This window comes from Rathayibacter sp. AY1B8 (assembly GCF_002932775.1).
Taxonomy (GTDB): domain Bacteria; phylum Actinomycetota; class Actinomycetes; order Actinomycetales; family Microbacteriaceae; genus Rathayibacter.
The window spans coordinates 170,796-228,466 of record NZ_PSWJ01000001.1 but is presented as its reverse complement, the minus strand read 5'-3'; the positions used below and the strand labels follow the sequence as shown (position 1 = coordinate 228,466).

Here is a 57,671-nt window from a genome sequence, read left to right as displayed (position 1 = left end):
ACGTTGCCGAAGGTGAGGGCGGCCATGTAGCGGCCCTGCTCGCCGAAGCCGAGGGCCTCGACGGTCGCGATCGCGTCGTCGAGCGTGGTGTAGAGGTGCTCGTTGATGTCGTGCGAGACGCCGTCCTCCTCGCCGCCGACGACGCCGATCTCGACCTCGAGGATGGCGTTGATGTTCTTGACGCGCGGGAGGATCTCCTTCGCGATGGCGAGGTTCTCGTCGAGCGGGATCGCGGAGCCGTCCCACATGTGCGACTGGAAGAGCGGCTCGCGACCGGCCTTGACCTCCTCCTCGGAGGCGGCGATCAGCGGGTAGACGAAGCCCTCGAGCGCGTTCTGCGGGCAGTGGTCGGTGTGGAGCGCGACCGTGACCGGGTAGTTCTTGGCGACCTCGGTCGCGAACCTCGCGAAGGCGATCGCGCCGGCCGCGCGATTCTTCACGGTGTGGCCGGCGAAGTAGTCCGCGCCTCCGGTGGTGACCTGGATGATGCCGTCCGAGCCCGCCTCGGTGAGGCCCTGGAGGACCGCGTTGATCGTCTGCGACGACGAGACGTTGAACGCCGGGTAGGCGAAGCCGCCCGCCTTCGCCTTGTCGAGCATCTCTGCGTACTGGTCCGGGGTAGCGACGGGCATGGCATCTCCTTTGACGGATGAACGAAGGGGGGTCGGGCGAGGCCCGCGTCGCGGACGAGTCTAGCGAGGCGCCCCTCCGCGGTCCCTCCGCCCGTGGAGGGCCCTGGACTAGGATTCGAGCAGGGATGGGGATCCGCTCCGCGGGTCCTGCGACGACGTGCACGAACTCGACGACGAAGGACTCCGCTCTGTGATCGACAACGACTCGCTCTACCTCCACCCCGACCGCAACCTCGGCATGGAGCTCGTCCGCGCTACCGAGGCCGCCGCGATCCGCGCCGTGCCCTTCATCGGCAAGGGCGACAAGAACGCCGCCGACGGCGCAGCGGTCGATGCCATGCGCACCTTCCTCGGGACCGTGAACTTCGACGGAGTCGTCGTGATCGGCGAGGGCGAGAAGGACAACGCGCCCATGCTCTTCAACGGCGAGCACGTCGGCAACGGCTCGGGGCCCGCCGCCGACATCGCCGTCGACCCGATCGACGGCACCTCGCTGACCGCCGCCGGGCGCCAGAACGCGCTCTCGATGATCGCCGTCGCCGACCGCGGCGCGATGTTCGACCCCTCCGCCGTGTTCTACATGGAGAAGATCGTCACCGGGCCCGAGGGCGTCGGGATCATCGACATCCAGCGCCCGATCGGCGAGAACATCCGCGCCCTGGCCCGCGCCAAGCGCAAGCCCGTCGAGGAGATGCGCATCGCGGTGCTGGACCGCCCGCGCCACGCTCAGCTGATCGAGGACATCCGCGCGGCCGGAGCCGGCACGCGCCTCCTGCTCGACGGCGACGTCGCGGGCGGCATCAACGCCGCTCGCCACGACTCCCGACTCGACATGTGCGTCGGCACCGGAGGCACGCCCGAGGGCATCATCACGGCCTGCGCCATCCGCGCGCTCGGGGGAGTGATCCAGGGCATCCTCCGCCCGAAGGACGACGACGAGCGGCAGCGCGCCATCGACGCCGGGCACGACCTCGACCGCGTGCTCCACGCCAACGACCTCGTCCGCAGCGACAACACCTACTTCGTCGCGACCGGAGTGACGAACGGCGGGCTCGTGAAGGGCGTGCGCAAGGAGGGCCACGTCATCACGACGGAGTCCATCGTGCTGCGCTCCCGCTCGGGCACCATCCGCCGCGTGACCGCCCAGCACCTCGCGGAGAAGTGGGTCTAGGCCGTCACCGTCTGTCCGAGACGCCGCCCCGCCGCTGAGGCGCCGCCCCGCTGACGGCGCCTCGGCCAGTGCGGCGGCGTTTCGGCGTGCAGGACGCGGAAGGACACCGGCCCCGGTCACCGAGGCGAGCGGGCGGGGCCGCGGCGGGTCTCGAGACGCCTCGCGGGCGCTCCTCCGGCGAGCCGCGGAGGCGGGGTGCCGTCGTGAGCTGCGGTCGTCCGGGTGTCGAGCCGGATGGACGGCGCCGCTCGCGCGCGGCCTGCGCGCCCCCGGTGATCGCTCAGCGGGGGACCGGGGAGCCTACGCGCTCCGCTCGGACCCGTCCTCCGCGGCGAGCAGCTCGACGGCGGTGAGGCGGCGCGGCGAGGAGGCGACTCCTCCGACCGGGGCGATGACGCGCGACTCGTCGAGGGAGTCGAACTGGCGCGCGGTGACCAGCACGCGGCTCTCGAGCGAGCCGGCGAAGGCGTTGTAGGAGTCGACCGTCTTCTCGAGCGAGCGGCGCAGGCCCTCGGCGTGGTCGGCGAGGGTGCCGAGACGGGCGTAGAGCGTCTTGCCGAGGTCGAGCAGGCGCTTGGCGTCGTCGGTGAGCACGTCCTGCTGCCAGGTGTAGGCGACGGTCTTCAGCACCGACCACAGGGTCACGGGCGAGGCGAGGGCGACGCGCTTGCGGAACGCGTACTCGAGCAGGCTCGGGTCGGCGTCGAGCGCGCTCGCGAGCAGCGGCTCGCTCGGCACGAACGCGATGACGAACTCGGGGCTCGCCGGGAGTCCGGTCCAGTAGGAGCGGGCGGCCAGCGCGTCCACATGGCCGCGGAGGGCGCGGACGTGCGCGCGCAGGAGCCCCGCGCGCCGCGCCTCCTCCTCTCCGCCGGCGCCCGCGGGGATCGCGCTCGCCTCCAGGTACGCGTCGAACGGCACCTTGGCGTCCACCGCGATCGCCTTGCCGCCGGGCAGGCGGACCACCATGTCGGCGCGGCCGCGGCCCGCCTCGCCCTCGAGCCCGAACTGCACGTCGAAGTCGACCCGCTGGGTGAGCCCGGCGGCCTCGACGACGTTCCGCAGCTGCGTCTCGCCCCAGGCGCCGCGGCTCGTGGTGGAGCGGAGCGCGGACGCGAGGGTCTCGGTCGTCGAGCGCAGCTGCTCGCCCGCCGCCCGCTGTCCCTCGAGCTGCTCGGTGATCGCCCCGAACTGGGCGGCGCGCTCGCGCTCGAGCCGGCCGACCGCCTCCTGCATGCCGCGCAGGCTCTCGGCGACGGGGGAGAGGGTCTGCAGGATGCGCGCGTCGTGCCGCTCGCGCTCGGCGACGACGCGCAGCTGCTCCTGGAGCTCGCGGATCTGGTCGCGGGCGGAGCCGAGGTGCTCGCGGTGCTGCTCGACGACGGCCTCGTGGCGCTCCTCCAGGCCCTCCGCGCGTGCGCGGGCCGTCGCGAGGTCGAGGGCGAGGGCGGCGTCGGGCGTGCGGGAGCGGGCGAGGAGGACGGCGACGACTCCCGCGAGGAGCGCGCCGACCACCAGGCCGAGGACGAAGGAGAGATCCATGCCGCCGATGACACCACGCACCTCCGACATCGAGCGATCGACGCGCCACGCCCACCGAACGAGGGCCAGGACGCCCTGCGACCGCCTCGTAGACTTCGCGATCATGGGGAATCACCACCGCTCATCGCGCCTGCTCACGGCCGCGCTCGCTCTCGCCGTCGGGCTCGGCACCGCCCTCGTCCCGATCACCTCCGCCTCCGCCGCCGAGGACGCGCCGTCGACCGTCTCGGTCGAGACCGGCGCTCTCGACGCGTCCCTCGACCGCGCCGACCTCGGCGTCCCGGACCAGTCGACGCAGTACAGCGCCGAGGAGACGAAGAGCTTCCGCGCCGGCTTCATCGTCAGCGACGCCCAGTTCTTCGACGGGGACGCGCTGAGCACCGGTCAGGTGCAGTCGCTCCTGAACGAGAAGGGCAGCCCGTGCTCCACCGCCGGCACCGCCCCCTGCCTCAAGAACTTCTCGCAGGCGACGCCGTCCAAGGCGGCGGACGCGATGTGCAGCGCCTACCAGGGCTCCGGCAGCGAGTCGTCGGCCTCGATCTTCACGCGCGTCGGCCTGGCCTGCGGCATCAACCCGCTCGCCCTGGTCGTGCTCGTGCAGAAGGAGCGGAGCCTCGTCACCGACGCGACGCCCAGCCCCGAGGACTACGCCAAGGCGACCGGCTACAACTGCCCGGACACCGCGGCGTGCGACCCCGGCTCGGCGGGCTTCTTCACGCAGGTCTACAGCGCGGCCCGCCAGTTCAAGCGCTACGCCAACCCGCCCGGCTCCGGCTCGAACTTCACCACCTACGCTCCGGGCACGACGCCGAACGTCGCCTACTACCCGAGCACCGCGTGCGGCTCCTCGCCGGTCACCATCCGCAACCAGGCCACGGCCGACCTCTACTACTACACGCCGTACCAGCCCAACGACTACGCGCTCACCGGCTCCGGCAACGCGGCCTGCGCGACCTACGGCAACATCAACTTCTGGTACCTCTTCAGCGACTGGAACCCGAACGGCACCCTGGCCAACGCCGGGACCGCCCCCGCGGGACGCGTCGACGCCCCGCGCATCTCGGGCAGCACCCTGAGCGTGTCCGGCTGGGCCGTCGATCCGACGACGCAGCAGGCCGCGCTGACCACGACGGTCACGGTGACCGGCCCCGACGGCACCCGCACGGTCCGCACGCAGACCGCGAACGGCGACCGCGGTGACATCCCGGGCGAGTACTCCGTCGCCGGCCGCGCCCACGGCTTCGGCGCCACCACGCCCGTCTCGGCACCCGGCACCTACCAGGTCTGCGTCTCCGCCGACTCCGTCGACTGGAACCGCTGGGTCGGCACGGGCGACTCCCGGGGCCCCGGCCGGAAGGATCTCGGCTGCTCGTCCGTGAGCACGTCGGCCGGGATCGACGTCTCGCGCCTGGCCGGCACGGACCGCCAGGGCACCGCCGTCGCGATCTCGAAGGCCGTCTTCCGCACGAACGTCCCGGTCGTCTACATCGCGACCGGCGCCAACTTCCCCGACGCCCTGAGCGCCGCCCCTGCCGCGGCCAAGCAGGGCGGTCCGCTGCTCCTGGTCGACCGGGACTCGATGTCGCAGCCCGTTCGCGACGAGCTCAGCCGGCTCAAGCCGGCGAGGATCGTCGTGGTCGGCTCCGCACTGAGCGTCGGCGACGGCCTGCTGAACCAGCTGAGGTCCTACTCGCCGACGGTGGACCGCATCGGAGGGAAGGACCGCTACGACACGTCCAGGCTCATCATCCAGAGCGCGTTCTCGGGCGGCTCGACGCGGGCCTGGCTCGCCACGGGCGAGAAGTTCCCCGACGCGCTCGGCGCGAGCGCCGCGGCCGGCTCCGTCGACGCGCCCGTCGTCCTCGTGAACGGCACCGGCAGCACGGCCGACGCCGTGACGAAGGGCATCCTCTCGAAGCTCAAGGTGCAGAACCTCACCATCGCGGGCAGCCCCCTGTCGGTGAGCGAGGGGATCAAGAACTCGCTTCCGGTGCCGACGATCACCCGCATCGGCGGAGTCGACCGCTACGACACCTCGGAGCAGCTGAACCGGGCAGCCTTCTCGAGGGCCAAGACCGTGTTCCTGGCGACGGGCGAGAACTTCCCCGACGCCCTCGCCGGAGCCACGGCGGCGGGCTACTCGAACAGCCCGCTGTTCGCCGTGCCGACGAACTGCGTGCCCCGCGCCGTCCTGACCGACATCGCGAAGTCGGGAGCTCAGCGGGTCGTCCTCCTCGGCGGTCCCACCACCCTCTCGGAGGACGTCGCGCGCCTCACCCCCTGCGGCTAATCGCCCGCGGCCCCGCCACTAGCGTGGAGGGATGACCCCGACCGCACCGTCCCCGACCGGCGTCCGACGCCGGCGGGGCGGTGCGGTCGTCGTCGGGGCGCTGGTGGCGCTCCTGCTTGGAGGGTCCTTCGACGGCACGCGCCTCGCCGCGGTGCCGTCCGAGCCGCAGACCGTCCGGCTGTGGACCTTCCTCCAGCCGGGCCCCGTCGCGGCCGACTTCGACCCGGGCGACCTGATCTCCGACGAGGTCTTCTTCGCCGGCGACGCGCTCGGACCGCTCACGGTGCAGGCGTTCCTCGACGCCCGCGTCCCCGACTGCGCGGGCGGGCCGGTGCCGTGCCTGCGCGACTACGCCGAGGACACCGCGGCGATCACGGCCGACGAGCAGTGCGATGCGCTGCCCGCCGGACGCGACGTCCCGGCCGCGGAGATCATCACCTCGGTCGCCGGCGCGTGCGGCGTGAATCCGGCCGTCCTCCTGGTGCTGCTGCAGAAGGAGCAGTCGCTCGTGACCGATCCGGAGCCGAGCGAGCGGCAGTTCCGCAGCGCCACGGGCTACGGCTGCCCGGACACCGCGGACTGCGACACGGACTCCTACGGCTTCGCCGCGCAGGTGTACGGAGCGGCGTGGCAGTTCCAGCGCTACCGGAATCCGGACTCGAGCTTCGACTGGTACCCGGTCGGCGCGGCCGGCGACGTCCGCTACTCCCCGGACGAGTCCTGCGGTACCGCCCCGGTGACGATCGCCAACGCGGCCACGGCGGGTCTCTACTACTACACGCCGTACCAGCCGAACGCGGCGGCGCTCGCGAACCTCTACGGCGAGGGCGACGACTGCTCGGCCTACGGGAACCGGAACTTCTGGCGCATCTTCAGCACCTGGTTCGGCGACCCCCGCGGCTGAGCCGATCGTCTCGAGCCGGCTCGGCATGACGGACGTCAGGCGGCGACGGGGGCCTTCGGGCGCAGGCGCTTCACGGAGACGCCGGCCAGCTCGCCGAGCTCGGCCATGCTCGCGGCGCCGTGCCGCCGGGCCGCGTGCACGACGATCGCGGCGCACGCCTCGGCGTCGGCCGACGCGTCGTGGTGGCGGAAGTCCTCGAAGCCCGCGGCCATGGCGACGACGGGGAGGCGGTAGGAGTCGAGCTCGTACGTCTTGCGGGCGAGCTGCAGCGAGCAGAGGTAGTCGTACTCGGGGTGCTCGAGGGAGGTCGCCGCGCAGGCTGCGCGGATGACGCCCATGTCGAAGCCGGCGTTGTGCGCGACGAACACGTCCTCGCCGGCGAAGGCCGTCAGGTCGGCGAACTGGTCGACCCAGGAGGCGGCGGCGTGCACGTCGTGCTTGCGGATGCCGTGGATCCGCGTGTTCCACTCGAGGAAGTCGTCGTACCCCAACGGCGGGCGGATGAGCCAGCCGGCGCGGTCGACGACGCGGCCGTCGCGGACCTTGACGAGCCCGACGGAGCAGGCGGAGGCCCCGTGCGAGTTGGCGGTCTCGAAGTCGATGGCGGTGAAGTCGATGGGCACGCTCCAGCCTCTCACGCACCTCCGACGCCGCCGGGAGCGTCGCGCGCGCGTCGCCCCGAGCGGCCGGGAGCACCCGCCGGCCGCCGGCCGGGCGGCTCCCGTTCCTCCGCGCCCGCCAGCCCGGCCCTTCCGCCGCCACGCCGTAGGATGGATGCCCGTGGCTCTCACTATCGCAATCGTCGGTCTCCCCAACGTCGGCAAGTCGACGCTCTTCAACGCACTGACCAAGAACACGGTGCTCGCGGCGAACTACCCGTTCGCGACGATCGAGCCGAACGTGGGTGTGGTGAACCTGCCCGACTCCCGCCTCGAGGTGCTCGCCGGGATCTTCGGCTCCGAGCGCATCCTCCCGGCGCCCGTCTCCTTCGTCGACATCGCCGGCATCGTGCGCGGCGCGTCCGAGGGCGAGGGCCTGGGCAACAAGTTCCTCGCGAACATCCGCGAGGCCGACGCCATCGCGCAGGTCATCCGCGGCTTCGAGGACTCCGACGTCGTCCACGTCGACGGCAAGGTCGACGCCGCCAGCGACATGGAGACGATCAACACCGAGCTGGTCCTCGCCGATCTCCAGACCCTCGAGAAGGCCGAGGCCCGCTACGAGAAGGAGCTCAAGGGCAGGAAGATCGAGCCGATCGTGGTCGAGACCGCGAAGAAGGCGCGCGAGTTCCTCGACCAGGGCAAGCCGCTGTCGGCCTCCTCGATCGATCTGGAGCCGATCCGCGAGCTGGGCCTGCTGACCGCCAAGCCGTTCATCTACGTCTTCAACGTCGACGAGGCCGTGCTGACCGACGACGCCCGGAAGGCCGAGCTCGCGGCCCTCGTCGCGCCGGCGAAGGCGATCTTCCTCGACGCGAAGATCGAGTCCGAGCTGATCGACCTCGACGAGGCCGACGCCGCCGAGATGCTCGAGTCGACCGGCCAGACGGAGTCGGGCCTCAACCAGCTCGCGACCATCGGCTTCGACACCCTGGGCCTCCAGACGTACCTCACGGCCGGCCCGAAGGAGACGCGCGCCTGGACCATCGGGAAGGGCTGGACCGCGCCCCAGGCCGCCGGTGTCATCCACACCGACTTCCAGAAGGGCTTCATCAAGGCCGAGATCATCTCGTTCGACGACCTCGTCGAGACCGGCTCGATCGCCGAGGCCCGCGCGAAGGGCAAGGCCCGCATCGAGGGCAAGGACTACGTGATGCAGGACGGCGACGTCGTGGAGTTCCGCTTCAACGTGTAGGACGGCCGCGCTCGGCTCGAGGCGCCCGGTTCGCTCGGAACCCCGGATCCGCGAGCCGGGCGCTTCTGCACGGAGGTGCGGGATCGCCGACCCCGGGAGTCCGACACGAGGCCGGTCACGTCCGCGGACGTCCGCTCCGCCCGTCAGTTCAGCACGTCCCCGATCAGCCAGCTCGACAGCCCGACGAGGGTGCAGACGCCGACGACCACCCAGGCGACGGTCCGGCGGACCGAGCGGGAGACCGCCTCCGAGCTGCGGGGAGTGGGACGCAGCGGCGCCGTGTACGAGGGCGGGACGGTGTAGGTCCGGGCCGGCGGGAGGAGTCGGGGGAGAGTGACCGGACGGCCGTCGACCCACTCGGCGGGCAGCTCCGCGGCCTTCGCGGCCTGCAGCGTGAGCTCGACCTTGAGTGGGGATCCGCGGAGGGAAGCGTAGGCGGCGGCGGTGAGGCCGAGGCTCGCGAGGTGGCGGAGGGTCGGGGTGAAATCCGCCGAGAGGGTCGGGGAGAGCTCGCCCACCCGCTCGCCGTCGAGACGGAGCTCGACGAGGTCGCCGGCCGGGTGCAGGGTCACCAGCAGCATGCCGCGGCCGCTCAACGGAACGACCGTCGAGAGGCGGGCGAAGTGCTCGTCCTCGCGCAGGACCGGCAGGCCCCGCGACCAGGGGAGGATCGAGTGGCGCTCGACGGGCGGCTCGTTGAGCGGCACGAGCAGCTCGGGGGCGACCAGGGCGACGCGGAGGACGGCCCGCAGGCCCTCCTCGCCGCGCTCGACCCGGAGGCGCGCGGTCGTGACCGGGACGGCTCCGCTCGCCACGACCCGGTCGAGAGCGGCCCGGTGGGCGGGGGCGTTCGGCAGGTAGCCGAGGACGCGGCCGCCGGCCCGGACCGAGACGGCGTCGAGGCCGGTGGGGTGGTCGGGCTCGGGGATCAGGTCGACCTCGAGGGTCCGCTCGTCGATCTCGCCCTGCTCGAGCGTGCGGCCGATCAGATCGGCGATCTCCTCGATCCGCTCGGCCTCGGCGAGGGCGTCGACGCTCGGGGCGCCGTCGGCGTTCGGGAGCCGGTAGTCGACGCGCTCCGTGACGGGGGTGACGGGTGCGTCCCGCACCACCGCGGCACTGTCCTGCGCGGAGCGGCGCGCCCCGGTGAACCGCCTGCCGTCCCACCAGCGCATCTCGGCCGCATCGGCCTCGTCGCGGTACCAGCCCGCCGGCGCACCCTCGTCCATCGACACCCCGTTCCTCCGGCGAACGAGTCTACGAGGAGGGCGGGAGCGTCAGAGACCCGGGTCCGTGGCGGCGGGATCCTCGGGGGCGAGCGCGGCCGCGAGCTCTCCCGAAGCGGGGCCGCTCCACGCACCGGACTCGTGCGCCCGAGGGCCGGCGATCCACTCCAGAGCCTCGCGGACGAGCATCCGGACGTGACGCGCGTGGCCGATGGTGACGGGGGCGGGATCCTCGAGGACCTCGAGCAGGCGGTGCAGCACGGCACGGCTCTGCAGTCGAGTCATGGGCCTCACGGTAGGGGGCCGGTCGCTCGGACGGTAGTGCCGATCCGCGACAGCGCACCCGTCTAGGCTCGCCACATGACTCGTCTCGACGGTGCCGTCGTCCTCGTCCTCGGAGCCTCGGGCGGCCTCGGCCGCCTCCTGGCCGATTCGCTGGAGGCGCGCGGTGCCGTCGCGGTGCGCTCGGGGCGCGACTCCGCGGCGCTCGGCGAGGCACCCCTGGTCGCCGACCTGCGCGGGGAGGACGAGCCCCGGCGCGTGGTCGCCGAGGTGCTCGAGCGGCACGGGCGCCTCGACGGCGTCGTCGTGGCCGCGGGCGTCGTGGCCTTCGGGCCCTCCGCCGAGCTCGATCCGGCCGTTCTGGAGGAGCTCGTCGAGGTGAACGCGCTGGCGCCGATCCGGGTGCTGACCGCCGCGCTGCCGTCGCTCGTCGCGTCGGCGGGCGAGGGGCGCGAGCCGTTCGCGCTGACCATCAGCGGCGTGGTGGCGGAGGCTCCGACCGCGGGACTCGCCGCGTACTCCGCCTCGAAGGCGGCACTGCACTCCTTCGTGAAGGCCTCGGCCCGCGAGTACAAGCGGGCGGGCGTCCTCCTGCTCGACGCGCGTCCCGGCCACACCGAGACCGACCTGTCCCGGCACCCGCTCGCGGGAGACGCGCCCCGCTTCGGCGCGGGTCTGGCGCCGCAGGACGTGGTCGACCGGCTGCTCGACGCGGTCGAGGACGGCGAGACCGACCTGCCTCCTGCGGCGTTCACCGGCTGACGCCGTCCCGAGACGAGGCGGAGCCGGTCGATCCTCGCGGGAACGCACCGGATCGAGCACTGCAGCCTCGGTCGCGTACAGCCGTCGTGGTCAGCCTGCGCGTCCGGCGGCCGGGTCCGCGATCGGCGCGGCAGCCTGTCCGACCGTCCTCCCCGCAGACGCGGGGATACCCGCCGTTCACCGGAGCGTCGCACGGGCGCACTAGCGTCCCTCCGTGCCCGACACCGCCGATGACGCCCTCCGTCCCACTCCCGAGCTGCTCCGCACGCTCACGCCCGCCGACGCGCGGGACCTCGTCGTGCTGGACGAGGACGACGACGATCCGGTGCTCCTGCGCCGCGACGGCACGCAGGTCGACACCTGGCGCGAGGGCTACCCCTACGACGAGCGGATGTCGCGCGAGGAGTACGAGGCGGGCAAGCGCCTCCTCCAGATCGAGCTGCTGAAGCTGCAGAACTGGATCAAGAAGCACGGGCGCCGACTCGTGGTCGTGTTCGAGGGGCGCGACGCCGCGGGCAAGGGCGGCACCATCAAGCGCTTCACCGAGCACCTCAACCCGCGCGGAGCCCGCGTGGTCGCGCTCGAGAAGCCGACCGAGCGCGAGGCCGGTCAGTGGTACTTCCAGCGCTACGTCTCGCACCTGCCGGCCGCCGGCGAGATCGTCCTCTTCGACCGCTCCTGGTACAACCGGGCCGGCGTGGAGCGCGTGATGGGCTTCTGCACGCCGGCGCAGTACGACGAGTTCATCCGCCAGACGCCGCTGTTCGAGCGGATGCTCGTCGGCGACGGCATCGACCTGGTGAAGCTGTGGTTCTCGGTCTCGGCGGAGGAGCAGCGCACCCGGTTCACGATCCGCATGATCGACCCCGTGCGCCAGTGGAAGCTCTCGCCGATGGACCTCGCCTCGCTCGACAAGTGGGGCGACTACACCGCGGCCAAGGAGGCGATGATGGCGGCGACCGACACCGCCGACGCTCCCTGGACCATCGTGAAGAGCAACGACAAGAAGCGCGCCCGGCTCGAGGCCATGCGCTACGTCCTGAGCCTCTACGACTACGACGGACGCGACGAGGAGGTCGTGGGCCCGCTGGGTCCGGACCCGCTGATCGTCGGATCGGCCGCGGACGTGTACGAGCGCGGCGAGCACGCCGCGACGAGCTGACCGGGGGGACGGACATGGGGGAGTCGGGGATCGGCGCGGAGCTGCCGGGGGTGCACCTGCGCTGGCTGGCGCTCGACGAGCAGACGCTGGACGCCGAGCGGCTGCTGCCGCTGCTGAGCGACGAGGAGCGCGAGCGCTACGCCGGCACGGTCGCCGCGTCGGCGGCCGAGCGCTTCGTCTTCGGGCGGGTGCTCCTGCGGATGCTCGCGGCCGAGCTCACGGGGACGCGCGCGTCGGAGGTCCGGGTCGTCGCGTGCTGCCCGCGCTGCGGGGGCGCGCACGGCCGGCCGCGGCTGGAGGGACGCGGGATCGCGCTCGAGCTGCTGTCGGTGAGCATCGCGCACTGCGCGGGCGCCGTCGTGGTCGCGGCGAGCAGCGCCGGTGCGGTCGGCGTCGATGTGGAGCCGACGCTGGGCACGCCCGAGCGCGGGGAGCGGATCACGCGCATCGCCGGGGCGCCCTTCGCCACGGGCGGGATGCGCCCCGCCGACCCCGTCCTGCACTGGACCCGGATCGAGGCCGCACTGAAGGCGGACGGTCGCGGGCTCGAGCTCGACCCGCGCCGGGTGCACGTGCACGAGTCGCACCACGCGGCGGAGGCGCGGATCGACGGCGTCCGCTTCCGGCTGGCCGAGCCGCAGCTGGACCCCGCGCTGCGGGTCAGCGTCGCCCTCGGGCCGATGGGGGACGCGGGCGCCGGGCCCATCATCGGCTGGCGGCGCGAGCACGGCGACGCGCTCGCGGACTCGCTGGTGTCAGCGCCGGGACGGTAGCGGCGGCAGCTCCTCGTCGAGGAGCCAGGCGTCGAGCAGATCGTCCACGCCCTCGCCGAGGACCTCGGTGCAGAGCTCGCGGAACTCCTCGTCGGTGACGGCGGCGGAGGCGTAGCGGGACGTCCACTCCCGCAGCAGCCGGAGGAAGGGCCCGTCGCCGACGGTGAGCCGCAGCGCGTGCAGGGTGAGCGCGCCGCGCTTGTAGACGCGGTCGTCGAAGAGCGCGACCGGCCCCGGATCGGCGAGCACGAGATCCTGCGCCGCAGCCCGCAGCACCGCGTGGTGGCGGCGGGCGCAGGCGTCGGCGGTGGCGCGGCCCGACTCCTCCGACCACAGCCACTCCGCGTAGCAGGCGAACCCCTCGTTGAGCCAGATGTGGCGCCACCGGGCGATGCCCACGCTGTTGCCGAACCACTGGTGCGCGAGCTCGTGCGCGATGAGGCGCTCCGAGCCGCCGCGGCCGTCGGCGTGGTTGGCGCCGAACACCGCCATCGCCTGCGCCTCGAGCGGGATCTCCAGCTCGTCCGCCGTGACGACGACGCAGTAGCGGGCGAAGGGGTAGGGCCCGAACAGCCGCGTGAACAGGGCGAGCATGCGCTCGAGCGGAGCGAAGTCGTGCGCGACCCGAGCGGCCAGGGCGGCGGGGCGGGCGAGGGTCACCGCGACGCCGGCGAGCACGCGCTCCTCGATCGCGTAGCGGCCGATCTGCACCGAGGCGAGGTACGCGGCGCTGGGCTCGCGCTGCTCGTAGAGCCAGGTGCGGCGGCCGGAGCGGGCGCTCGAGTCGATGAGCACCCCGTTCGCGAGCACGGCGTAGCCCTCCTCGGCGGTGACGCGCAGGCGGTAGGGAGCCTTCTCGGCGACGTCGTCGTTGCAGGGGAACCAGGTGGAGGAGCCGGAGGGCTGCGAGGCGACGAGCACCCCGTCCTCCAGCTCCTCCCAGCCGAGCTCGCCCCAGTGGCTGGCGCGGGGGGCGGGGTGGCCGCTGTACTCGATCTCGACGTCGACGCTCTCGCCGGCGGCCAGCGGCTCGGCGGGGGACACCCGCAGCTTGTGCGGCGCCTGCTCGTGGCGGGCGCGGCGTCCGTCGATCCGGACGCGGGCCACGCGGAGCCGGGAGAGGTCGAGGGAGAACCGCCGGAGCGGCTGCAGCGCGACGATCCGCAGCACGGCCCGGCCGGCCAGGCGGTTCGAGGCGACGCGGTAGTCGAGGTCGAGGTCGTAGGACTCGACGCGGTAGCCGGTGTTCCCGATGCCGGGGACGTAGGGGTCGCCGGCGGTCTCGAGCCCGGTCAGCGCGGGGCTCACGCGACGGGCGCGTGGTAGTCGGCGACGCGCACCTCGCGCCACGGGCCGATCGGGTTGCCGCTCCAGCGGCTGCCCGCGGGCACGAGCTCCCCCCGCATGACGAGCGAGGCCGGGCCGACCGTGCCGTGCTCGGCGATCCGCGCGGCGGGGAGGATCACGCTGTGCGGGCCCAGGGTGGCGCCGGCGTCGAGGCTCACGAGATCCATGCTCATGATTCGATCATGGAACAGGTGCGTCTGCACGACGCAGCCCCGGTTCACGGTCGCTCCGTCGCCGAGCGAGATCAGATCGGCCTCGGGGAGCCAGTAGCTCTCGCACCAGACGCCGCGTCCGATCCGGGCGCCGAGGCTCCGCAGCCACCAGACCAGCGCCGGAGTGCCCGCGGCGGCGTGGGCGAACCAGGGCGCGGCGACCATCTCGGTGAAGGCGTCGGCCAGCTCGCTCCGCCAGACGAACGAGGACCACAGCGGCTGCTCGCTCGGCTCGACCCGCTGGATCAGGATCCACTTCGCGGCGGTGGAGACGGCCGCGGCGACCGCTCCGGCGGCCAGCAGCACGACGCCTCCCACGAGCGCGGCGAGCACCGCCCCGAGCGTCTGGATCAGCGCGAGCAGTCCGGCTACCACGCCGAGGCCGATCGCGACCGAGACGACCACCGGGACGAAGCGGCCGAGCTCCCACGCGATGCGGGCCGCGCGGAGTCGGCGGGCGGGGCGGAAGGTGCGCGCCGACTCCGCCTCGACGACGGTGCGCCGCAGCCGCACGGGCGGTGAGCCGAGCCACGACGAGCCCGCCTTCGACTTCCGGGGCGCGGAGGAGAGGACGGCGACGAGTCCGCCGGCGGGCACGGTGTGACCGGGAGCGGCCATGCCGGAGTTGCCGAGGAACGCGCGCTCGCCGATCTCCGCGCGGGCGAGCCGCATCCAGCCGCCGCCGAGCGCGTAGGAGGCGACGAGCGTGTCGTCGGCGAGGAACGCGCCGTCGCGGATGGTCGTCATCGCGGGCAGGAGCAGCACTGTCGAGGCCTCGACGTCGCGTCCGACCTTCGCGCCGAGGAGCCGCAGCCAGACCGGGGTGAACAGGCCCGAGTAGAGCGGGAAGAGCAGGACCCGCGCGGAGTCGAGCAGCCGCTCCGTCGACCAGACCTGCCAGCCGGTCCGACCGCGCACGGGGTGGGTGCCGGGCTCGACGCCCCGCCCGAGCAGGCGCACCAGGACGACGACGAGAGCGGCGAGGACGACTCCGGAGACTGCGACGGCGGGCACGAGGGCGGCGAGAGCGGGCCCGAGCGCGGCGCCGAGGCCGGCCGAGCCGCGCACGGCGGCGGCCACGACGGCGAGCCCGGCCGCGAGGGCGAGGACCGGGACCGCCGCGAGGCCGACCGCGGACGCTCCGTACGCCCAGACCCAGCCCGGGCGGCGCGCCGGGCGCTCCGAGGGGAACCCGGCGTTCGCCCTGCCGAGCCGCTGGGCGGGGGATCCTCCCCAGCGCTGCCCGGCCGGCACCCGCCCGAAGACGGCCGATCCCGGCTCGATCTGCGCGTGCTTGCCGATCCGGGCGCCGGGGAGGAGCGTGCTGCGCGCGCCCACCGTGCTGCCGGCGCCGACCCGGACGGCACCGACGCGCAGGACGTCGCCGTCGATCCAGTAGCCGGAGAGGTCGACCTCGGGCTCGATCGCGGCGCCGCGCCCGAGCGTGAGCATCCCGGTCAGCGGAGGGAGGGAGTGCAGGTCGACGTCGTCGGCGATGCGGGCGCCGAGCGCGCGGGCGTAATAGGCGACCCAGGGCGCGCCCGCGAGGCTCACGGCCTTGAGCTGGAACGCGATCTGCTCGGCCAGCCAGAGCCGGAGGTGCACGCTCCCGCCGCGCGGGTGGTCTCCGGCTCGGATCCCGCGCAGCAGGGTGCGCGCGGCGAGGACGGTGAGCCCCATCCGCCCGAACGGCGTGAGGAAGAGCGCGAACGCGGGGATCAGCGCGGCGAGCGGAGCGGTGGGCAGCCAGCCGAACCCCGGCACCAGGTCGAGCACCGCGGTGGCGGTGAGGATCGCAGTGACCCAGCGGGCGCTGCCGAGCACGAGCAGCGGTGCGCCGAGGAGGGTCTGCAGCACGCGCATCCTGAGGGGGACCGGCGCGATGCGGTGAGCGGACACCTCCGCAGTGCCGGTCGAGCGGCTCTGGATCTCGGCGGCCATCGCCGCGAGACGCGGGTGGGCGTAGACGTCGGCGACCGTGAACTCGGGGTCGCGCTCGCGGATCCGCGCGACCAGCTGGGCGGCGGCGAGGGAGCCGCCGCCGAGGTCGAAGAAGTTCGCCCGCTCGTCGACCGGCACGCCGAGCACGTCGCGCCAGAGGGCGGCGAGCCACGCCTCCTCGGGGTCGAGGGAGGCGTCCTCGGTCGTGCCCACGGCGAGCGGCCAGGGGAGTGCGGCGCGGTCGACCTTGCCGGAGACGCGGGTCGGCAGCTCCTCGACCACGGCCAGCAGCGGCACGAGGGATGCGGGCAGCGCCTCACGCAGGCGGGCGAGCGCCGCGTCGCGGTCGAGCTCCCGGCCGCCGGCGAGGGCCAGGTAGCCGACGAGGACCTGGTTGCCGGCCGCCGTGGTGCGGACCGCGGCCGCCGCCCCCGAGACTCCGGGGAGCGCCTGCAGCGCCGCCTCGACCTCGCCGAGCTCGATCCGCCGACCGCCGAGCTTCACCTGGTCGTCCGCGCGCCCCTGGAAGATCAGGCCGGCGCTCTCGAAGCGCACCAGGTCGCCGGAGCGGTAGGCCCGCTCCCAGCCCAGGAGCGGTGCCGGCGCGTACTTCTCGGCGTCCTTGACCGGGTCGAGGTAGCGCGCGAGCCCGACCCCGCCGATGACCAGCTCGCCGACCTCGCCCTCGCCGACCCGCTGCCCGTCCGCGTCCACGACGGCGAGCCGCCAGCCGTCCAGCGGCAGCCCGATGCGCACCGGGGGAGGCCCGCCGAGGGGCGCGGCGCAGGCGACGACGGTGGCCTCGGTCGGCCCGTAGGTGTTCCAGACCTCGCGGCCCTCGACGGCCAGGCGCTCGCCGAGCTCCGGCGGGCACGCCTCGCCGCCGAAGATCAGCAGGCGGACGTTCTCGAGCGACTCCGCGGGCCAGAGCGCCGCGAGGGTCGGCACGGTCGAGACCACGGTGATGCCGTGCGTGGTCAGCCATGGGCCGAGGTCCATGCCGCTGCGGACCAGCGAGCGGGGAGCGGGGACGAGGCAGGCGCCGTGCCGCCAGGCGAGCCACATCTCCTCGCAGGACGCGTCGAACGCGACCGAGAGACCGGCCAGCACCCGGTCCCCGGGGCCGAGCGGCTCCGCCTGGAGGAACAGGCGCGCCTCGGCGTCGACGAAGGCGGCGGCGGAGCGGTGGCTGACCGCCACTCCCTTGGGCGTTCCGGTGGAGCCGGAGGTGAAGATGATCCAGGCGTCGTCCTCGAGCGAGGGCGGCTGCAGCAGCGGGATCGACGCCGTGCTCGGGTGCGGCGCGCTCGCGGTGAACAGGCGGGCGGCCGGCTCGTCGGCGCCGGTGCGCTCGAAGCGGCCGGAGCCGGTGATCACGCCGCGGACGGCGGCCTCGCCGAAGACGAGGCGCGCCCGCTCCTCGGGGTCGTCCGCGTCCACCGGGACGTACGCGGCTCCCGCGGCGAGGACGGCCAGGATCGCGAGGTAGAGCTCGCGGGAGCCGCTGGGCATGCGGATCCCGACGCGGTCGCCGCGTCGGACCCCTGCGGTGGTGAGCTCGCCCGCGAGCTGCACCGTGCGGGCCAGCAGCTCCCGGTAGCTGAGCGCTCCGGCCGGGTCCTCCAGCGCGGAGGCGTCCGGGTGGCGCTCCGCGGTGTCGCGGAGGACGTCGACCAGCGTGCGGGGAGGAGGGGTGGCCGCTCCGGCGTCGAGCACGTCCTGGGGGCCGGCCGTCTCGGTCACGTCTCGTCTCCGTCCCGGCCGCGCGATCGGGAGCGCGGCGGCCGGGGCGACACTGTAGGGAGGCGGGGTGACGCGGAGGTGAACAGGCGGGGTCGGCCCGCCCGGCTCAGTGCGCCATCGGGAGCGGCGCGTCCGACTCCGCCGGGCGGCGGACGAAGAACGCGGCCACGATCGCGACCGTCGCGATCGACGCGCCCCACAGGAACGCGGAGTGGATGCCGCCGGCGTAGGAGGCGACCTCGTCGGCTCCGCCCTGCGCGAGCTCCGCCGACCGGATCGAGAGGACGGTGACGAACAGCGCCGTGCCCGCCGCGCCGCCCAGCTGCTGCACGGTGCCGATGATCGCGCTGCCGTGCGAGTAGAGCGAGGGGCGCACCGAGCCGAGGCCGGCGGTGAACAGCGGCGTGAAGACGAAGGCGAGGCCCAGGCTGAGGGTGACGTGCAGCGAGAGGACGAACCAGGGCGACGAGTCCGCCGCGAGCAGGGTGTACCCCCACAGTGCGCCGGCGACGACGATCGAGCCGGGCACGAGCAGCACGCGCGGGCCGAAGCGGTCGTAGCCGCGGCCGACGAATGGCGCGAGCAGGCCCATCAGCAGGCCGCCGGGGAGCAGGAGCAGCCCGGTCTCCAGCGGAGTGAGGCCCAGCACGTTCTGCGTGTAGAGGGGCAGCAGGATCAGGGTGCCGAAGAGCGCCGACATGCTGACCGCCATCATCGCGATGACGATGGTGAAGTTCGCGGAGGAGAAGGTCCGGAGGTCCAGCAGGGCCCGGTCGGTGCGCTGCAGCAGCAGCTGGCGCGCGATGAAGCCCGCGAGGCCGAGACCCGCGACGACGAACGGGATCCACGGCGCGACGACCGCGGCTCCGCCCTCGCCGAGGCTCGACAGGCCGTAGACGAGGCCGCCGAAGCCGAAGACCGAGAGGACGACCGAGAGCGAGTCGATCGGGATGGAGCGGGGCTCGGTGACGTTCTCGACCTTGCGCAGGCCCAGGAGCAGCGCGCCGATCGCGATCGGCAGCACGATCCAGAACATCCAGCGCCAGCCGAGGAAGTTGAGGATGACGCCCGAGATCGTCGGTCCGACGGCCGGAGCCACCGAGATGACGATCGAGATGTTGCCCATCATCCGGCCGCGGATCGCCGGGGGCACCAGCGTCATCACGGTCGTCATCAGCAGCGGCATCATGATGGCCGTGCCGCCGGCCTGCACCACGCGGGCCGCCAGGAGGACCGCGAAGGTCGGGGCGAGCGCGGCGGTGAGCGTGCCGAGGCTGAAGAGGATCATCGCGGCGGCGAAGAGCGTGCGGGTGTGCAGCCGCTGGATCAGGTAGCCCGTGATCGGGATGACGACGGCCATCGTGAGCATGAAGGCGGTCGAGAGCCACTGGCCCACGTGCGCCTCGACGTCGAAGTCGCGCATGAGGTCGGGCAGCGCCACGCTCATGATCGTCTCGTTGAGGATCACGACGAACGCCGACACCAGCAGGAGGCTGATGACCAGGCGGCTGCGCGGCTCGAGGGTCGTGGCGGCGGCAGGTGCGGCGGGCCGTGCGGCGGGAAGGGTGCTGCGCTCGGTCACAGGTGTTCTCCGGTCGTGAGGGGGATCGGTGTGAGGGGCGCATCGACGGCTCGACTCGCGGGCGCGGATGCGGGGTACGGAGGGAGAACAGCGGCGGACGCCCCGGACATTCCCGATCGACGGGGATCCGCTGCGAGAGGTCTCAGGTGAGGACCGTGGAGAGCGCGGAGGACGCGGCCTCGGCCTCCTCGAGCGTGGCGCCCTCGCCGAAGCTGAACCGCACGGCGGTCCGGGCGACGTCGGGGTCGAGGCCGAGGGCCAGCAGCGCGGGCGAGGGCTCGTCGCGCCCGGCGGCGCACGCCGAGCCGCTCGAGACGACGACGCCGCGCTCCTCCAGCTCGAGGAGCGTCGACTCGCCGCTGCGCCCGGGGACGGCGTACGCGGCGATCGAGGGGAGCCGGTGCGCCGCGGAGCCCAGCGGCACGGCCCGGGGCGCCAGGGCCGCGACCCGCTCGGCGAACGCGTCCCGGACCGCGCCGACCCGCGCCGCGCGGTCCGGATCGAGCAGGCGCACCGCGGTGCCGAGCGCGACCGCGAAGGCCACGTTCTCGGTGCCCGAGCGCCGCTCCCGCTCCTGGCCGCCGCCGTGCAGCAGGGGCTCGAACGGGAGCCGGCTGCGCAGCAGCAGCGCCCCCACGCCCTTCGGCGCCCCGAGCTTGTGCCCCGAGACCGAGACCGCGTCGGCGCCCCAGCCCGCGACGTCCAGCCAGCCGGCGGCCTGGACGGCGTCCACATGCAGCGGCACGCCGCGCGATCGGCAGAGCGCCGCGATCGCCGGCACGTCCTGCACCGTCCCGATCTCGTTGCTCGCCGCGAGCACCGAGACCAGCGCGGTGTCCGGCCGGACCAGCGCGGCGAGCGCGTCGAGGTCGAGCAGGCCGGTCGCGTCGACGGGGGCCGTCGACACCTCGAAGCCGTGCAGGCGCCGGAGGTGGTCGGCCGACTCGACGGTCGCCTCGTGCTCGAGCGCCGAGATCACCAGGTGCCGTCCGCGCGGCGCCCCCAGCGCGAGGCCCTTGACCGCCGTGTTGATCGACTCCGTGCCGCCGGAGGTGAAGAGCGTCTCGGAGGCGCGGCCGCCGAGGAAGCGGGCCACGTGAGCGCGCGCCGCCTCCAGCGCGCGCGCCGCGGCGTCGCCGAGCGAGTGGCTGCTCGACGGGTTGCCGTACTCCGCGGTGAGGAACGGCCACATGGCCTCCAGCACCTCGCGGCGCACGGGCGAGGTCGCGGCGTGGTCGAGGTAGATCACTCGACCGCGATGTCCAGGCCGAGGTCGAGCGAGCGGACGCTGTGGGTGAGCGCGCCGACGGAGATCACGTCGACCCCCGCCTCCGCGATCGCGCGCACGGTCGAGAGGTCGACGCCGCCGCTCGCCTCGACCACGGCCCGCCCGCCGATGAGGGCGACGCCCTGGCGGAGCAGTTCGGGGGTGAAGTTGTCGAGCATGATCGTGTCCGCGCCTCCCGCCAGCGCGGGCTCGATCTGGTCGAGCCGGTCGACCTCGACCTCGAGGTGCGCCGTGTGCGGGATCGAGGCGCGCGCCGCCCGCAGGGCCGCGGTCAGGTCGATCCCGCGCGCGGCGAGCACCGCGAGGTGGTTGTCCTTCGCCAGCACCGCGTCCGAGAGCGAGAAGCGGTGGTTGCGGCCGCCACCGCTGCGGACGGCGTGCCTCTCGAGCGCGCGCAGGCCCGGCGTGGTCTTGCGGGTGTCGACGATGCGGGCGCGCGTCCCCTCCACCGCGGCGACGTACTGCGCCGTCAGGGTGGCGATGCCGCTCATCCGCTGCACGAGGTTGAGCGCGACGCGCTCGCCGCGGAGCACGCCGCCCGCGGGGCCCTCGATCCGGGCGAGGGTCTGCCCGGCCTCGAAGACCGCGCCGTCCTCCACGAGCACCGAGCAGCGGATCCGGGAGTCGACCTGCCGCATCGTGCCGACGAGGACGGCGCCGCCGCTGAAGACGCCGGGCTCGCGGGCCACGAGGGCGGCGCTCGCGGTGGCGTCCGCGGGGAGGAGGGTGTCGGAGGTCAGGTCGCCCCAGGGCGCGTCCTCCTCGAGGGCGAGGGTGACGACGCGGTCGATGCTCTGGCGGGTCAGCACGGAAGGGCCGCCTCTCTGGTGGGGGCGGCGGCGCTCGCCGTCGCGGGGTCGGGGGAGTCGGTGCGGTGGTGGGCGCCGACGGAGTGCGTGCGCGCGAGCGCGGCGTCGATGAGAGCGAGGGCGCAGGTCAGCAGGTTCGCGTCCTCGAGCGTCCTCAGTCCGAGCGGAGCGGGCGAGGCGGAGGCGACGAGCGCGCCGCGCGCCGCTGTGAGCCCCGCCGCGTCCCGGGAGAGGCCGGCTCCCGCCCACATCGCGTCCTGGAGAGCGGTGCGGTCGAGTGTCATCGGGACGACGGCGCGGGGAGGGGCGACCGGGCCGCCGCTCCAGGAGAGGGAGTCGAGGGCGAGCGCCGCGCGGCGCGCGAACACGACGCCCTCGAGCAGGCTGTTGGAGGCGAGGCGGTTCGCGCCGTGGACGCCGGTGCGGGCGACCTCGCCCACTGCGAGCAGCCCGGGGAGGCTGGTGCGCCCGTCCAGGTCGGTCGCGATCCCGCCCATCCAGTAGTGCGCGGCCGGAGTCACGGGCAGCAGGTCGTCGGCGAGCGAGAGCCCGTTCTCGCGGCAGGCCGCCGAGATCGTCGGGAACCTCTTCGCCAGCACCTCGGGGTCGATCGCCCGGGCGTCCAGGTGCACGGGCAGTCCGCACTGCAGCCGCATCCGCTCCGCGATCGCGCGCGCCACGACGTCGCGCGGCGCCAGCTCGGCCTCGGGGTGCACCCCGGCCAGGAACCGCTCGCCCGCGGCGTCGCGCAGCACCGCGCCCTCGCCGCGCACCGCCTCCGAGACGAGGAAGCCGCCCGGCAGCGCGAGCGTGGTCGGGTGGAACTGGTAGAACTCCAGGTCCGCCGTCTCCGCTCCCGCCCGCAGGGCGGCGGCGAGCCCGTCCCCGGTCGCGACGGACGGATTGGTGGTGTGCCGGTAGAGCTGCCCGGCGCCTCCGGTGGCCAGCACGACCGCGTCGGCCGTCAGGCGCTCGAGCACGCCGTCGTGCAGGACGTCGGCGCCCGTGACCGAGCCGCCCTCCCGCACCAGGTCGACCAGGGCGGCGTGCTCGCGCACCTCGACGGACGAGGCCCGCACCGCCGCCACGAGCGCGGCCTCGATCGCGGCGCCCGTCGCGTCGCCGCCGACGTGCAGGATCCGCGGACGCGAGTGGGCGCCCTCGAGTCCCCGCGCCAGCTCGCCGCCCTCGCGGTCGAAGCCGACGCCCCACTCCTGCAGCACCGCGACCGCCTCCGGCCCCTCGGCGCAGAGCACCTCGACCGCCGAGCGCACGGCGAGGCCCGCACCGGCGGTGAGCGTGTCCTCCACGTGCAGCGCCACGGAGTCGCCCGGCGCCGTGACCGCGGCGATCCCGCCCTGCGCGGCGCGCGTCGACGACTCCGCCAGCGTGCCCTTGGTGACGAGCAGCACCTCGTGGCGGTGCTGCGCCGTCAGCGCGGCGACCAGCCCGGCGATGCCGCTGCCGACGACGACGACCCGCGCCATGTCAGACCGCCGCCGGCCCGGCGGGCGGAACGGCCGCGAGCATCCGCTCGAGGGCGATGCGCGCCTCGGCCTGCACCGACTCCGCGACCTCGATCCGGTTGAGCACCGTCCCCGCGACCAGTCCCTCGAGCACCCAGGCGAGGTAGCCGGGGTGGATGCGGTACATGGTCGAGCAGGGGCAGACCACGTCGTCGAGGCAGAAGATCGTGTGCTGCGGGTACTGGACGGCGAGGCGCTGCACCAGGTTGATCTCGGTGCCGATCGCGAAGGTCGATCCCGCGGGTGCCGCCTGGATCGCCTTCACGATGTAGTCGGTCGAGCCGTACTCGTCGGCCGCGTCGACGACCGCCATCGGGCACTCCGGGTGCACGATCACGCGCACGCCCGGGTGCTCGGCGCGCGCCTTCGCGATCTGGGCCGTCGTGAAGCGCTTGTGCACCGAGCAGAAGCCGTGCCAGAGGATCACCTGTGCGTCCAGGAGCGTCGCAGTGTCGGAGCCGCCCTGCGGCTTGCGCGGGTTCCACATCGGCATCCGCTCCAGCGGCACGCCCATCGCCTTGGCGGTGTTGCGGCCGAGGTGCTGGTCGGGGAAGAACAGCACCCGCTGCCCGCGCGCGAACGCGTCCTCGAGAACGGTCGCCGCGTTCGAGGAGGTGCAGACCACGCCTCCGTTGCGGCCGCAGAACGCCTTCAGCGCGGCCGAGGAGTTCATGTACGTGACCGGGACGAGCGGCACGCGGCCGTCGGCGTCCGGCTCGGTGCCGTAGAGCTCGGTGAGCTCGGCCCACGCGTCCTCGACGGAGTCGATGTCGGCCATGTCCGCCATCGAGCAGCCGGCCGCCAGGTTCGGGAGGATCACGGCCTGCTCCGGTCCGGAGAGGATGTCGGCCGTCTCCGCCATGAAGTGCACGCCGCAGAAGACGATGGCCTCGGCGTCGGGCCGGCTCGTCGCCGCCTTCGCCAGCTGGAACGAGTCGCCCACGTAGTCGGCGTACTGCACCACCTCGTCCCGCTGGTAGAAGTGCCCGAGCACGACGACCCGCTCGCCGAGCGTCTCCTTCGCCGCGAGGATGCGGTGGTGCAGCTCGTCGGCGCTCGCCGTCGTGTACTCCTCCGGCAGACGTCCCTGGACCGGGGCGTCGGCCGGGATCGGGTCGGCCTGGGAGGCGCCGGGCCCGTAGGCGGGCAGGCCGAGGTCGAACGACCAGGGGGCCTCCGCGAGCTCGGGCGCGCAGGTGGCGCCGGGCGCGGAGCCGCCCTCGATGAGCCGGATGGTGCTGTCGACGGATGTCACGGTGTTCTCCTCGTGAGGCGGGTGGGGGAGTCGGGCGGCGCGCTCAGACGGGCAGCGGGCCGTTGTCGGCGAGCGCCGCCGACTCGTCGTAGCGGTAGAGGCGCGGGGGACGGTGGCGGGTGCCCGTCAGGCGCTCCCCGGTGGGCACCACGGTGCCGGAGCTCTCGATCGTCCGGCGGAAGTTGGCCGGGTCGAGGGGCTTCTGCAGGACGGCCTCGTGGACCTCCCGCAGCTGGGACAGGGTGAAGGCGCCGCCGAGGAAGGCCTGCGCGATGCGGGAGTACTCCATCTTGTTGCGCAGGCGCCAGAGGGCGTAGTCGACGATCAGTCCGTGGTCGAAGGCGAGCTCGAGCGGCAGATCGGTGCAGAGCCAGGCGACGTTCTCTCCCACGATGGCCTCGTCGGCCTCGGCGGAGCGCACGAGCGCCCAGTAGACGATCGACACGACGCGGTCCTCGCCGGGGGAGCGGTCGGTGCCGCCGACGGCGTAGAGCTGCTCGAGGTAGCGCGGAGCCAGGCCCGTGGTCTCGCGGAGAGTGCGGCGGGCCGACTCGGCGAGATCCTCGTCCGGATGCAGCGGTCCGCCGGGCAGTGCCCAGAGTCCCTCGAACGGCTCGCGGATGCGCCGGACGACGGGGATCCAGACGGTGCTCGCTCCGGTCTCCGGGTGCGGCCGCAGGGCGAAGATCACCGTCGACACGGCGAGCTGCACGTCCGGCATCCGATGCCCCCTACTAAGAGTCGCACCGACTGTAAGTGCTGGGATCACCTTAGTGTCACCAACACCTGAACACCTAGCGGGAGAAGCGACACGCCGCTAAGGGCCCGCCCCGCCCGCTAGGCTGACCGCACAACCGAATACCGGGCCGCAATACGCGACGCGGGAGAGCCGACTCCGGTCGGCACCGAAGGAGCAAGCCTCCCCGCCAATCTCTCAGGTCTTGTACCGCGTCGAACTGGCCACTCTGGAAAGCGATCCGCTCGGATCCGCCCATGGTGAAAGCGCTCGACCCCTCGGGGCGGCGCGAATCTCTCAGGCTCCACGACAGAGGGGGAGTTCCCACGGCACTGCTGTGCTCTGCCGCGAACGCGGCGCGAGTCCAGCACTGCGACGAAATGGAGAACTCATGTCCGAGACCCCGACGACCAGCCCCGAAGCCCGCTACTCGCCCCTGCACGAGGTGCACGTCGCCGCCGGCGCGTCCTTCACCGACTTCGCCGGGTGGCAGATGCCGGTCCGCTACTCCGGCGATCTCGCCGAGCACCACGCCGTGCGCACCGCCGCCGGCCTCTTCGACCTCTCGCACATGGCCGAGATCCTCGTCGTCGGCCCCGAGGCGGTCGACGCCCTCGACTACGCGCTGGCGAGCGACATCTCGGCCGTCGCCGCCGGCCGCGCGAAGTACACCCTCCTCCTGGAGCGCACGGGCGGCGTGATCGACGACCTCGTCGTCTACCGCACGGGCGAGGACCGCTTCATGGTCGTCGCGAACGCGGCCAACCGGCACATCGTCGTCGAGACGCTCCGCGACCGCACCGCGATGTTCGAGTGCGAGCTGTTCGACGAGAGCGACGACGTCGCCCTCATCGCGCTGCAGGGCCCGCGCTCGCTCGAGATCCTGCAGAACGTCCAGGGCCTCGCCGTCGAGACCGAGCGGGGAGCGGAGTCGGTGCTCGACACGGACGACGCCGCCCGCCTGCTCGCGGAGCTGCGCTACTACCGCGCCGTGCCCGCGACCTTCGAGGCGCACCCGATCCTGATCGCGCGCACCGGGTACACAGGCGAGGACGGCTTCGAGATCTACGTCTCGCCCGACTCCGCTCCCGCGCTCTGGCAGGCTCTCGCCGAGACCGGCTCCGGAGCGGGCCTCGTCCCCGCCGGCCTCGCCGCCCGCGACACCCTCCGCCTCGAGGCGGGCATGCCGCTCTACGGCCACGAGCTCTCCCGCGACGTCTTCCCCGCACAGGCCGGCCTCGGCCGCGTCGTCGCCTTCGGGAAGCCGATCGACTTCGTCGGCCGCGCGGCCAGCGAGGAGGGTCCCTCCGGAGAAGCTCCTGTGCTCGTCGGGCTCGTCGGCGAGGGCCGCCGCGCCGCCCGTGCCGACTACACCGTCCTCTCCGGCGACGACGAGGTCGGAGTGGTCACCAGCGGCGTCCTGTCGCCGACCCTGGGCGTCCCGATCGCGATGGCCTACGTCGCCCCCGCCTCCGCGCAGCCCGGGACGGCGCTCGCCGTCGACATCCGCGGCACGCGCCTCCCGATGACCGTCACCGAGCTCCCCTTCTACTCGAGAAAGAAGAACTGACATGGCCGTGCCCACCGAGCTGCAGTACACCTCCGACCACGAGTGGATCCGGGTCGACGGAGAGGTCGCGACCGTCGGCATCACCGCCTACGCCGCCGACAAGCTGGGCGACGTCGTCTTCGTCGAGCTCCCCGAGGCGGGAGCCCGCGTCGAGGGCGGCAGCGTCGTCGGCGAGATCGAGTCGACCAAGTCGGTGGGCGAGCTGTTCGCCCCCGTCGACGGCGAGGTCCTCGAGGCCAACACGGCCGTCGTCGACAGCCCCGAGCTCGTCAACTCCGACCCGTTCGGCGAGGGGTGGCTGATCCGGGTCCGCTTCGACGCCCTGCCCGACGGCCTCCTCGACTCGGCCGCCTACACCGAGCTGGTCGGCGAGTAGATGGCGGCCACCAGGACCCCCGGCGCCTTCGAGTCCCGCCACATCGGGACCGACGCCGACGCGCAGCGCACCATGCTCGCGGCTCTCGGCTACGACTCCGTGGAGGAGCTCGTCACCGCCGCCGTCCCCGAGTCGATCCACGTCCGCGACCTCCCGCAGGTGCTGCCCGCTCCGGCCACCGAGACGGAGGCGCTCGCCGAGCTGCGCGCCCTCGCCGCGAGGAACACGGTGCGTCGGCCGATGATCGGCCTCGGCTACTACGGCACGCACACCCCCGCCGTGATCAAGCGCAACGTGCTCGAGAACCCCAGCTGGTACACGGCCTACACCCCGTACCAGCCCGAGATCTCGCAGGGGCGCCTGGAGGCGCTGATCAACTTCCAGACGATGGTCTCCGACCTCACCGGCCTCGACACGGCCGGCGCGTCGATGCTCGACGAGGGCACGGCCGTCGTCGAGGCGATGCTGCTCGCGCGCCGCGCCTCGAAGGCGCGCACCGACGTCTTCGTCGTCGACTCCGACGCTCTCCCGCAGACCCTCGCGCTGCTGCGCGGCCGGGCGGAGGCCGTCGGCATCCGCATCGTCGAGCTCCCGCTCTCGCGCACCGCCGCGGAGGAGGTGCCGGAGTGCTTCGGCGCCCTCGTGCAGTACCCCGGCGCGTCCGGGCACCTCTGGGACCCGTCGGCGGTGCTCGCCGCGGTGAAGGCCCACGGCGGCCTGGCCGTCGTCGCCGCCGACCTGCTCGCGCTGACCCTGGTGCGCTCGCCGGGCGAGCTCGGCGCGGACGTCGCGGTCGGCACCACGCAGCGCTTCGGCGTCCCGCTGGGCTTCGGAGGACCGCACGCCGGCTACCTCGCCGTCCGCAAGGGACTCGAGCGCCAGCTGCCCGGCCGCCTCGTCGGCGTCAGCCAGGACGCGGACGGCCACCCCGCCTACCGCCTGTCCCTCCAGGCCCGCGAGCAGCACATCCGCCGCGAGAAGGCGACCTCGAACATCTGCACCGCGCAGGTCCTCCTGGCGGTCATGGCGGCGATGTACGCGGTCTACCACGGGCCGGACGGGCTCGCCGCGATCGCCGAGCGCGTGCACGGCCGGGCCGCGCTCCTCGCGCGCCTCCTCCTCGACCGGGGCCACTCCCTCCGGCACGCCGACTTCTTCGACACCGTCTCGGTCGTCGTGCCCGGCGGTGCGGAGGCGGCGGTCGCCCGCGCCCGCGAGGCCGGCTTCGACGTGCGCCTGGTCGACGCCGACACGGTCTCGGTGTCGATCGACGAGACGGTCACCGACCTCGAGGTGATCACCGTCGCGTCCGCCGTCGGGCAGCTGGACTCGTCGTTCGGCTTCCTCGGCGGCTCCGCGCGGAGCATCCCCGCCGAGCTCGACCGCCGCACGCCCTTCCTCGTGCACCCGGTCTTCAGCAGCCACCACAGCGAGACCTCGATGATGCGCTACCTCAAGCGCCTCGCCGACTCGGACTACGCGCTGGACCGCGGCATGATCCCGCTCGGCTCCTGCACCATGAAGCTCAACGCCGCCACCGAGATGGATGCGGTCAGCTGGCCCGAGTTCGCGGACCTGCACCCGTTCGCCCCCGAGGCGGACGTGCAGGGCTCGCTGGCGCTGATCGACCAGCTGGAGGGGTGGCTCGCCCACCTCACCGGCTACGACTCCGTGTCGCTCCAGCCCAACGCCGGCTCGCAGGGCGAGCTCGCGGGCCTGCTGGCGATCCGCGGCTGGCACAGGTCGAACGGCGACGAGGACCGCACGGTCTGCCTGATCCCCTCGAGCGCCCACGGCACCAACGCCGCGAGCGCGGTCCTCGCCGGCATGCGCGTCGTCGTCGTGGCCTGCGACGAGCTCGGCAACGTCGACCTGGACGACCTCCGGGCGAAGATCGCCGAGCACGCGGGCTCCCTCGCCGCGCTGATGATCACCTACCCGTCGACCCACGGCGTCTACGAGCACGAGGTCGCCGAGATCTGCCGCCTCGTCCACGAGGCCGGCGGACAGGTGTACGTGGACGGCGCGAACCTCAACGCGCTTCTGGGCTTCGCCCGCTTCGGAGACTTCGGCGGCGACGTCTCGCACCTCAACCTGCACAAGACGTTCTGCATCCCGCACGGCGGAGGCGGTCCCGGCGTCGGTCCCGTCGCCGCGAAGGCGCACCTCGCGCCGTTCCTGCCCGGTCACCCGCTCGCGCAGCGGCTCGAGCACGGCGTGGGCACGCAGGGCGAGCGGATCGTCCACGGCGGCGCACCGGTGTCGGCAGCGCCCTACGGCAGCCCCGGCATCCTGCCGATCTCGTGGGCGTACGCCCGGATGATGGGCGAGGAGGGCCTGCGGGCCGCGACCGGGGCGGCCGTCCTCTCGGCCAACTACGTCGCCGCGCGCCTCCGCGAGCACTACCCGGTGCTCTACACGGGGGACAACGGGCTCGTCGCCCACGAGTGCATCCTCGACATCCGTCCGCTGACGGCGGCGACCGGAGTGACCGTGGACGACGTCGCCAAGCGCCTCGTCGACTACGGCTTCCACGCCCCGACCATGAGCTTCCCCGTCGCCGGGACCCTGATGGTCGAGCCGACGGAGAGCGAGGACCTCGCCGAGATCGACCGCTTCATCGACGCGATGATCGGGATCCGGGCCGAGGCCGACCGCGTCGGCGCGGGGGAGTGGCCGGTGGACGACAACCCGCTGCGTGGCGCCCCGCACACCGCCGAGTGCCTGACGGCCGAGGAGTGGACGCACCCGTACAGCCGCGAGGAGGCCGTCTACCCGGTCCGCTCGCTGGTGCGCGGCAAGTACTGGCCGCCGGTCCGCCGGATCGACCAGGCCTACGGCGACCGCAACCTCGTCTGCGCCTGCCCGCCCATCGAGGCCTTCGCCTGATCCGCCCGCACGCGCTCGTCCGCAACCGAGGGTGAGAGAGCAGGAACGGAGCCTCGAGCCTGTCCTGTCATCTCCCACCCTCGGCTGCGGATACCGGCGGTCCCGCACAGGCGCGGAGTGGGTCGCAGTCCTCCCGATCCGGGGGGAACGGCGCACGGCGATCCCGATGCACGAGGGAGCCCGACCGTGGGGAACGCGTGGTGGAGGTGCTGGCAGGGCTCGACGGAGTCGCGACGAGCGAGCGGCTCCATCGTGCGGGTGTCACGCCCCGGCTCCTGAGAGCCGCCGTCGAGCGCGGCGCGGTCCTGCGGCTCCTCGGATGCGATCAGTCCGTCGTCACGGCCGCGGAGCCGGCGGCGCGAACAGCTCGGGCCAGAGGGCGACGGCCAGCGGGTACCCGACGAACGAGACGATGTCGATGATCGAGTGGGCGATCACCAGGGGCAGGGTGCGGCCGAAGCGCTGGTAGAACAGTCCGAACACCAGGCCCATGACCACGTTCCCGATGAAGGGCCCGATGCCCTGGTACAGGTGGTAGCTGCCCCGGAGCAGCGCACTGGTCACCAGGATCCGCCACCGCCCCCAGCCCAGATCGCCCAGGCGGGCGAAGAGGTACCCGATCACGACGACCTCCTCCTGCACTCCCGCCCGGATCGCGGAGAGCACGAGCACGGGCACCGTCCACCAGTACGCGTCCAGCGGCGAGGCCACCACCGCCACGGTGATGCCCAGCGCGCGTCCGACGGCGTACAGCGCGATGCCCGGCGCGCCGATCGCCACCGCGAGGACGGTCCCGGTCCCCAGGTCCGCGAACGGCCGGCGCAGGTCGAGCCCCAGGCGCCCGAGCGGACGGCCCGAGCTCTGCCAGAGCAGGAACGCGCAGAGGGCCACCGGCACCAGGTCGAAGAAGAGCGCGAGCAGCTGGTAGACGAGGTCGAAGCCCGGGCGGTCGCTGAGGGCGCCGTTGATCGTCGCGGTCTGGTCGGCCAGTGCGGTCGAGCGGGTGAGCCGGTTGGCGATGGAGACCACCGAGTAGACCGCGGAGGCGCCCAGCGAGAGCCCGAGGACCAGCAGGATCTCGATGCGGATCCGGCGCCGTCCGGGCGCGGATCCTGACAGGTCGGTGGACACTCCGTGCGTCTCCTCTGAAGTCGATGTGTTGCGCGACGGCCGCCCGGTACGCACGTTTCGTGCAGAACAGCGCAAGGATTCCACCTCCCGGTTACCGCTGTGTAACGGTTGCCACATGCTTTTGTGCAGATAGCGGGCGAATACATAGTCTCGTTGAAGGCATCCGCGCGACGGCCACCAGTCTCGTGCGCCGCCGCCGTCGCCACGCGCACGGCACTCCACGCGTCAGGGAAACCACTTCTCGCGCGCCCCCACATCACTGGAGGAATAGTGAACATCAGACGTTACGGATTCGGGGCTCTGGCGCTCGTCGCCGCGAGCACGCTGGTCCTGGCCGGCTGCAGCAGCTCGAACGACTCGGGCGGAGGTGCATCGGGAGGCGACGCCGCCGCGATCATCTCCACGAACGGCTCCGAGCCGCAGAACCCGCTGATCCCGACGAACACCAACGAGGTGGGCGGCGGCAAGATCCTCGACGAGATCTTCGCGGGCCTGGTCTACTACGACGCCAAGGGCGCCCCCGAGAACGACGTCGCCGAGTCCATCGAGTCGGACGACGCGCAGAACTACACGATCAAAATCAAGTCGGGTCTGACCTTCACGAACGGCGACCCGGTCACCTCCACCTCGTTCATCGACGCCTGGAACTACGGCGCCAAGCTGTCGAACAACCAGCTCAGCGCGTCGTTCTTCTCGAACTTCGAGGGCTTCAGCGACACCGAGGACAGCGAGCTCACCGGCCTCAAGGCCGTGGACGACACCACCTTCACCGTCGCTCTCAAGTCCCCGCAGTCGGACTTCCCGATCAGCCTCGGCTACTCGGCGTACTACCCGCTGCCCGCCGCCGCGTTCGACGACATGGCCGCCTTCGGTGAGAACCCGATCGGCAACGGCCCGTACAAGCTCGACGGCGACGACGCGTGGCAGCACGACGTCCAGATCGAGCTCGTCAAGAACGACGAGTACACCGGCCCCCGCGAGGCCCAGAACGGCGGCCTGAAGATCGTCTTCTACGCCACCCAGGACGCCTCCTACGCCGACCTCCTCGGCGGCAACGTCGACGTGATCGACCAGATCCCGGACTCCGCCTTCGGCACCTTCGAGAGCGACCTCGGCGACCGCGCCGTGAACCAGCCCTCGGCCGTGTTCCAGTCCTTCACCATCCCGGGCCGTCTCCCGCACTTCGACGGCGAGGAGGGCCAGCTCCGCCGCCAGGCGATCTCGATGTCCTTCGACCGCAAGGAGATCACCGACGTGATCTTCGAGGGCACCCGCACCCCGGCCTCCGACTTCACCTCCCCGGTGATCGACGGCTACAGCGACGCCCTCTCCGGCGCCGACGTGCTCGAGTACAACCCCGACGAGGCCAAGGCGCTGTGGGCTCAGGCCGACGCGATCAGCCCCTGGGACGGCACCTTCAAGATCGCCTACAACGCCGACGGCGGCCACCAGGGCTGGGTCGACGCGGTGACCAACTCGATCAAGAACACGCTGGGCATCGACGCCGAGGGCGACGCGTACCCGACCTTCGCCGAGGCGCGCACCAAGATCGTCGACCGCTCGATCGAGACCGCGTTCCGGACCGGATGGCAGGCCGACTACCCGAGCCTCTACAACTTCCTCGGACCGCTCTACGTGACCGGCGCCTCGTCCAACGACGGCGACTACTCGAACCCCGAGTTCGACACCCTGCTCCAGCAGGGCCTGTCGGACGCCGACGCCGACGCTGCGAACAAGACGTTCCAGCAGGCCCAGGAGATCCTCCTGAAGGACCTCCCGTCGCTGCCCCTGTGGTACGCGAACGTGACCGGCGGCTACGGCGAGGGCGTGTCGAACGTCGAGCTCGGCTGGAACTCGGTGCCGCTCTACTACGAGATCACCAAGAACTAAGCTCGAACCACTGGGGCGCTTCGCCCGTGCCGTCGGCCACCAGGTCACGGCACGGGCGGAGCGCCCTGTTTCGGTCACAATCGAATGAGGTCCCCATCCATGCGACTCCGGAACCGGCTGGGCTGACATGCTCGCCTACATCGTCCGACGCATCCTGCAAGCCGTCCCCGTGCTCATCGGCACCACGTTCCTCATCTACTTCATGGTCTTCTCCATGCCGGGGAACCCGCTCCTGTCGCTCTTCGGCGACAAGACGCCGAGCCCCGCACTCCTCGCCCGCCTCGAGGAGCAGTACCACCTGAACGAGCCCTTCTTCGTCCAGTACCTGTACTACCTGGGAGGCGTCGTCCGCGGCGACTTCGGCATCTCGTTCTCCGGCCAGTCCGTCAACGAGATCCTCGCCCGCACCTTCCCGGTCACACTGACGCTCGCCATGATGGCGATCGTCATCGAGATCGTCGTCGCGCTGACCATCGGCCTCATCAGCGGTCTGCGCAAGGGCAGCTTCTTCGACGCGAGCGCCCTGGTCGTCAGCCTCCTGCTCGTGTCGGTGCCGATCTTCGTGCTCTGCTTCATCGCGCAGTCCTTCTTCGCGATCCAGCTGGGATGGTTCCCTCCGACCGTCGGAGCCGACGCGTCGTTCCAGAGGCTGCTGCTGCCCGCGATCGTGCTCGCCCTGTTCGTGGTCGCGTCGGCCATCCGCCTCACGCGCGGCTCGGTCATCGAGACGGCCGGCTCGGACTTCGTCCGCACCGCGTACAGCAAGGGGCTCTCGCGACGCCGCGTCATCCCCGTGCACGTCCTGCGCAACTCGCTCATCCCGGTCACGACGCAGTTCGGAGCCGACTTCGGCCTCCTGATCGTCGGCGCGACCGTGACCGAGGGCATCTTCAACGTTCCCGGAGTCGGGAACACGCTCTATCAGGCGATCATCCGAGGTGAGCGGCCGACCGTCGTCTCCTTCGTCACGGTCATGGTGCTGTTCTACCTCGTGGTGAACATCCTCGTCGACCTGCTCTACGCCGTACTCGACCCGAGGATCCGCTATGCCAAATGAGTCCACCGGCGGCGCGCAGAAGGCCCGCCGCATCGACCACTTCGTGGCCCCGCTCGAGGAGACGCCGATCGCGTCGGTCGACGCCGTCAGCCTCGACGAGAAGCCCAGCAACCTCTGGACCGACGCGTGGCGCGACCTGCGCAAGCGGCCCATGTTCTGGATCTCGGGCGTCCTGATCCTCGTCATCATCGCCGTCGCGCTGTTCCCGGGCCTGTTCACCTCGGTGGACCCCCGCCAGTGCGCGCTCTCGTTCAGCAACCAGGGCCCCGGCGACGGCAGCCTGCTCGGCTACACCAAGCAGGGGTGCGACGTCTTCTCGCGGATCATCCACGGCACGTCCACGTCGCTGACCGTCGGCCTCATCGTGATCGTGATCACGACGGTCTCCGGCGTCATCGGCGGCGCTCTGGCCGGCTTCTTCGGCGGCTGGGTCGACACCGTGATCATGCGCCTCGGCGACATCTTCTTCTCGATCCCCTACATCCTCGCCGCGGTCGTCATCATGTCCGTCTTCTCGGCCTACCGGAACGTGTTCGTCATCGCCCTGGCGATCGGCGCGTTCGCCTGGCCGACGACGGCGCGCGTCCTGCGCTCCGAGGTCCTCCGCGTGAAGCAGGCCGACTTCGTCGGCGCCGCCACCGCGACCGGCCTCTCCCGCATGGCGATCCTGTTCCGGCACGTGCTGCCGAACTCGATCGCTCCCGTCATCGTCGTCACGACGATCTCGCTCGGCGCGGCCATCACCGCGGAGGCGACGCTGTCGTTCCTCGGCGTCGGCCTGCCCGGCTCGGTCATGTCGTGGGGCAACGACATCAGCCAGGCCCAGCGCGATCTGCGCACCAACCCGCAGACGCTGATCTACCCGTCGATCGCCCTGACGGTCACGGTGCTGAGCTTCATCCTCCTCGGCGAATCGCTCCGCGACGCGCTCGACCCGAAGGCGAGGGCCCTCCGATGACCGCCACGACACCGAACGCACCGCACGGGCCGCTGCTCGAGGTCACCGACCTCGAGGTCGGCTTCCAGACCGGCAGCGGACTGGTCCCCGCCCTCCGCGGCGTGAGCCTCACGATCGAGCACGGCCAGACCGTCGCGATCGTGGGGGAGTCGGGCTCCGGCAAGTCGACGACCGCCGCCGCGATCATCGGCCTGCTCCCCGGCACCGGCCAGGTCACCGCCGGCTCCGTGCTGTTCGACGGCAAGGACCTCGCGAAGGCGACGAGGACCGAGCTCGAGGACATCCGCGGCCGCCGGATCGGCTACGTCCCGCAGGACCCGATGTCGAACCTGAACCCCGTGTGGTCGGTCGGCTTCCAGGTCGAGGAGACCATCAAGGCCAACGGCCTCGCGACCGGTCGCAAGGAGGTGCGCGCCAAGGCGATCGAGGTCCTGCAGAACGCGGGCCTCGCCGACGCGGAGAAGCGCCTCAAGCAGTTCCCGCACCAGTTCTCGGGCGGCATGCGCCAGCGCGTGCTGATCGGCATCGGCCTGGCCGCGGCTCCCCAGCTGCTGATCGCCGACGAGCCCACCTCGGCGCTCGACGTCACGGTCCAGCGCCGGATCCTCGACCACCTCGAGACTCTGACGAAGACCGACGGCACCGCGCTGCTCTTCATCACGCACGACCTGGGCCTCGCCGCCGAGCGCGCCGAGAAGCTCATCGTCATGTACAAGGGCCGCATCGTCGAGTCCGGCGCCTCGGTGGAGGTGCTGCAGAACCCGCAGCACCCCTACACGCAGCGCCTGATCGCGGCGGCGCCCAGCCTCGCGTCGCGCCGCATCCAGTCGACGGCCGGCCGGGCCGTGGAGTCGGTCTCCGGCGAGTCGGAGGCCGTGCGCGAGGTCGACCTGCTCGGCGCGGGCGCCGCGCACCACGCCGGCGCGGTCGCCTCGGGCGCCCCGATGATCGAGGTCGACGGCCTCACGAAGGTCTTCAAGATCCGCCGCGGCGGCCTGAAGGCCGAGGACTTCACCGCCGTCGACAACGTGTCGTTCTCGATCCCGAAGGGCACCACCACGGCGCTCGTGGGCGAGTCCGGATCGGGCAAGTCGACGATCGCCCGCCTGGTGCTGGGCCTCGAGACGGCGACGTCCGGAGCGATCTCGATCGCCGGTCGCCGGACAGAGAAGCTCAAGGGCCGCGACATGCTGGCGCTCCGGCGCTCCATGCAGCCGGTGTTCCAGGACCCGTACGGCTCGCTCGACCCGCTGCACAACATCGGCAACACCATCTCGGAGCCGCTGCGGGTGCACAAGGTCGGCGACCGGACGTCGCAGCGCGAGCGCGTCCTCGAGCTGCTCGACCAGGTGTCCCTCCCGCGCGTGATCGCGAGCCGGTACCCGAACGAGCTCTCCGGCGGCCAGCGCCAGCGCGTGGCGATCGCCCGCGCACTCGCGCTGAAGCCGGAGATCGTGGTGCTCGACGAGGCCGTGTCGGCTCTGGACGTCCTCGTCCAGGCGCAGATCCTCCGCCTCCTCGCCGACCTGCAGGCCGAGCTCGGGCTGACCTACCTGTTCATCACGCACGACCTGGCGGTGGTCCGCGTGATCGCCGACGACGTCTGCGTGATGCAGAAGGGCAGGATCGTCGAGCACGCCCCGACGGACACCGTGTTCGACTCGCCGCAGCAGGAGTACACCCGCGAGCTGCTCGACGCCATCCCCGGCGCCGGCATCGAGTTCGCGGTCTGACCGACCGTCACCTGGGCCCCGGCCCCGCCTGGAGCGCTCCTCGGAGCCCTCCGGAGCGGGGATCCGGGGCCCTTCGCCGTGCGGACGCCTCGCTGCGGTACGATGGATGGTCCCCCTTTTGCACGAGAACACGAGACGAGTCCGTATCCATGGCAAGTGCCACCCGCTCCGACCTGCGCAACGTCGCGATCGTCGCCCACGTCGACCATGGCAAGACCACGCTGGTCGACGCCATGCTCAAGCAGACGAACTCCTTCGACGCGCACGCCCACGTGGACGAGCGCGCGATGGACTCCAACGAGCTCGAGCGCGAGAAGGGCATCACGATCCTCGCGAAGAACACCGCTGTCTCGTACAGCGGCAAGCACGCGAGCGACGGTCCCATCACCATCAACGTCATCGACACCCCGGGCCACGCCGACTTCGGCGGCGAGGTCGAGCGCGGCCTGTCGATGGTCGACGGCGTCTGCCTCCTCGTCGACGCGTCCGAGGGCCCGCTGCCCCAGACCCGCTTCGTGCTGCGCAAGGCGCTCGAGGCGAAGCTCCCCGTCATCCTCCTGGTCAACAAGACCGACCGCCCCGACGCGCGCATCGACGAGGTCGTCGCCGAGAGCCAGGACCTGCTCCTCGGCCTCGCCTCGGACATGGCCGACGACGTGCCGGACCTCGACCTCGACGCGATCCTCGACGTCCCCGTGGTCTACGCCTCCGGCAAGGCCGGTCGCGCCTCGGCGAACAAGCCCGAGGACGGCACGCTGCCGGACGCCGAGGACCTGGAGCCGCTGTTCGAGGCGATCCTCAAGCACATCCCCGCGCCGACCTACGACGACGACGCGCCCCTCCAGGCCCACGTCACCAACCTCGACGCGTCGCCGTTCCTCGGCCGCCTCGCCCTCCTCCGCGTCTTCAACGGCACGATCAAGAAGGGGCAGACGGTCGCCTGGGTCCACCACGACGGCACCCACACCAACGCGCGCATCACCGAGCTGCTGATCACCAGGGCGCTCGACCGCTACCCGGCCGAGTCCGCGGGCCCCGGCGACATCGTCGCGATCGCGGGCTTCCCCGAGATCACCATCGGCGAGACCATCGCCGACCCCGAGGACATCCGCCCGCTGCCGGCCATCACGGTCGACGACCCGGCGATCTCGATGACGATCGGCACCAACACCTCGCCGCTCGTCGGCAAGGTCAAGGGCCACAAGCTCACGGCGCGCATGGTCAAGGACCGCCTCGACCGCGAGCTCATCGGAAACGTGTCGCTCAAGATCGTCGACATCGGACGCCCCGACTCGTGGGAGGTCCAGGGCCGCGGCGAGCTCGCGCTGGCCATCCTCGTCGAGCAGATGCGCCGCGAGGGCTACGAGCTGACCGTCGGCAAGCCCCAGGTGGTCACCCGCCAGGTCGACGGCAAGACGCACGAGCCCTTCGAGCACCTGACGATCGACGCTCCGGAGGAGTACCTCGGCGCGATCACGCAGCTCCTCGCCGCCCGCAAGGGCCGCATGGACGGCATGTCGAACCACGGCACCGGCTGGGTCCGCATGGAGTTCATCGTCCCGTCGCGCGGCCTGATCGGCTTCCGCACCGAGTTCCTCACCACCACCCGCGGCACCGGCATCGCGAACGCGATCCTGCACGGCTACGAGCCGTGGGCCGGCGCGATCGTCACCCGCAACAACGGGTCGATCGTCGCGGACCGCAACGGCGTCGTGACCCCGTTCGCCATCATCGCGCTCCAGGAGCGGATGACCTTCTTCGTGAACCCCACCGAGGAGGTCTACGAGGGCATGGTGATCGGCGAGAACTCGCGCAACGACGACATGGACGTCAACATCACCAAGGAGAAGAAGCTGACCAACATGCGTCAGTCCACCTCCGACACCTTCGAGTCGATGACGCCGTCGCGTCAGCTGACGCTCGAGGAGTGCCTCGAGTTCGCCCGCGAGGACGAGTGCGTCGAGGTCACCCCCGAGGTCGTCCGCATCCGCAAGGTGGAGCTCGATGCGAACGCCCGCGCGCGCATGACGAGCCGCCTCAAGAAGCAGGGCTGAGCCCCGGGCGCCTCGGCGCCCGCCCACGACGAGACCGGCCGGAGCGATGCTCCGGCCGGTCTCGTCGTCTCCGCCCGGTGCTGCAGCGTGCAGCGCCGATCCCGTCCCTCGCGGTCCGGATCAGCCCGCCGGACTCGGAGAGGGAGAGGGGGTCGAGGACTCCGCCTCGAGCGTCGAGGTGACGAAGGAGACGAACGCCGCCGCGTCGTCCGGCTTCCCCGTGTACTGCTCGCCGTTCACCAGCACGGTGGGCGTCGACTCGAGCTTCGGCAGCGAGGAGTTCGCGAGGGGGAGCGAGGTGGCCCGCTCGGTCGCGGCCTTCACCCAGGGCCGGAACTCGCCCGCGGTCATGCAGGCGAGGACGTCGTCGTCGGTGACGCCCGCTCCGGTCACCAGCGCCCGCAGAGCGTCGTCGTCGAGGCCGGTCGACCCCTCCGCCGGCTGCTGCGCGAAGAGCGCCGCGTTCACGGCGAGGAAGCGGTCCGGATCCTCGTCGGCGACGCACGCCGCGGCGTTCGCGGCCCGGCTGGAGTACTCGGAGCCGGCCGAGGAGGAGTCGAGGATCGCCACCGGGTGGATCTCGAGCGTGATCGCCCCCTTCGTCAGCCACGACTGCAACTGCTCGGCGTTCGCCTTCTCGAACTGCCCGCAGTACGGGCAGAGGTAGTCGACGTAGAGGTCGACGGCGACGACTCCGCCCGCCCGCGTGGCGCTCTCGTCGGTCGGGACGGGGGAGGCTCCCGGAGCGAGTGCCGCGGTCGTCGTCGCCGACACGGCCGAGCCGTCGCCCGCGAGGACGATGCCGTCGCTGAGCATGTTCGCCGGGCCGGCGCTCGCGACCTCCTGCTGCGACCAGACGTTCCAGCAGACCAGGGCCACGACCGCGAGGAGCCCGACGACCGCTCCGCCCTGCCCGAGCAGCCGGTTCCGGCGCCGCCGGCGCCTCTCCGCTTCGCGGCGCTCCCGCGCCTGCGCTCGGGCGAGCTCCTGGCGCTCGCGCTTGGTCAGGCCGCTTCTCGCACTGTTCCCGGACATCGCCGACGACGCTACGGGCGCAGGCTTCGGCGCGCCGTGGAGTGCGCCCGCCGGATCCTGGGACGGAGTGCGGGTCCTCTCAGGGATCAGGCGAAGAGGCCGGAGCCGAGGAAGTCGGTCTCGTCGCGGGCACCGGGCGGCACCGCGAACACGGCCGAGCCGACGTGCTTCACGTACTCGTTCAGCGCGTCCGTCGCGAGGTTCCGCTGCACGGTGACGAACTGCTCCGGGGAGCGCTGGAACGAGAGGAAGAACAGCCCCGCGTTCAGGCGTCCGAGCCCGTCGTTGCCGTCGACGAAGTTGTAGCCGCGGCGCAGGAGCCGCACCCCGTTGTTCACGCTCGGATGCGCGAGGCGCACGTGCGACTCCTGATCGATCAGCGGGGCACCGGTGGCGCCGGCCGCTGCGAAGTCCGGCTCGGTGGACTCCGTGCCGCCCGAGAGCGGCGCTCCGGACCCCTTGCTGCGGCCGATGACCCGCTCCTGCTCGCCCAGCTGGCTGCGGTCCCACGTCTCGATGATCATCCGGATCTTCCGCGCGACCAGGTAGCTGCCGCCGACCATCCACGCGGGGCCGTCGGAAGAGGGGACCCAGACGTGCTCCTGGACGGCGTCGGCCTCCTCGGACTTCACGTTCGCCGTGCCGTCCTTGAAGCCGAAGAGGTTGCGCGGAGTCGCCTGGGCGGTGGACGTCGAGGAGGTTCGGCCGAAGCCGAGCTGAGACCAGCGGAGCGAGGCCCGGCCGAACGCGATCCGGCTCAGGTTGCGGATGGCGTGCACGGCGACCTGCGGATCGTCGGCGCAGGCCTGGATGCACAAGTCGCCGCCGCCGGCCGAGGGGATGAGCGCGTCGCCGCGGAAGCGGGGCAGGGCCTGCAGCTCAGGAGGCCGGCGGTCGGCGAGGCCGAAGCGGTCGGCGCCGGACTCGTCCGTGAAGAGGGTGGGTCCGAAGCCGACCGTGACGGTGAGGGACGCGGCGTCGAGCCCGAGCGCCTCTCCGGTGTCCTCCGGGGGAGCCGTGTCCGGCCCGTTCACCGCGCCGTTCTCGCCGACCTCGAGGCCCTGGGTCATCCGGGAGGCGGCGAGCGTCCAGTCCTTCAGGAGCTCGACGAGGTCCTCGCGCGTGGTGCCCGCGGCGAGGTCGAACGCGGCGAAGTGCAGCCGGTCCTGCGCGGCGGTGGTGATGCCCGCCTGGTTCGCGCCGAAGAACGGCACGGTGCGCGGGGCGGAGGAGGCCGTCGCGCTCGCGGACGATGTGACGGCCACCGTGCCGCCCACTCCGGCGGCCAGCCCGGCCGTCCCCGCCGAGACGAGGCCGAGCAGCCCGCGCCGCGAGAGGCGGCGGGGTTCGTCGGCGGGCTGCTCGGACTCCGTCGGCCGGGCTCCCTCGTGCTGCTCGGCGTCCACTACGCGGTCGGCTCCTCGACGCCCAGCACCGTGTGGGTCAGCTGCGAGAGCGGCTCGGAGAGAGCGTTGACCGCGTCCGAGAGCTCCTTCTTCTGCTCCGCGGTGACGGTGGAGTACGCGGCGAAGCCGGAGTCGATCGAGCCGTACTGCGCGAGCAGGGCGTCGAGCTCGGAGAACCGCTGCGTGATCCGTGCGGTGAGGTCGGCGCCCTCGTCGCCGCTGGCGGTCGCGATCGGCTCGACGTTGCCGAACGCCACCTCCGCGCCCTGGACGTTCGCGGCGAAATCGGTGAGGTCGGTGCTCGACCACCAGTCCTCCTCGCCCGTGATCTTGCCGGCCGCGACCTCGTCGAGCAGGCCGATGGCGCCGTTGGAGATGTCGCCCACCGAGACGGTGAAGCCGGGCGCGTTCACGAGGTCGGCCAGGCTCTGCACGTCGTCGACGAGGCCCTGGCCGAACTGCGCGCGCTGCTCGGGGGTGGAGGGCGCCCAGTCGAGGAGCGCGCTCGTGCCGTCGGAGTTGAGCGCACCCTCCGCGGGGGCCCACAGGTCCTTCTCGATGCGGTGGAAGCCGGTCCAGTCCAGGCCCTCGGCGACGGCGTCGACCTCGCGGTAGTCGATGCGCGGGTCGAGGTCGCCGAACGCCTCCGCGGTCGGCTCGATCCGCTCGTAGAAGACGCGGGTCGACGCGAAGAGGCCGCGCGCCTTCTCGTCGTCGCCGGCCTCGTAGGCCTGGGCGAACTCGGCCACCGCGGGGAGCAGCTCGCCCACCTGCGACTTCACGTACGCCACGTAGTTGGTGACCGCCGCCTCCGTCGCCGCCTTCTCGTCCGCCGACTGCGCGGTGGCCTCACCGGTCACGGTGAACTCGCTCAGCCCGACCGGGGCGCCGACCTGCTGGAACTTGCAGGCGGTGTAGTAGGTGCCCGGCTCGAGCTGAGCGACGTAGGAGACGCTCTGGCCCGGGGTCACGTTCTCCTTCTCGCCCACGATCCGCAGCTTGTCCTCGGCCAGGATCTCGAACTCGTTGACGTCCGAGCCGCCGTTGGTCAGTGAGAACGTCACCGCTCCCGCCTCGGCGGTCGCCGTCGACACCTCGCAGGCGTCGTCCCTGATCGCGACGTCGAGCGCGGCGGAGGAGGAGGACGCGGGAGTGTTCGGCACGCAGCCCGTGAGGATCAGCGCCAGGGCGCCGGCGCCGGCGAGGCCGAGGGTGACGCGGGGGAGGGTGGGACGAGCGCGCGAGGACATGCTTCTCCTGGATCGGGGCGAGTGCGCCGGCGGTGCCGGAGCGGGTCAGACGGAGGTGGGAGCGGGAGCGGCGACCGGGGCCGCGCTGCCCCGTCGCGGACCGCGCAGGCGGACCTGGCGGACGAACAGGGCGCCGACGACGACGAGGTAGAGCAGCCAGGCGGCGAACTGCAGAGCGGTCGGCTCGGGCGTGTAGTTGAAGAGGCCGCCGACCACGGCGGTCACGGGCGGCGGGAGGATCGGGCCGAGCGAGAACAGCGGGGTGCCCCAGCCGGGCAGGAGCGACGCCTCCTGCAGGTCGCCGACACCGTAGGAGAGGACGCCGGCCGCGACGAGGATGAGGAAGCCGCCCGTCCAGGTGAAGAAGCGCCCGAGGTCGATCCGGACGAAGCCCCGGAAGATCAGGTACGCGATGACGACCGAGCTGAGGATGCCCAGCATCGCGCCGACCGTGCCGACCCACGCGCTGGATCCCGACCCCGCAGTGCTCGAGGACACGCTCGCCCAGACGAAGAGCGCCGTCTCGATGCCCTCGCGGCCGACGCTGATGAAGCCGAGGACCACGATGCCGAGGGCCGACCCCGCGACGGCGCCGTCGAGCCGGGACTCGAGGTCGCCCTTCATGCTGCGGGCGTTCGCGCCCATCCAGAAGATCATCCAGGTGACCAGGCCGACCGCGAGGATCGAGAGGCCGCCGCCGATGAGCTCCTGAGCCTGGAACGACAGGGTCGAGGGGCCCCAAGTGAGGATCGCACCGGTGACGAGCGAGATCGCGATCGCGGCGGCGATGCCGGTCCAGAGCCGCGGCAGCACGTCGCGCCGGCCGAGCTTGGTCAGGTAGGCCACGAGGATGCCGACCACGAGGCCAGCTTCGAGGCCTTCGCGGAGGCCGATGAGGTAGTTTGCGAGCACGCGTGTTCTCTTGGTCGATGGTGGACGAGGAGGGGGCGACTCCCGCCCCGAGTCGATCCGGTCGGCGGGGCTCCGTTGTTCGGTAAGCCTTGCCTAACCCGGGTCGACTGTAGTCCGCTGCCCGGTCGCTGTCCAGAAGCGCCCGCAGCGGAGGCCGCGCAGGACGAGAGGCGGAGAGTGGACGCGGGCCGGGACGCAGCAGCGGAGCGGGTGGTTGCGGTGCACGCCCACCCCGACGACGAGACGATCACCATGGGCGGGACCCTGGCGCAGCTGGTGGCGCAGGGCGCCTCCGTCACCGTCGTCACCGCCACGCGGGGCGAGTGCGGCGAGGTCATCCCCGAGGACCTCGCTCCGCTCGAGGGCTCGGCCGAGCTGGCCGCGCATCGGACGACCGAGCTCGTCGTCGCCCTGACGGCCCTCGGCGTCGCCGACCACCGCTTCCTCGGCGAGGCGGGCGCCCGCGCACCCGGCCTCGCTCCGCGCGTCTACCGGGACTCCGGCATGCAGTGGGGACCCGGCCGCGTCCCGGTGCCGCTCGAGCCGGTGCATCCCGCGTCCTTCACCGCCGCGTCCGAGGACGAGGAGGTGGCCGATCTCGTCGCTGTCCTGCGGCAGGTCGACGCGGGCGTCGTGCTGTCGTACGACGCGGGCGGCGGCTACGGCCACCCGGACCACGTCCGCACCGCCCGGGTCGCCGAGCGCGCCGCCGAGCGCCTGGGCCTGCGCTTCCTCGCCGTCCTCCCCGACGCGGCCCCGCCCCTCCCCGGGGACGTCGTGATCGAGCTGTCCGCCGAGGACCACGCCCGCAAGCGCGCGGCCCTCGAGGCGCACGCGACGCAGCTGGTGGTCGAGGGCGACGAGGCCCGGCTCTCGAGCGGTCCGCCGTTCCCCATCGGCCGCATCGAGCGCTTCCGCCCGGTCGCGCAGGCGGGCCGTCCGGCGCCGCTGCCGGAGGAGCGTCCGACGCTCGGATCGCGTGTGCTGTCGGGCGTCGCCGGAGTCCTGGTCGGCGCGGTGGTCGGGGCGATCACGACCGTCGCCCATCAGAGCACCGTGTCGGTCGGCGGTGTCGTCCTCCCGGTCGGCCTCGCCGCCTCCCTCGCCGGCGTGCTGCTGCTCCTGCTCGGGCTGCGCCTCGTGCTCATCGACCGGTTCGTCGCGTTCTGCACCGCGATGGGCCTGCTCGGGATGATCGGGCTGCTCGCCCTGCGCAGCACCGGCGGATCCGTCCTCGTCCCGGCGAACGGCCTCGGCGTGGCCTGGACCTTCCTCCCCGCCCTCATCGCCCTCGTCGTGATCGCGTGGCCGCGGCTGCGGGCGGCCGCTCCCGCCGCCGCCCCGCGGCCCGCGGACGCCGACGCCCCGTCGGCCCCCGTACGATAGAGACACTGTTCGAAGGGACCTGGAGCACCGTGACCTACGTGATCGCACTTCCGTGCGTCGATGTCAAAGACCGCGCCTGCATCGACGAGTGCCCGGTCGACTGCATCTACGAAGGCGAGCGCTCGCTCTACATCCACCCGGACGAGTGCGTGGACTGCGGTGCCTGCGAGCCGGTCTGCCCCGTCGAGGCGATCTACTACGAGGACGACCTCCCCGAGGAGTGGTCCGACTACTACAAGGCCAACGTCGAGTTCTTCGACGAGATCGGCTCCCCGGGCGGAGCCGCCAAGGTCGGCGCGATCGCGAAGGACCACCCGGTCATCGCGGCGCTGCCTCCGCAGAGCCACTGAGGCCGCTCCCGTGGCCCTCGGCGCGCTGCCCGACTACCCCTGGGACCTGATGGCGCCCTTCGCCCGCACGGCGGCGGAGCACCCCGGCGGGATCGTCGACCTGTCGATCGGCTCGCCGGTGGACCCGACGCCCGCCCCGATCCGCGACGCGCTCGCCCGCGCGACGGACTCGCACGCGTACCCCACTATCGTGGGCACCCCCGCTCTGCGCGAGGCGATCGCCGCCTGGTACGCGCGGCGGCGCGGAGTCGAGGGCCTCGGGATCGACGAGGTCCTGCCGACGATCGGCTCCAAGGAGCTCGTCGCCTGGCTACCCTTCCTCCTCGGACTCGGGGAGGGGGACGTGGTCGTGCATCCGCGCGCCGCCTACCCGACGTACGCGATGGGCGCGGCGATCGCCGGCGCCGAGGCGCTCGCCTCCGACGACCCCGCCGAGTGGCCCGCGACGACACGCCTGGTCTGGCTCAACTCTCCCGGCAACCCCGACGGCGCCGTGCTCGACGTGCCCGCCCTGCAGCGCGCCGTCGCGCGTGCCCGTGAGCTGGGCGCCGTGATCGCGGGGGACGAGTGCTACGCCGAGCTCGGCTGGGACGGCCGCTGGGCCGACGAGCCGATCCCGAGCGTCCTCGACCCGCGCGTGGTGGGGGAGGACCGCACCGGGGTCCTCGGCGTCTATTCGCTGAGCAAGCAGTCGAACCTCGCCGGCTACCGCGCCGCCTTCGTCGCCGGGGACGCGGCCCTGATCGCGCGCCTGGTGACCGTCCGCAAGCACGCGGGCATGATCGTGCCCGGTCCGCTGCAGGAGGCGATGATCGTCGCCCTCGCCGACGACGAGCACGTCGCCGCGCAGAAGGAACGCTACCGCTCCCGCCGCGACCGCCTCCGGCCCGCCCTCGAGTCCGCGGGCTTCCGGATCGACCGCAGCGAGGCCGGCCTCTACCTGTGGGCGACCGAGGGCCGCCCGGCCTGGGAGTCCATCGACCGGCTCGCCCGCCTCGGCGTCCTCGCGGGCCCCGGCGTCTTCTACGGGGAGGGCTTCCCCGAGCACGTGCGCCTCTCGCTGACGGCCTCCGACGAGCGGATCGACGCGGCCGTCGAGCGCCTGTCCGGCGGCCTCTGAGGCGCTCGACCCGGCCGATCCTGGCGGGTTCCGACAAGGCCCCGGCCCCAGCGCTGGGCGATGTCACAGTGCCCCCGCTTTGCCCATAGGCTGTATGTGGTTCGGTCGACGGCGCCTCGCGAGGCCCCGGCTGCACCACGATCCAGACCCGGCGCCGCCCGCTCCGCGCGAGCGCTTCCGGGGTGCGACCGCGACGACCTGGGAGGCGTTGTGACCGAATCCGGCACGCAGAGCGACGGAACCGCGACGGTGGGCTCCACGGAGCCCGCGACCGGGAGCGCCACGACGCCGCCTCCCGCGCCGGCGGAGCAGGAGCTCCCCGAGAAGGTCACGCTCACCTTCGGCGACCGCACCGCGGACTTCCCGGTCCTGCGCAGCGTCGACGGCTCCTCGAGCATCGACTTCTCGACCCTGTCGAAGCAGACCGGCTTCATGTCGCTCGACTACGGCTTCGTGAACACGGCGGCGACCAAGTCGCAGATCACCTACATCGACGGCGACCAGGGGATCCTCCGCTACCGCGGCTACCCGATCGAGGAGGTGGCCACCAACGCGACCTACCTCGAGGTGGCCTGGCTCCTCATCTACGGCGAGCTGCCGACGGCCGACGAGCTCGCGGGCTTCGACGAGCGCATCCGCCGCCACACGCTCCTCCACGAGGACCTCAAGCGCTTCTTCGACGCGCTCCCGCACAGCGCGCACCCCATGTCGGTGCTCTCGGCCGGGGTCTCGGCCCTGTCGACGTACTACGAGGACAGCTCCAACCCTAAGGATCCGGAGGCGGTGGAGCTCACCACGATCCGCCTCCTGGCGAAGCTGCCCGTGATGGCGGCGTACGCCCACAAGAAGGCGATCGGCCAGGCGTTCCTCTACCCGGACAACTCGCTGAGCTTCGTCGACAACTTCCTCCGCCTCAACTTCGGAACGATGGCCGAGCAGTACCAGGTCGACCCGGTGCTCTCGAAGGCGCTCGACCGCCTCCTGATCCTCCACGAGGACCACGAGCAGAACGCGTCGACGTCGACCGTCCGCCTCGTCGGCTCCACCGAGGCGAACCTCTACGCCTCCGTCTCGGCAGGAATCAACGCCCTGTTCGGCCCTCTGCACGGCGGAGCGAACGAGGCGGTGCTCACCATGCTCGGCCGGATCCGCGAGTCGGGCGAGAGCGTGTCGACGTTCGTCGAGCGGGTGAAGAACAAGGAGGAGGGCGTGCGCCTGATGGGCTTCGGCCACCGGGTGTACAAGAACTACGACCCGCGCGCGAAGCTGGTCAAGGAGAGCGCCTCCGAGGTCCTGCAGGCCCTCGGCGTGAAGGACCCGCTGCTCGACATCGCGATGGAGCTCGAGGCCCTCGCGCTCGAGGACGACTACTTCAAGGAGCGGCGCCTCTACCCGAACGTCGACTTCTACACGGGCGTCATCTACAAGGCGATGGGCTTCCCGACCCGGATGTTCACCGTGCTCTTCGCGATCGGCCGCCTGCCCGGCTGGATCGCCCACTGGCGTGAGATGAACACCGACAAGCAGACCAAGATCGGCCGCCCGCAGCAGCTCTACATGGGCTCGCCCGAGCGCCACTGGCCGAACGACCGCTGACCGGTCCCCGAGAGCCCGTCCCCGCCGGGGGCGGGCTCTCGCCGTGCGGCGCATCCGCCTCTCGTCGGCCGTCCGAGGCTCGAACCGCTTCTTCGAGGCGGGACGCAGAGCGGCGTGGTCGCCGCGGACTCGATCAGCACGGTTCGTCCCGGGGTGCCGCCTGCTGGGCCCGGCGGCGCCGGACGCCCGTCCTCAGGCGTGCAGGGCGGCGTTCAGCTCGATGCCGGCGCCGGTGCGGGGGAGGACCTCGACGGCCCCGGTGAGGGAGTTGCGGCGGAAGAGCAGGTTCGGCACGCCCGAGAGCTGCACGGCCTTCACGGTCTGCGGGGCGCCGTCGGCGCGCGGCGCTCCGCCGACCACGACGACCTTGGTGCCGGCGGTCACGTAGAGGCCGGCCTCGACGACGGTGTCGTCGCCGAGGGAGATGCCGATGCCCGAGTTCGCACCCAGCAGGGCCCGCGCGCCGATCGAGACGCGCTGCACTCCTCCGCCCGAGAGGGTGCCCATGATGGAGGCGCCGCCGCCGATGTCCGAGCCGTCGCCGACCACGACGCCCTGCGAGATGCGCCCCTCGACCATCGAGCTGCCGAGGGTCCCGGCGTTGAAGTTGACGAAGCCCTCGTGCATCACCGTCGTGCCGGGTGCCAGATGCGCCCCGAGGCGGACGCGCGAGGTGTCCGCGATGCGCACCTTCGCCGGGGTGACGTAGTCGGTCAGACGCGGGAACTTGTCGATGCCGGTGGCCTGGATGCCGTGGCGCCGGAGCGAGGGGCGCAGGCGGGTGAACGACTTCGGCGAGACCGGACCGGCGTTCGTCCACACCACGTTCGGCAGGTGGGCGAAGACGCCGTCGAGGTTCACCTCGTTCGGGCGGACCAGGAGGTGCGAGAGCAGGTGCAGCCGCAGGTAGGCGTCGGACGTGGAGGCGGGCGGCGCCTGCACGTCGATCTGCAGCGTGACCACGTCGATGCGGACCTCGCGGCGCGGATCCTCGCCGGCCTGCTCCTCGAACTCCGCCGGCACGATCCAGGGGTCGCGGCCGGCCGGGATGGTGCCGAGGCGGGGCTCCGGGAACCAGGTGTCGAGGACGGTGCCGTCGGCGGCCACGGTGGCGAGCCCGTAGCCCCAGGCGGAGGCGGGCGCGGAGGAGTCTGCGGAGTGCTCGAGGGTCATGCCGATCAGGGTAGCGCGGAGCGTCCGGCCGCTACCCTGGGGCGCATGGCCGATCCGACCACCGCCCCTCCGCTCGATCTGCGCACCGATCCGGTCGCCCTGACGCGGATCCTCTGCGACATCCCGTCCGTCTCGGGCGACGAGCTCGAGATCGCGGACGCGGTGCAGTGGGCGCTCGAGCAGTACGACCACCTCGAGGTCATCCGCGACGGCCACACGGTCGTGGCGCGGACGAACCTCGGCCTCGCCCAGCGCGTCGTGATCGCCGGGCACCTCGACACGGTGCCGGTCAACGGCAACCTGCCCGTCGTCGCCGAGACGATCGACGGCGTCGAGCACCTCATCGGCCGCGGGACCGTCGACATGAAGGCCGGAGTGGCGGTGCAGCTCGTCCTCGCCGCCGAGCTCTCCGATCCGGCCGTCGACATCACCTGGATGTGGTACGACAACGAGGAGGTCGCAGCGGACCTCAACGGCCTCGGCCGTCTCTCCCGGCACCGCCCCGACCTCTTCTCCGCCGACTTCGCCGTGCTCGGCGAGCCGACCAGCGGAGCAGTGGAGGGCGGCTGCAACGGGACGCTCCGGGTCGACGTGGTCACCCGCGGCGTCCGCGCCCACTCCGCCCGCAGCTGGGTCGGCGAGAACGCGATCCACGCGGCGGCGCCGATCCTCGACCGCCTCGCCGCCTACGTGCCGCGCGAGGTCGAGGTCGAGGGCCTCGTGTACCGCGAGGGCGTCAACGCCGTGCGCGTCACCGGCGGGGTCGCGGGCAACGTGATCCCGGACCTCTGCACTGTGCAGGTCAACTACCGCTTCGCCCCCGACCGGTCCGGGGAGGAGGCGCTCGCCCACCTCGAGGAGCTCTTCGAGGGGTTCGAGGTGACGGTGGACGATCTGGCCGAGGGCGCCCGCCCGGGGCTGGACGCACCTCTGGCCCAGGCCTTCCTCTCGGCCGTCGGAGCCGAGGCGAAGCCCAAGTACGGCTGGACCGACGTCGCGCGGTTCTCCGCCATGGGCATCCCGGCTGTCAACTACGGACCGGGCGACCCGCTCCGGGCCCACGCCGACGACGAGCGCGTGGCGGTGCACGAGATCACCGAGTGCACCGAGGGCCTCCGCCGCTGGCTGACCGCGTCCTCGTGAGCGCGAGCGCCACGGCCGTCCCCGTCCGCCTCCGCCTGCGCCTCGTCCCGTGGTGGGCGCGGGTCCTCCTGGTGTACATCGCGACCCGCGTGGTCACGACGGTGATCCTGCTGCAGTTCGCCGCGCACCAGCTCGCGAACCCGTGGACCGGACCCTCCCCGTCCTACTCGGCCTTCGCGTCGATGTGGGACGGCCGGTGGTACGAGATCATCGCGGCCACCGGGTACCCCGGCTTCCTGCCGATCACGCAGGACGGCCACGTGGGGGAGAACGCCTGGGCCTTCATGCCGCTCTACCCGGGCGTCGTGAAGGCGCTGATGGCGCTCACCGGCCTCACCTGGGCTCCGGCCGCCGTGACCGTCTCCGTCCTGTGCGGAGCCGGAGCCTGCCTCGTCCTGTACCGCCTCTTCCGGCACTCCCTCGGCGAGTCGCAGGCGCTGACGGCGGTGCTGGTGTTCTGCGTGGCGCCGACCTCGCCGCTGATGCAGCTCGCCTACGCGGAGTCGATGGCGATGCTGCTGACCGCGGTCACGCTCCTCCTCCTGGTGCGGCGGCGCTGGCTCGCGGTCGTGCCCGTCGTGCTGCTGCTGGGCCTGACGCGGCCGAGCGGGCTCGCCTTCGCCGCCGCGCTCGGCCTGTACGTCGTCTACCGGTTCGTCCGGCGCCGCACGGAGCCGTTCCCGCGGTCGGAGTGGCTGCCGGCCGTGGGCCTGACGGCGTGGGGGCTCGTGGTCGGCTTCCTCTGGCCCGCCGTGGCGTGGGCCGTCACCGGGTCGATTACCGCGTACACCGACACCGAGCTGGCGTGGCGTGCGGTCTACATCGGCTACCAGGAGCTGCTCCCGCTGACTCCGTGGTTCCAGGGCGGCGCCTGGTGGGGCTCGTGGTGGTTCGGTGCTCCGGCCGTCGGCGTCGTGCTGGTGGTGCTCCTGCTGGCGGCGTTCGTCGGGATCCTCGCCGCACCGTGGACACGGCGGCTCGATCTCTTCAGCCGGGCCTGGGTCGCCGGGTACGGCGTCTACCTGCTGGCGTTCTTCTTCCCGCAGTCGAGCACCTTCCGGCTGCTGGGCCCGATGTTCCCGCTCGTCGGAGCGCTGGCGGTGCCGCGCTCGCCGGTCTTCCGCGTCGCGCTGGTCCTGCTCGGGATCGGCGGCCAGATCGTCTGGATCTCGATCTGCTGGGCCGTCGCCGGATCGGACTGGACCCCGCCGTGATCGTGCCGAGCGCCCGCCCGGCGCGGTGCTCCTCCGGGGACTCCCGACTCCCGCACGGGTATGCTCGTCGGAATGTCTCCCCTCACGCCAGCCGGTGAGCCGCGACACGCGTCGCCCCTCCTCCGGCCGACCCGCCGGCGAGCCGCGGCGACACCCGCCCGCTCCCCGCTGACGACCCCCTCCGCGACGAACCGCGGGCCGCTCGCGTGAGCGCCACCGCGATCGCGCCGGAGACGGAGGACGCCTCTCCGTCCCGCTCCCGCTGGGGTCTGCTCCGGAGGATCCCGTGGTGGATCCAGGTGCTCCTGGTCTTCGCCGTGTCCCGCGTCGTCACGACCGTGATCATGCTCCGTGTCGGCGCCGTGCGTCAGGGCGTCGAGTGGACGGGACTCCGCGACACCTACGTCCGGTTCGCGACGACGTGGGACGGCGGCTGGTACGAGCGGATCGGGATGACGGGGTACCCGTCGGTCCTGCCGCTCTCGCCGTCCGGAGCCGTGGAGCAGAACCCCTGGGCGTTCATGCCCGTCTACCCGTTCACCGTCCGCGGCCTGATGAACATCACCGGGCTCGACTGGGCGAACGCGGCGGTGCTCGTCGCCCTGGTCTGCAGTGCAGCGGCGTGCCTGGTGATCTACCGGCTGTTCCGCGTCTCGCTCAGCGAGGGCCAGGCGCTGATGGGGATCGTCTTCTTCTGCGTCGCTCCGACGTCCCCGATCCTGCAGATCGGCTACGCGGAGTCCGGCGGCATCCTCCTGACGGCCGTGCTGCTCCTCCTGCTGGTGCGCCGCAAGTGGATCTGGACGTTCCCCGTCGTGCTGGTCGTGGGGCTCCTGCGCCCGAGCGGCCTCGCGATCGCGGCGATGATGGGCCTCTACTTCCTCTACCGCGTCTGGCGGCACGTGCGCGGCACCGAGCCGTTCGCCCGCCGGGAGTTCGCCTTCACGGTCTCCCTCACGGTCTGGTCCCTCGCGGTGGGGTTCGCCTGGCTGCTCATCGCCTGGGCGGTCACCGGCTCCTTCACCGCGTACACCGACACCGAGCTCGCCTGGCGCAGCGTCTTCATCGGCGAGGGCGAGCTCATCCCCTTCACCTCCTGGTTCGCCGGCGGGGGCTGGTGGGGAGGCCTCTGGTTCGGCTCGCCGATCACGGGCATGGGCATCACCGTCGTGGTGGTGCTCGGATTCCTGGCGATCCTGTTCTCGCGGGCCACGCGCAGCCTCGACGTCTTCTCGCGGCTCTGGGTCGGCGGCTACGCGATCTACCTCTTCGCGTTCTTCTACCCGCAGTCGAGCACGTTCCGCATCCTGATGCCGATGTTCCCGCTGGCCGGGGCGCTCGCGGTGCCGCGGTCGACCCTCCTGAGGGTGTTCGTGGTGGCCGCATCGATCGTCGGGCAGATCGTCTGGGTGCTGCTGTGCTGGGTGTTCACCCCGGGCGACTGGTCCCCGCCGTGATCGGCTGACGCTCGACTTCCGGGCGCGGTTCGGAACACCCCCGCGGATGCACGATAATAGGGGGATACGTCACGAAAGGGGAACTCTATGGCGGCCATGAAGCCGAGGACCGGAGACGGACCGATGGAGGCTGTTAAGGAGGGCCGACTCATCGTCGTGCGCGTTCCGCTCGAAGGAGGCGGACGCCTCGTCGTCTCGGTCAACGATGCAGAGGCGAAAGAGCTGCACGACGCGCTCGCGTCGGTGGTGTCTCCCGCCTGATCCGCACCGTCGTGAACGCCCGTCGCACACCGTGCGGCGGGCGTTCCGTCTGTCCCCGGTCGACCGCGCTCGTCAGGCGCGGCGCTTGTTGGCCTGCAGCAGGCCGTCGCCGATCGGCGAGAGCACGCTGACCACGGCGGGGGAGGCGCAGACCTCGGCCACCAGCGTGCGGAACGCCGTCGCGATCTCATCGCGCTGCGCGGGGTTGGCCACGCGTCCGCGCCAGAGCGCGTGGGGGACGAGGACCGTCCCGCCCGGACGGACGAGCCGCAGCGCGTGCTCGACGTTCTCGATGACCTGCAGCGGATCGCCGTCGACGAAGACGATGTCGTAGGAGTTCTCGTTCATCCGGGGCAGCACCTCGAGGGCGCGGCCCGGGATGAGCCGCAGCCGGTTGGGCGAGATGCCCGCCTCGTGGAACTGGGCGCGCGCGTGCTGCTGGTGCACCGCCTCGGAGTCGATCGAGGTGAGCATCGCCTCGGGGGCGCCGTCGAGCAGCCACAGGCCGCTCACTCCGGTGCCGGTGCCGATCTCGATGATCGAGGTCGCGCGCGCCGCGGCGGCGACCAGCGCGGCCTGCGCGCCGATCGAGGGGGAGACGGCGTCGATGCCCAGCTCGACCGAGAGCCGGCGGGCCGAGGCGATGGCCTCCGACTCGACGACCGCGTCCTCGGCGTACTTCCAGTTGGCATCCTTGTCGGACACGGGGGAGCTCCTCTGATCGGTGCACCGGGCGGATCGCGCCCGGGCATCGTCAGGGTACGGTGGCGCGCGGGCTCCGCGAGGGAGGCGCGGCGGGTTAGTGTTGTCCTCGTGTTCGGTCTGACGTTCGACAAGCTCCTCATCATCGGGGTCATCGCCGTCTTCGTGCTGGGTCCCGACCGCCTCCCGCACTACGCCGCCCAGCTCGGGCAGCTCGTGCGCAAGGTGCGCGGATTCGCCACGCAGGCCCGGGAGCGCGTCAAGGACGAGATGGGCGACGAGTTCAACGACGTCGACTGGAAGAAGCTCGACCCGCGCCAGTACGATCCCCGCCGCATCATCCGCGACGCCCTGCTCGAGGACGATCCGGCCCCCACCGTGAAGCCGCCCACCGCTGTCGCTGCTCCGGTCGTGCCGGGCGGCACCGGCTCCGCGCAGGACAGCTACTACACGACGATGCAGCGCTCCGTCTCGTCCGGCACGCTCTCGAGCGTCGCGCCGCCGCCGATCGACTCCGAGGCCACCTGAGCCCTGCTCCGCGAGGAGCGCCGGGCGGGCGTCCCGACCGACGCCGTCCGCACCAAGCCGCGCGGAGGCGTCAGCCGACGGCGAGCGGAAGCCGACGGCCGGTCAGTCCCCGCGGCCGCGCGGCGAGCGTCGCCGCCAGGGCGTCGATCGCCCGGGCGGCAGGATCCTCCGGATCGCCGACGACGACGGGCACGCCCTCATCGCCCCCCGCCCGCAGCGCGACGGAGATCGGCAGCGACGCGAGCAGCGGCACCTCGTCGCCCGTCGCAGTGAGCCGACGCGCGACCTCGGCCCCGCCTCCGCTGCCGAAGAGCTCCAGCACCGAGCCGTCGGGCTGGGGAAGCCCCGACATGTTCTCGACCACTCCGACGATGCGCTGACCCGACTGGCGGGCGAGCGCGCCGCTGCGCTCGGCCACGTCGGCGGCCGCCGGCTGCGGGGTGGTGACGATGAGGACCTCCGCATGCGGGAGCAGCTGCCCGATGGAGATCGCCACATCCCCCGTGCCGGGAGGCAGGTCGAGCAGGAGCACGTCGAGGTCGCCGAAGTACACGTCGGTGAGGAACTGGGAGATGGTGCGGTGCAGCATGGGTCCGCGCCAGGAGACGGCCGCCCCCCGGGTGTCGCCCTCGAGGAACATCCCGATCGAGATGACCTTCACGCCGTGCGCCACCGGCGGCAGCATCAGCTCGCCGACGCGGGTGGGCCCCGCGACGCGCCCGTCGTGCATCAGGCCGAGCAGGCCGGGGATGGAGAAGCCGTGCACGTCGGCGTCCACGAGGCCGACCGCGAGCCCCCGCTGAGCGAGGGCGACCGCGAGGTTGGCCGTGACGGTCGACTTGCCGACACCGCCCTTGCCGCTGGTGACCGCGTACACGCGGGTGAGCGAGTCCGGGCCGAAGGGCAAGCTCCGGCGGCCGCCCTGGAGGCGTTCGGTGAGGGCGGTGCGCTGCGCCGGCGTCATGACTCCGACCACGACGTCGACCGCCGTGACTCCGGGAGCCGAGGCCGCGGCCTCGCGTACGTCGCGCTCGATCCCGGAGGCGGCCGGGCAGCCGACGATGGTCAGCCGGATCGCGACGCGGACCGCTCCGTCGACGGCCGCCTCGACCGACTCGAGCATGTCGAGCTCGGTGATGGGCTTCCGGATCTCCGGATCGACGACCCGGGCCAGCGCCGTCCTGACGGCGGTCTCGATGGCGGCGACGTCAGGCATCGCGCCGCTCGGGCTCCTGCGCCCGATCCTTCTCGAGCTCCTCGAGCAGGCCGCGCAGCTCCGAGCGGATGAAGTCCTTGCTCGCCATGTCGCGGATCGCCAGGCGCAGGGCCACGACCTCGCGCGCGAGGTACTCGGTGTCCGCGAGGTTGCGCTCGGCCCGCTGCCGGTCCTGCTCGATCTGCACGCGGTCGCGGTCGTCCTGTCGGTTCTGCGCGAGCAGCAGGAGCGGCGCGGCGTAGGAGGCCTGCAGCGAGAGGATCAGCGTCAGCACCGTGAAGCCGAGGGCCTGAGAGTCGAAGCGCGCGTCCGCGGGCCCGTAGGTGTTGAACATCAGCCAGAAGACGCAGAAGATCGTCATCCCGACCAGGAACCACGGCGTGCCCATGCCGCGGGCGAACGACTCGGTCAGGCGGCCGAAGCGGTCGCTGCTCGGGCGATTCCGCCGCGAGAGGACGCGGGTGCGCAAGCCCTTGGGAGCGTCCAGGCGCCGGTCCTGCTTGGTGTCCCTAGCCACGCGCGCCCCTCCGTCCCCGTCGTGTCCTGCCTGTCGCCGCGGGTGCCGGCGGCACGAGCGGGACGCCCTGCGTCGCCGTCGTCACCGGCTTCCTCGGTTCGTCGTCGTCGCCGTGGCTGCGCCAGTCGTCGGGGAGGAGGTAGTCGAGGACGTCGTCGATGGTCACGACGCCGACGAGGCGGTGGGACGCGTCGACGACGGGCACCGAGACGAGGTTGTAGCTGGCCAGGATCCGGGCGACCTCGGCCGCCGAGGTCTCGGGCGTGATCGGGTCCATGCTCTGGTCGAGCAGGGTGCCGAGGCGCTCGTGCGGCGGGTAGCGGAGCATCCGCTGGAAGTGCACCATGCCGAGGAAGCGGCCGGTCGGCGGCTCGTAGGGCGGCAGCGTGACGCAGACGGCGGCGCCGAGGGCCGGGGCGAGCTCGTGGCGGCGGATGAGAGCGAGGCCCTCGGCGACGGTCGCCTCGGAGGAGACGATGATCGGCTCCGTGGTCATCAGACCGCCGGCGGACTCCGGAGCGTAGGTGAGGAGCATGCGGACGTCGTCCGCCTCCTCGGGCTCCATCAGCTCCAGGAGCGCCTCGCCGCGCTCCTCCGAGAGCTGGGCGATCAGGTCGGCCGCGTCGTCCGGCTGCATCTGGTCGAGGACGTCGGCGGCGCGATCGTCGTCGAGCCGGCCGAGGATCTCGACCTGCTCGCTCTCGGGCATCTCCTCGAGCACGTCCGCGAGGCGGTCGTCCGAGAGCTCGCCGGCGACCTCGAGCATCCGCTGCTGCGGCAGGTCGAGGAGCGTGCTGGCGAGGTCGGCGGGCTTGAGCTCGGAGAGGCTGGCGACGTACTGCTCGGCGGACTGCGCCTCGGTCGAGACGCTCTCGCGGACCTCGCGCCAGCCGGCGAAGGCGGTCGCGCCCTTGGCGAAGGGGGAGGGGCTGGTCTTGGGCCGGCGGACGAAGAGCTGCGCGAGCTCCCACTCGCCGGGAGCGGCCTCCTCGATCGCGACGTCCTCGACGACCGCGTCACCGGAGCCGTCCACGAAGCTCACCCGGCGGCCGAGGAGCTCGGCGATGACGCGGACCTCTCCGCCCCGCTGCTCGAAGCGGCGCACGTTGATGAGCCCGGTGGTGATGATCTGGCCGCTGCCGATGCTGGTGACCCGGCCGATCGACACGAAGACCCGACGGCGCCCGGGGATCTCGACCACCAGGCCGACCACTCGCGGGGCGTCGTTCTGCCGGTAGACCAGGAGCACGTCGCGGACCTTGCCGACGCGATCGCCGGCCGGGTCGAAGACACTGCATCCGGCCAAGCGCGCGACGAAGACTCTGGCGGAACTCACGGCTACAAACCTAGTCCCGTGCAGCCGGGCGGACGCCGAGCGTTCCCGGCTCGCCCTCGGCCGGTTCTCCGAATCCGTTCAGAGACCTTCAAGTGGCCTGTGCGATTCTGTCCGGGTGACTCAGCAGACGCCGTTCAGCGGCCGAGGGCCGGCCTTCCCCACGATCCCGCGCGGGGAGATCCTCGCCACGTTCGACACGTACCAGGAGGCGCAGGCCGCCGTCGACGTGCTCGCCCGCGCCGACTTCCCGGTGCGCCAGCTCGCCATCATCGGCAATGAGCTCAAGAGCGTCGAGCGGGTGACCGGCAAGCTCACCTGGGGCCGCGTCGCTCTCGCCGGAGCGGCCTCCGGCGCCTGGCTCGGCGTCTTCCTGG

At 72.5% G+C, this 57,671-nt stretch carries 48 protein-coding genes and 1 riboswitch (2 of these 49 cut by a window edge); of the genes, 25 read left to right on the top strand and 23 right to left on the bottom strand.

Annotated elements, in window-relative coordinates; genetic code table 11:
* On the bottom strand, positions 1-632 hold the 5' portion of the coding sequence (gene fbaA / locus C5C63_RS01000) for a class II fructose-bisphosphate aldolase (protein ID WP_104325349.1). The gene continues 394 nt to the left of window position 1, outside the view; the window shows 632 of its 1,026 coding nt (coding positions 1-632); its start codon is at positions 630-632; its stop codon lies beyond the left edge, outside the window.
* A gap of 238 nt (positions 633-870) precedes the next feature.
* On the opposite strand from fbaA, the gene glpX reads away from it, so the two are divergent.
* A complete protein-coding gene (glpX, locus tag C5C63_RS00995; protein ID WP_097165697.1) occupies positions 871-1,803 on the top strand; it encodes a class II fructose-bisphosphatase in 933 nt (310 codons plus the stop codon).
* 300 nt (positions 1,804-2,103) lie between these two features.
* Here glpX and C5C63_RS00990 read toward each other — a convergent pair whose 3' ends face one another.
* A complete protein-coding gene (locus tag C5C63_RS00990) occupies positions 2,104-3,345 on the bottom strand; it encodes a DNA recombination protein RmuC (protein ID WP_208543311.1) in 1,242 nt (413 codons plus the stop codon).
* Positions 3,346-3,448: 103 nt separating this feature from the next.
* Here C5C63_RS00990 and C5C63_RS00985 point away from each other — a divergent pair, with 103 nt between their 5' ends.
* Both C5C63_RS00985 and C5C63_RS00980 read left to right on the top strand, forming a co-directional pair.
* Positions 3,449-5,635 carry a cell wall-binding repeat-containing protein gene (locus tag C5C63_RS00985; protein ID WP_104325347.1) on the top strand — a complete coding sequence of 729 codons (2,187 nt, stop codon included), beginning with the start codon at positions 3,449-3,451 and terminating at the stop codon, positions 5,633-5,635.
* Positions 5,636-5,666: 31 nt separating this feature from the next.
* On the top strand, positions 5,667-6,539 hold the full coding sequence (locus tag C5C63_RS00980) for a hemagglutinin (RefSeq protein WP_104325346.1): 873 nt from the start codon (positions 5,667-5,669) through the stop codon (positions 6,537-6,539).
* Between the two features lie 35 nt (positions 6,540-6,574).
* On the opposite strand, the gene C5C63_RS00975 is transcribed toward C5C63_RS00980, so the two are convergent.
* Positions 6,575-7,162 carry an exonuclease domain-containing protein gene (locus C5C63_RS00975; RefSeq protein WP_104325345.1) on the bottom strand — a complete coding sequence of 196 codons (588 nt, stop codon included), beginning with the start codon at positions 7,160-7,162 and terminating at the stop codon, positions 6,575-6,577.
* Positions 7,163-7,319: 157 nt separating this feature from the next.
* On the opposite strand from C5C63_RS00975, the gene ychF reads away from it, so the two are divergent.
* A complete protein-coding gene (gene ychF, locus C5C63_RS00970) occupies positions 7,320-8,393 on the top strand; it encodes a redox-regulated ATPase YchF (protein ID WP_104222958.1) in 1,074 nt (357 codons plus the stop codon).
* A gap of 143 nt (positions 8,394-8,536) precedes the next feature.
* On the opposite strand, the gene C5C63_RS00965 is transcribed toward ychF, so the two are convergent.
* Positions 8,537-9,622, bottom strand: a complete 1,086-nt coding sequence (locus tag C5C63_RS00965; RefSeq protein WP_258065366.1) for a DUF2510 domain-containing protein — start codon at positions 9,620-9,622, stop codon at positions 8,537-8,539.
* 48 nt (positions 9,623-9,670) lie between these two features.
* A complete protein-coding gene (locus tag C5C63_RS00960) occupies positions 9,671-9,904 on the bottom strand; it encodes a hypothetical protein (protein ID WP_104325343.1) in 234 nt (77 codons plus the stop codon).
* A 75-nt stretch (positions 9,905-9,979) separates the two neighbouring features.
* On the opposite strand from C5C63_RS00960, the gene C5C63_RS00955 reads away from it, so the two are divergent.
* From C5C63_RS00955 to C5C63_RS00945, 3 genes are all read left to right on the top strand, one after another.
* Positions 9,980-10,663 carry an SDR family oxidoreductase gene (locus C5C63_RS00955; RefSeq protein ID WP_104272618.1) on the top strand — a complete coding sequence of 228 codons (684 nt, stop codon included), beginning with the start codon at positions 9,980-9,982 and terminating at the stop codon, positions 10,661-10,663.
* Between the two features lie 301 nt (positions 10,664-10,964).
* The gene (ppk2, locus tag C5C63_RS00950; RefSeq protein ID WP_244230712.1) at positions 10,965-11,825 is read left to right on the top strand and encodes a polyphosphate kinase 2; all 861 of its coding nucleotides are present in this window, start codon (positions 10,965-10,967) and stop codon (positions 11,823-11,825) included.
* Positions 11,826-11,839: 14 nt separating this feature from the next.
* Complete coding sequence (locus C5C63_RS00945) at positions 11,840-12,598, top strand: 4'-phosphopantetheinyl transferase superfamily protein (protein ID WP_104222962.1); 759 nt, start codon at positions 11,840-11,842, stop codon at positions 12,596-12,598.
* Here the strand turns inward: C5C63_RS00945 and C5C63_RS00940 are convergent.
* The 8 genes from C5C63_RS00940 to C5C63_RS00905 form a co-directional block, all read right to left on the bottom strand.
* Positions 12,581-13,906, bottom strand: coding sequence for a M1 family metallopeptidase (locus C5C63_RS00940; RefSeq protein WP_258062826.1), 1,326 nt, complete (start codon positions 13,904-13,906; stop codon positions 12,581-12,583). The two genes, C5C63_RS00945 and C5C63_RS00940, sit on opposite strands and share 18 nt — an antisense overlap.
* Positions 13,903-17,841, bottom strand: coding sequence for a Pls/PosA family non-ribosomal peptide synthetase (locus C5C63_RS00935; protein WP_181110539.1), 3,939 nt, complete (start codon positions 17,839-17,841; stop codon positions 13,903-13,905). The genes C5C63_RS00940 and C5C63_RS00935 overlap by 4 nt, the downstream gene beginning before the upstream one ends.
* Positions 17,842-17,947: 106 nt before the next feature.
* Positions 17,948-19,423, bottom strand: a complete 1,476-nt coding sequence (locus tag C5C63_RS00930) for a DHA2 family efflux MFS transporter permease subunit (RefSeq protein WP_104222964.1) — start codon at positions 19,421-19,423, stop codon at positions 17,948-17,950.
* Between the two features lie 142 nt (positions 19,424-19,565).
* Complete coding sequence (locus C5C63_RS00925) at positions 19,566-20,672, bottom strand: cysteine desulfurase family protein (protein WP_104325341.1); 1,107 nt, start codon at positions 20,670-20,672, stop codon at positions 19,566-19,568.
* Positions 20,669-21,520 (bottom strand): carboxylating nicotinate-nucleotide diphosphorylase, encoded by an 852-nt coding sequence (gene nadC, locus C5C63_RS00920; protein ID WP_104266935.1) that lies wholly within the window; start codon positions 21,518-21,520, stop codon positions 20,669-20,671. The genes C5C63_RS00925 and nadC overlap by 4 nt, the downstream gene beginning before the upstream one ends.
* Positions 21,514-23,007 carry an L-aspartate oxidase gene (gene nadB, locus C5C63_RS00915; RefSeq protein ID WP_104325340.1) on the bottom strand — a complete coding sequence of 498 codons (1,494 nt, stop codon included), beginning with the start codon at positions 23,005-23,007 and terminating at the stop codon, positions 21,514-21,516. The genes nadC and nadB overlap by 7 nt, the downstream gene beginning before the upstream one ends.
* A 1-nt stretch (position 23,008) precedes the next feature.
* A complete protein-coding gene (gene nadA, locus C5C63_RS00910; protein ID WP_104222968.1) occupies positions 23,009-24,301 on the bottom strand; it encodes a quinolinate synthase NadA in 1,293 nt (430 codons plus the stop codon).
* Between the two features lie 43 nt (positions 24,302-24,344).
* Complete coding sequence (locus C5C63_RS00905; RefSeq protein ID WP_104291543.1) at positions 24,345-25,022, bottom strand: NUDIX domain-containing protein; 678 nt, start codon at positions 25,020-25,022, stop codon at positions 24,345-24,347.
* Between the two features lie 150 nt (positions 25,023-25,172).
* Positions 25,173-25,260: riboswitch (glycine riboswitch) on the top strand.
* A gap of 168 nt (positions 25,261-25,428) precedes the next feature.
* Between C5C63_RS00905 and gcvT the strand changes: the two genes are divergently transcribed.
* The 3 genes from gcvT to gcvP are packed head-to-tail and all read left to right on the top strand — an operon-like array spanning position 25,429 to position 29,872.
* On the top strand, positions 25,429-26,607 hold the full coding sequence (gene gcvT, locus C5C63_RS00900; RefSeq protein ID WP_104325339.1) for a glycine cleavage system aminomethyltransferase GcvT: 1,179 nt from the start codon (positions 25,429-25,431) through the stop codon (positions 26,605-26,607).
* 1 nt (position 26,608) lies between these two features.
* Positions 26,609-26,983 carry a glycine cleavage system protein GcvH gene (gene gcvH, locus C5C63_RS00895; RefSeq protein WP_104237541.1) on the top strand — a complete coding sequence of 125 codons (375 nt, stop codon included), beginning with the start codon at positions 26,609-26,611 and terminating at the stop codon, positions 26,981-26,983.
* A complete protein-coding gene (gene gcvP, locus C5C63_RS00890) occupies positions 26,984-29,872 on the top strand; it encodes an aminomethyl-transferring glycine dehydrogenase (protein WP_104325338.1) in 2,889 nt (962 codons plus the stop codon).
* A gap of 336 nt (positions 29,873-30,208) precedes the next feature.
* Here gcvP and C5C63_RS00885 read toward each other — a convergent pair whose 3' ends face one another.
* Positions 30,209-31,003, bottom strand: a complete 795-nt coding sequence (locus tag C5C63_RS00885) for a CPBP family intramembrane glutamic endopeptidase (protein WP_258065360.1) — start codon at positions 31,001-31,003, stop codon at positions 30,209-30,211.
* A 270-nt stretch (positions 31,004-31,273) separates the two neighbouring features.
* On the opposite strand from C5C63_RS00885, the gene C5C63_RS00880 reads away from it, so the two are divergent.
* From C5C63_RS00880 to typA, 5 genes are all read left to right on the top strand, one after another.
* Positions 31,274-32,893, top strand: coding sequence for an ABC transporter substrate-binding protein (locus tag C5C63_RS00880; protein WP_104325337.1), 1,620 nt, complete (start codon positions 31,274-31,276; stop codon positions 32,891-32,893).
* A 127-nt stretch (positions 32,894-33,020) separates the two neighbouring features.
* On the top strand, positions 33,021-33,950 hold the full coding sequence (locus tag C5C63_RS00875; protein WP_104222975.1) for an ABC transporter permease: 930 nt from the start codon (positions 33,021-33,023) through the stop codon (positions 33,948-33,950).
* The gene (locus C5C63_RS00870) at positions 33,940-34,908 is read left to right on the top strand and encodes an ABC transporter permease (RefSeq protein ID WP_104222976.1); all 969 of its coding nucleotides are present in this window, start codon (positions 33,940-33,942) and stop codon (positions 34,906-34,908) included. Before C5C63_RS00875 ends, C5C63_RS00870 begins: the two co-directional genes overlap by 11 nt.
* On the top strand, positions 34,905-36,641 hold the full coding sequence (locus C5C63_RS00865; protein WP_104325336.1) for an ABC transporter ATP-binding protein: 1,737 nt from the start codon (positions 34,905-34,907) through the stop codon (positions 36,639-36,641). The genes C5C63_RS00870 and C5C63_RS00865 overlap by 4 nt, the downstream gene beginning before the upstream one ends.
* Positions 36,642-36,790: 149 nt before the next feature.
* Positions 36,791-38,695, top strand: coding sequence for a translational GTPase TypA (gene typA, locus C5C63_RS00860; RefSeq protein WP_104225544.1), 1,905 nt, complete (start codon positions 36,791-36,793; stop codon positions 38,693-38,695).
* 120 nt (positions 38,696-38,815) lie between these two features.
* Here the strand turns inward: typA and C5C63_RS00855 are convergent, their stop codons facing one another.
* The 4 genes from C5C63_RS00855 to efeU all read right to left on the bottom strand — a co-directional run bounded on the left by C5C63_RS00855 (position 38,816) and on the right by efeU (position 43,298).
* On the bottom strand, positions 38,816-39,730 hold the full coding sequence (locus C5C63_RS00855) for a thioredoxin domain-containing protein (protein WP_104323903.1): 915 nt from the start codon (positions 39,728-39,730) through the stop codon (positions 38,816-38,818).
* 86 nt (positions 39,731-39,816) lie between these two features.
* Entirely contained in the window at positions 39,817-41,136 is a 1,320-nt protein-coding gene (gene efeB, locus C5C63_RS00850; RefSeq protein ID WP_104325335.1) for an iron uptake transporter deferrochelatase/peroxidase subunit, read from the bottom strand.
* Complete coding sequence (efeO, locus tag C5C63_RS00845; protein WP_104325334.1) at positions 41,136-42,386, bottom strand: iron uptake system protein EfeO; 1,251 nt, start codon at positions 42,384-42,386, stop codon at positions 41,136-41,138. The genes efeB and efeO overlap by 1 nt, the downstream gene beginning before the upstream one ends.
* A 45-nt stretch (positions 42,387-42,431) precedes the next feature.
* Positions 42,432-43,298, bottom strand: a complete 867-nt coding sequence (efeU, locus tag C5C63_RS00840; protein ID WP_104225548.1) for an iron uptake transporter permease EfeU — start codon at positions 43,296-43,298, stop codon at positions 42,432-42,434.
* A gap of 210 nt (positions 43,299-43,508) precedes the next feature.
* On the opposite strand from efeU, the gene C5C63_RS00835 reads away from it, so the two are divergent.
* The 4 genes from C5C63_RS00835 (at position 43,509) to C5C63_RS00820 (ending at position 47,750) form a co-directional block, all read left to right on the top strand.
* Positions 43,509-44,684, top strand: a complete 1,176-nt coding sequence (locus tag C5C63_RS00835; RefSeq protein WP_146086336.1) for a PIG-L family deacetylase — start codon at positions 43,509-43,511, stop codon at positions 44,682-44,684.
* Between the two features lie 29 nt (positions 44,685-44,713).
* Positions 44,714-45,034 (top strand): ferredoxin, encoded by a 321-nt coding sequence (gene fdxA / locus C5C63_RS00830; protein ID WP_104325332.1) that lies wholly within the window; start codon positions 44,714-44,716, stop codon positions 45,032-45,034.
* 10 nt (positions 45,035-45,044) lie between these two features.
* On the top strand, positions 45,045-46,154 hold the full coding sequence (gene dapC, locus C5C63_RS00825) for a succinyldiaminopimelate transaminase (RefSeq protein ID WP_104325331.1): 1,110 nt from the start codon (positions 45,045-45,047) through the stop codon (positions 46,152-46,154).
* Between the two features lie 210 nt (positions 46,155-46,364).
* Positions 46,365-47,750, top strand: coding sequence for a citrate synthase (locus C5C63_RS00820; RefSeq protein ID WP_258062828.1), 1,386 nt, complete (start codon positions 46,365-46,367; stop codon positions 47,748-47,750).
* 192 nt (positions 47,751-47,942) lie between these two features.
* On the opposite strand, the gene dapD is transcribed toward C5C63_RS00820, so the two are convergent.
* Positions 47,943-48,923: a 2,3,4,5-tetrahydropyridine-2,6-dicarboxylate N-succinyltransferase gene (gene dapD, locus C5C63_RS00815; RefSeq protein WP_104325330.1), complete on the bottom strand. Its 981-nt coding sequence runs from the start codon at positions 48,921-48,923 to the stop codon at positions 47,943-47,945.
* Between the two features lie 45 nt (positions 48,924-48,968).
* Here dapD and dapE point away from each other — a divergent pair, with 45 nt between their 5' ends.
* From dapE to C5C63_RS00795, 4 genes are all read left to right on the top strand, one after another.
* Positions 48,969-50,066, top strand: a complete 1,098-nt coding sequence (gene dapE, locus C5C63_RS00810) for a succinyl-diaminopimelate desuccinylase (protein ID WP_104232737.1) — start codon at positions 48,969-48,971, stop codon at positions 50,064-50,066.
* Positions 50,063-51,280 carry a hypothetical protein gene (locus C5C63_RS00805; RefSeq protein WP_258065359.1) on the top strand — a complete coding sequence of 406 codons (1,218 nt, stop codon included), beginning with the start codon at positions 50,063-50,065 and terminating at the stop codon, positions 51,278-51,280. The genes dapE and C5C63_RS00805 overlap by 4 nt, the downstream gene beginning before the upstream one ends.
* Positions 51,281-51,486: 206 nt before the next feature.
* Positions 51,487-52,737, top strand: a complete 1,251-nt coding sequence (locus C5C63_RS00800) for a hypothetical protein (RefSeq protein ID WP_104325329.1) — start codon at positions 51,487-51,489, stop codon at positions 52,735-52,737.
* 87 nt (positions 52,738-52,824) lie between these two features.
* Positions 52,825-52,998, top strand: a complete 174-nt coding sequence (locus tag C5C63_RS00795) for a DUF3117 domain-containing protein (protein WP_068208299.1) — start codon at positions 52,825-52,827, stop codon at positions 52,996-52,998.
* 72 nt (positions 52,999-53,070) lie between these two features.
* Here the strand turns inward: C5C63_RS00795 and C5C63_RS00790 are convergent, their stop codons facing one another.
* Positions 53,071-53,703 carry an O-methyltransferase gene (locus C5C63_RS00790; RefSeq protein WP_104222989.1) on the bottom strand — a complete coding sequence of 211 codons (633 nt, stop codon included), beginning with the start codon at positions 53,701-53,703 and terminating at the stop codon, positions 53,071-53,073.
* Between the two features lie 108 nt (positions 53,704-53,811).
* Between C5C63_RS00790 and C5C63_RS00785 the strand changes: the two genes are divergently transcribed.
* Positions 53,812-54,228 (top strand): twin-arginine translocase TatA/TatE family subunit, encoded by a 417-nt coding sequence (locus C5C63_RS00785; RefSeq protein WP_146076468.1) that lies wholly within the window; start codon positions 53,812-53,814, stop codon positions 54,226-54,228.
* A 70-nt stretch (positions 54,229-54,298) separates the two neighbouring features.
* Here the strand turns inward: C5C63_RS00785 and C5C63_RS00780 are convergent, their stop codons facing one another.
* Genes C5C63_RS00780 through C5C63_RS00770 form a run of 3 tightly spaced genes read right to left on the bottom strand, consistent with a single transcriptional unit; the run spans position 54,299 to position 57,297 of the window.
* On the bottom strand, positions 54,299-55,444 hold the full coding sequence (locus C5C63_RS00780; protein ID WP_104325328.1) for an Mrp/NBP35 family ATP-binding protein: 1,146 nt from the start codon (positions 55,442-55,444) through the stop codon (positions 54,299-54,301).
* Complete coding sequence (locus C5C63_RS00775) at positions 55,437-55,961, bottom strand: DUF1003 domain-containing protein (protein WP_104222991.1); 525 nt, start codon at positions 55,959-55,961, stop codon at positions 55,437-55,439. Before C5C63_RS00775 ends, C5C63_RS00780 begins: the two co-directional genes overlap by 8 nt.
* Complete coding sequence (locus tag C5C63_RS00770; protein WP_104225554.1) at positions 55,954-57,297, bottom strand: magnesium transporter MgtE N-terminal domain-containing protein; 1,344 nt, start codon at positions 57,295-57,297, stop codon at positions 55,954-55,956. Before C5C63_RS00770 ends, C5C63_RS00775 begins: the two co-directional genes overlap by 8 nt.
* Positions 57,298-57,412: 115 nt before the next feature.
* Between C5C63_RS00770 and C5C63_RS00765 the strand changes: the two genes are divergently transcribed.
* Positions 57,413-57,671 carry the start of a general stress protein gene (locus tag C5C63_RS00765; RefSeq protein ID WP_258059272.1) on the top strand. Its footprint extends 323 nt past the window's final position, so 259 of the gene's 582 nt are visible here — the first part of the coding sequence; its start codon is at positions 57,413-57,415; its stop codon lies beyond the right edge, outside the window.

What these genes read in the sequence shown, in the direction of transcription:
- typA (WP_104225544.1), top strand. Translation starts at nt 36,791, where the DNA reads ATGGCAAGTGCCACCCGCTCCGACCTGCGCAACGTCGCGATCGTCGCC.
- C5C63_RS00865 (WP_104325336.1), top strand. Translation starts at nt 34,905, where the DNA reads ATGACCGCCACGACACCGAACGCACCGCACGGGCCGCTGCTCGAGGTC.
- C5C63_RS00990 (WP_208543311.1), bottom strand. Translation starts at nt 3,345, where the DNA reads ATGGATCTCTCCTTCGTCCTCGGCCTGGTGGTCGGCGCGCTCCTCGCG.
- C5C63_RS00985 (WP_104325347.1), top strand. Translation starts at nt 3,449, where the DNA reads ATGGGGAATCACCACCGCTCATCGCGCCTGCTCACGGCCGCGCTCGCT.
- C5C63_RS00960 (WP_104325343.1), bottom strand. Translation starts at nt 9,904, where the DNA reads ATGACTCGACTGCAGAGCCGTGCCGTGCTGCACCGCCTGCTCGAGGTC.
- gcvP (WP_104325338.1), top strand. Translation starts at nt 26,984, where the DNA reads ATGGCGGCCACCAGGACCCCCGGCGCCTTCGAGTCCCGCCACATCGGG.
- dapE (WP_104232737.1), top strand. Translation starts at nt 48,969, where the DNA reads ATGGCCGATCCGACCACCGCCCCTCCGCTCGATCTGCGCACCGATCCG.
- gcvT (WP_104325339.1), top strand. Translation starts at nt 25,429, where the DNA reads ATGTCCGAGACCCCGACGACCAGCCCCGAAGCCCGCTACTCGCCCCTG.
- gcvH (WP_104237541.1), top strand. Translation starts at nt 26,609, where the DNA reads ATGGCCGTGCCCACCGAGCTGCAGTACACCTCCGACCACGAGTGGATC.
- C5C63_RS00965 (WP_258065366.1), bottom strand. Translation starts at nt 9,622, where the DNA reads ATGGACGAGGGTGCGCCGGCGGGCTGGTACCGCGACGAGGCCGATGCG.
- glpX (WP_097165697.1), top strand. Translation starts at nt 871, where the DNA reads ATGGAGCTCGTCCGCGCTACCGAGGCCGCCGCGATCCGCGCCGTGCCC.
- dapD (WP_104325330.1), bottom strand. Translation starts at nt 48,923, where the DNA reads ATGACCCTCGAGCACTCCGCAGACTCCTCCGCGCCCGCCTCCGCCTGG.
- C5C63_RS00955 (WP_104272618.1), top strand. Translation starts at nt 9,980, where the DNA reads ATGACTCGTCTCGACGGTGCCGTCGTCCTCGTCCTCGGAGCCTCGGGC.
- C5C63_RS00875 (WP_104222975.1), top strand. Translation starts at nt 33,021, where the DNA reads ATGCTCGCCTACATCGTCCGACGCATCCTGCAAGCCGTCCCCGTGCTC.
- C5C63_RS00870 (WP_104222976.1), top strand. Translation starts at nt 33,940, where the DNA reads ATGCCAAATGAGTCCACCGGCGGCGCGCAGAAGGCCCGCCGCATCGAC.
- nadB (WP_104325340.1), bottom strand. Translation starts at nt 23,007, where the DNA reads ATGGCGCGGGTCGTCGTCGTCGGCAGCGGCATCGCCGGGCTGGTCGCC.
- efeO (WP_104325334.1), bottom strand. Translation starts at nt 42,386, where the DNA reads ATGTCCTCGCGCGCTCGTCCCACCCTCCCCCGCGTCACCCTCGGCCTC.
- C5C63_RS00980 (WP_104325346.1), top strand. Translation starts at nt 5,667, where the DNA reads ATGACCCCGACCGCACCGTCCCCGACCGGCGTCCGACGCCGGCGGGGC.
- C5C63_RS00855 (WP_104323903.1), bottom strand. Translation starts at nt 39,730, where the DNA reads ATGTCCGGGAACAGTGCGAGAAGCGGCCTGACCAAGCGCGAGCGCCAG.
- C5C63_RS00905 (WP_104291543.1), bottom strand. Translation starts at nt 25,022, where the DNA reads ATGCCGGACGTGCAGCTCGCCGTGTCGACGGTGATCTTCGCCCTGCGG.
- C5C63_RS00780 (WP_104325328.1), bottom strand. Translation starts at nt 55,444, where the DNA reads ATGCCTGACGTCGCCGCCATCGAGACCGCCGTCAGGACGGCGCTGGCC.
- C5C63_RS00945 (WP_104222962.1), top strand. Translation starts at nt 11,840, where the DNA reads ATGGGGGAGTCGGGGATCGGCGCGGAGCTGCCGGGGGTGCACCTGCGC.
- C5C63_RS00795 (WP_068208299.1), top strand. Translation starts at nt 52,825, where the DNA reads ATGGCGGCCATGAAGCCGAGGACCGGAGACGGACCGATGGAGGCTGTT.